Origin of the sequence: Brevibacillus sp. FSL L8-0520 (assembly GCF_037963895.1) — a bacterium.
In the GTDB taxonomy this organism is placed as follows: domain Bacteria; phylum Bacillota; class Bacilli; order Brevibacillales; family Brevibacillaceae; genus Brevibacillus; species Brevibacillus borstelensis.
Genome location: NZ_CP150171.1, coordinates 143,966 through 201,636, shown reverse-complemented (window position 1 = coordinate 201,636; position 57,671 = coordinate 143,966). Strand labels below are relative to the sequence as shown.

The following is a 57,671-nucleotide window of genomic DNA, read 5'->3' as shown; positions in this document are numbered from 1 at the left end:
AAGAAAGGCATCGTGAGCGGAACCATTAAAAGCCTGGGACTGAACCAGCCATGCACTGTCGAGCAAGCCGCCGTCTTTGCAAGCAGGCTTGTAACCTATACATACGATACCGCCCAGGGAGGGGCAAAAGGGCTGCTCTGGAAGGCCACCAAGGGAGGCAACACGCTTTACCTGCTCGGTTCGATTCACTATGGCACTCCGGATATGTACCCGATGCAAAAAAACGTCAGGGACGCGTTCGCCGCATCCGATACCCTTTGGGTGGAGCTGAATCTCCTCTCTGACGATGAAGAGGCGTTGGAATACTTTAAAGAATCCATGATGTACACCGACGGCACAACACTGAAGGATCACGTATCCAAAGCGACGTATGAGAAGCTGCAGAAGGTTACCGACAAGCTGAAACTTCCCCGGGATGCCTTCGACTCCTACAAGCCTTGGGCCGTATCCACCGGCCTGTCCCTGAATTCCACCAGAGTCTCGCCAAGCGAGCAGCCTCAGTCTTCGGCTTTGGGGGTCGACATGTACTTCCTGCAAAGCGCGCTTCTTTCCGGGAAACCGATACACGAGTTGGAAGGCATAAAGCTGCAAGCCGATCTTTTCAACAACGCACCGCCTGACCTGCAGGAAAAAGAATTGAATGAACTGCTGGACTCGGTTTTGAATCCGGATGCCGCCTCGCAGAACACGGCGAAACAGCTTATCGAGTGGCAGCAGCTATGGGCAAAAGGGGATCTGGACGGCTTTACGAAATCATTTACTTCCTCCCCGCAAATGATGGAGAGCGCTCTTGCGAAGGGGTTGTTCGGAGAACGGGACAAGAACATGGCCGCGAAGCTGGCTTCCTTGCTTGAAAAGGAAGGCAAATCGACTGTCTTTGTCGTCATTGGTGCCGGGCATTTTGTGGTCGAGAATATGGTGATTGATCAATTGAAGCAAAAAGGCTATAAAGTGGAGTTTATTCGGTAGCTTTTTTGCGGGTAACAGAGAGGGCGCATGGATGTCATGCGCCTCTTTCATTACCGTATATAGGATCAAGCTAGTTTATATTTTCAAGGTATTTAATAAATTCGGGTAAAAATTCAGTGTTATGTAAATCTCTGGAGTGGTCTGCGATAAGTACAATACTCGCATTTAGTTCTTTACCTGAAAAATTATAGATAAGAAAATCAGTATTTGGATATATCTCACTGTATCCTTTTGTGATTCCGCTATCTTCATTCGTCGCATTATAAAAACCAGATGAATAGGATAATGCATTTTTCCATTGGAATTTTTCTTCTATACCGGGAGAAAGCCCAACCATAACAACGATTCCTTCACTCTCATTTTTATATACTAAAGTCTTGTTGTTTTCTTGAAAAAGGCTATGCTCTAAATCGGAACTGTCTTTAAATTTACGAACGAGATTCGTAATAGCCCAGTCTTCGGTTATTTCAATATAACCATCTAGTGAAAAATTAGTCTTAATATCCAGATACCTTTTGTTAAATTTGTCGATGTCTATAACTGTTGAATTACTGCTAACGTGATTACTCTGGCATGATATTAGCAGAAGGATTATGGATGTAAACATTAGGTATTTTACGTGCACTCTTTTTCCAATTTCCATACAAACCACCCTTTTTTAGAGGTTGGACACGCAAATAATAATCGAGAGACATTATAGTTTGCTTACTAAGAACATATCGCTAAAGTGCCCTTAAAACCTTACTCCGAGATCAATAGCTAGTTGGTCCTAAAGCCATCCGCAAAGTAATTGCAAACAACATCGGTTATGTCTCGCTCTCTCTTCGCAAACGGAGTCCGTAAAGGGCTTCCCCAGCCTTATGTAGTTCCTGCGTTGGAAGATCCTTCAATATTTTGCAATCGTAACATTCCCTGCCCTTCTGAGTGCTTAACAATGCTCTCGAACGCAAGCTATGCGTTCTTTATTTGTGTCGGTTTTTTGGTCACTGCTGAACCTGTATTCTTGGGAAAAATGGGTATAGAAGTAGAATATATAGCAAGCATAAGGCAAATATACCATATATTGGTAATCTCTGAATATAATTTTTAGTTTACAGAAAATGCCTATATATTTGCATTCGTCTGTCATCTATCAATAAATCTTTCACAATCTCCTTGGCGAAATTAAAAGAATGTAGACTTGTCTTTAAAAACAAACAGACGCTTTTCTATTTTATAACAGGCTTAAATCGAACCATTCACGCATATGGACTTAACAAAGGGGGGACAGGTGAAACCAGGTGAGCAAATGAGGAAAACAAGGGGGAGACAAAATGCCTGAAGTGCTGTTCAAGGTGGATTTGACCAAACCGATGGAGGAGCAGGATTTACCCGGGCACAACCGCTGGCATCCCGACATTCCTGCCGTGGCTGCGGTAAACCCGGGGGCTGTGTTTCGCATCGAGTGCAAGGACTGGACGGATGGACAGATCCAGAACAACGACGATCCGAGCGACATCCGCGACGTCAATCTAAAGCGCGTCCACGTGCTCAGCGGACCGATCTGGGTAAACGGGGCAGAGCCGGGCGATTTGCTCGTCGTCGACATCCTCGACATCGGCGCGCTGCAGGGGGCGGAGTGGGGCTTTGCCGGCATTTTCGCCCGGGAAAACGGCGGCGGCTTTCTCACAGAGCATTATCCCGAGGCAGCCAAGTCGATTTGGGATTTCCACGGTATCTACACCACCTCGCGCCACATACCCGGAGTCAGATTTGCCGGGATTACCCACCCCGGACTGATCGGCGTCGCTCCTTCCCACGAGCTGCTTGCGAAGTGGAACAAGCGTGAGAGGGAACTGGTCGCGACAGACCCGCACCGCGTGCCGGAGCTGGCTACTCTTCCCGATCCGACGAGCACTGTGCTCGGTTCGCTTACCGGTGCCGAGTATGAGCGAATCGCTGCCGAGGGGGCCCGTACCGTGCCGCCGCGGGAAAACGGAGGAAACTGCGATATCAAAAACCTGTCCAGAGGCTCCCGCATTTACTTCCCCGTCTTTGTCAAAGGGGCGAAGCTGTCGATGGGAGACATCCACTTTTCCCAGGGCGATGGCGAAATCTCTTTCTGCGGCGGAATCGAAATGGCGGGCTTCATCGATCTGCACGTGGACATTATCAAGGGCGGCATGGCCAAATACGGCATCGTCAACAATCCTGTTTTCAAACCAGGTCCGGTCGAGCCTCACTATTCCGAATTCCTTGTCTTTGAGGGCATTTCCGTCGACGAATTCAGCGGTAAGCAGCACTACCTTGACGCTCATCTCGCCTATCGTCGTGCCTGCCTGAACGCCATCGAGTATTTGAAAACGCTGGGATATACCGGCGAGCAGGCCTACATGCTGCTTTCCACCGCACCTGTGGAAGGGCGGATCAGCGGCATCGTCGACATTCCGAACGCGTGCTGCACGCTCGCCATACCGACGGCGATCTTTGACCGTGATATCACACCGAAGTAACAAATCTTCACTTTTTTATAGGAGAGGATGCAGTCATGCCGACCTACTCGTTTTTATGTGAAACCTGCGGCGTCTTTGATCTGTACCGCAGCATGGCACAAGCCGGGGACCCCGGCCATTGTCCGGAATGTCAAAAGCTTGCGGTCCGGCTCTATTTGCCCGCCGGGCTGATTACGTCGTCCAAAGCGCTGCGGACCCGCATCGAGCAGAGTGCGGTGCCGAAGGTGGTGAAAAGGGAGACTCCCGGCTGTTCCGGGGAAGGCCAGAGACGCGGCAGCGCTCAAGCTCACGGGCATGCTTGCGGATCGCATGGACACAGCCATGCCAGTCATGCTCCCGGTCAAGCGCTCCATCGTTCGCACGCACCCAGCCGTCCGTGGCAGGTGGGGCATTAATCCGTTTGAGAAAAACATCTGCGAGCGTACCAAGCCAAGCCCAGCACCGTGGCGTGCTGGGCTGTTTTTGCTTACGTTTGACTCATGCATGTTTTTTATTTGATTGACTTAATTTTCATTCTGTTTTGATACTGGACAATATACTGGTCCAGACGCTGGCTCAATTCTACAACTTCCCCGTTGTCAAAGCCTTTTTCCTGAACAAGTTCAACTAATTGTCCCCGCAAGCTCTCTATAATCCTTATTAAGTCCGTCTCATTATGCCGATTTTGTTCTTGTTCACCTACCAACCGGATCATGCACCTGCCTTTAGGAGCAAGCGATTCCCCTTTTGTAGGCATTCCTTTTAACGGGCACATAAGGGGAACGTCCCATTCTAGAATTTTCACAGCGATCGGATATCACACTTCCTTATTATGTAATACAAGGGCATTTATAACTATACTAGATTCTCCAATAAATACGGCTTTGAAAAAATAAGGAAATATAAAAAGCCAGTACCCGTTTGAAGGTACTGGCCTTTTGATTATCCACCCATTCCGTGTGTGTAGGTTTGCACTGTTTGGGTGACTGTAGTAGTTGACGTTTCATTGTTTGCAATACCGATGCACAAGCTTACAATTAGCGCGAGTGATAACGAAAACAACTTTCGTTTCATTCTTTGAACCTCCCTATTATTTCTTGATATATTCGTTCATGCTGCTCCGATGCATGGTGTCGATGTTCCCAAAACAGTGCAGTACATCGTTTAAATGCTTCTTGATTCTTCAACTTATCGGCTAGGTCCAAACAACATAATATTTCTTCAAGTGCATTGGTAATGCGCCCTTTCTTTAACTCATAGACGACTTTATTATACCTGAAATTATAATGTCTGCCAATATTAACCGGATCCTCATATTTATAAAAACGTTCTATTTCTAGAGAATACTGTTCTAAAATAGGTTCGATAATAATGTCATATTTACTGGCCGCTTCCATGAGAGTCAAAAGCCCCGCTGGTATTTCCGCTGGATGATTGGCTAAAAACTCCAAATACTCAGGCAAAATATGGGTTTCCCCCATCAGCAAATTATACGTGTACAAATTGGCTTTTGCCCACGTCTTGAAATTCTCAACCTCTCTTTTTCCCATATCATCCAAGAGTTCGAACCATCCAAGATCAGCATAGCCTTGAACGTATTTTTTCGCTTCGTTATACAACCCTTGCATTTGTAATGCGACACCTTTTGCGAGAAACCCTTGTCCATAGTACACAACCAAATGGCGTTCCGTTCTTAACTGCTCACAGGTCTTGCCGTTTTTCCGTTTACGCAACTCATCCTGATAGACCTTCATGGCTAGTGATCGTAGTTCGTCTGCGTACTTCTCCACTTCCCTCCACTTTTGCTGCATAAAACACACATTCGCCAATTGCAGCAACCCGTCCAACTGAAAATTTTCCGGTAAACGCTTCCGATAAGGTTCAAACCGAATAACCGCCTTCCAGTTCTCTTCGGCATCTGTCCCTTGTGCTGCCCGGAACAACCGGTACTGACTGATCAAAAAGCGGTCGGAATGGCTGTCCTTCTCATTTTCAATTACGAACTCATAGAACGGAACAGACTCCTTCCGTTTCCCGCCCTCAAAGAGCTGCTCTGCCACTGAAAAAAGGATCCCTACATTTTTGGGGTCATCCAGCAATTTGGAAACGATCTGTTGAATACAATCCTTCAGGCCAATTTCTGCGCACCGGATCAGGTAGGGAATCACTCGCGGGCGAGATACCCTCTCTTTTGCGAAACACTCTTCTGTGTACAATTCATAGAGCCACCCTAAAGGCTTCCCAAAAACTTTAGTCAACGCATCCAATTGTCCTATCGTCATCGGGCGGTTGCCACGTAAAATATCACTAAGGTGTCCGTGATTTATACCGGACAATTCGCTGAGCTTGCTTAATGTATAACCGTTTTGCTTCTGATGCGTTTCTATCTCTGACCGCAACGACCGTTGCACCGTCTCTTGCAGCCTCATAGAAAAACACTCCCCCTACTCCCAAAGTGATTACTATTCAGTACGTTAAGTCACTCTTGATAAAGAGATATCTTTTTTGGTATTTCTATATTTTACCATATGATACACATAGAGGTAAACTAGTGGAAGTATTTCTCCTAACATATCTTCTCATTTTGTTGGAGATAACCCCCGGCAAACAAAGAAAGAGTTTCGAGCGCCTGTCTCCTCGGTCGAGGCGAAAACAAGAAAAGCAGTAGGACTCGATGAATCTTAAAGGCTCCCATTATAAAAGAGAGCAACCCTCCTGCCGATTTCCCTGCAAGAGAACTGCTCTCTTTTTATGAACAAGCTAACATCTCACTGATTCCGTTCGTAAATCAAACGAAGGCCCTTCAGCGTCAAGTCGCCATCAACAACATCGATGCACTCTGCTTCGTTTGCAATCAAAGGAGCCAAGCCCCCTGTCGCGACCACAGTCGGCTGTGTGCCGTACTCGGCCTTGATCCGGCGGACAATGCCCTCCACCTGACCGACAAAGCCGTAGTAAATCCCGGCCTGCATCGCTGATATCGTATTTCGCCCCACCACGGACGAAGGCTTCGCGATCTCGATGCGGGGCAGCTTGGCAGCGCGGCTTACCAGCGCCTCCGTGGAAATGCCGATCCCCGGGGCTATGGCACCGCCCCAGTACTGTCCGCGCTCGTCCACATAGCAAAAGGTGGTGGCCGTGCCAAAATCGACGACGATCAGCGGGGTTCCGTACTCGTGAATCGCGGCCACCGCATTGACGATGCGGTCTGTCCCGACCTCGCGCGGATACTCGTACTTGATGTTGAGGCCGGTCTTGATTCCGGGTCCCACGATCAAAGGCTTATGGCGCAAGTACTTCTCGCACATCCGCTCCATCATCACGTTGATCGGCGGCACGACTGAGGAAATAATGACACCGTCCACGCTGTCCAACGTCAGGCCGACACTGTCAAACAGGCTGCGGACGAGCATGCCGTATTCGTCTTCTGTTTTGTTGCGGTCCGTAGCCACGCGCCAATGATGACGCAGCGTTTCTCCCTCATACAGTCCCATCACGATGTTGGAATTTCCGATGTCCATCACCAGTAGCATAAGGCTTCTCCTACCGTTTCCGGGTGTTTAAATCGAGACTGATATCGAGCGCTTTTACCGAGTGCGTCAGCGCTCCGACCGAGATGACGTCCACCCCAGTTTGGGCAATGCCCCCGATCGTCTCCAGCGTGACGCCGCCGGAGGCTTCCACGACAGCCCGGCCGCCGATCATGGCGACGGCTTCACGCATCGTCTCGTTTGGCATGTTGTCCAGCATGATGATATCGGCTCCGGCAGCCAGTGCCTCCTGCACCTGCCCCAGCGACTCCGCCTCCACTTCGATTTTCATCGTATGCGGAATGGCGGCACGGGCCGCCGCGACTGCCTGAGCAATTCCGCCCGCTCCCTTGATGTGGTTATCCTTGATCATCACGGCATCGTACAGTCCGTAGCGGTGGTTGTGTCCGCCCCCGACGCGGACTGCGTATTTTTCCAGCATTCTCAGGCCCGGGGTGGTTTTTCGCGTATCCACCACCCGCGCCTTCGTTCCTGCGACTGCGTCGGCATACTGCCTGGTCAGCGTCGCGATGCCGGACATGCGCTGAAGCAGATTGAGCGCCAGACGCTCACCGCTCAAGATCGAGCGAACCGAACCGCTGACGTCTGCGATTTGCTCTCCTTTTTCGACACGCGCCCCTTCCTGGACGCGGCTTGTAAAGGACAAGGCTGGATCTACGGTCGCAAACACCTGCTCCGCCACGGACAATCCGGCAATAATCCCTGCTTCCTTGGCGTACAGAATGCCCGTCCCTGTCTCCGTCCCGGGAATCGTGCTCATTGTCGTCACGTCTCCGAAGCCGATGTCCTCTTGCAGCCACTCTTCAATTTTGCGTTGCAATTCCCGCTTATTCCACATCGTACTGGTCACTCTCCTCACGTACACCCTCATCCATCGACTGGATGATGTGCTTGCGCCAAATCAAATCGTCTTTGTTCGGGAAATCATTGCGATAGTGTCCGCCCCGGCTTTCCTCCCGCCGCAATGCCGCGCGTGTCGTCAGCACGGCCGTACCGAGCAGGTTGAGGAATTCGAATGCCTCGATTTCATGGTGCTCGCAGGCGTAAAACCGCTGCATGCGCTCCAGCTCTTCCAACGCCTTTTGCAGTCCCTTTTCCTGCCGCTTCACGCCGACGTGGCGCAGCATCAGCTTTTGCAGCTTGACCCGCTGCTCTCTCGTGTTGACGGTCCGATTCCCCCGTTTTTCTGCCTTTGCCTGCAACGGACGTATTTCGGGCAACGGCGGAAGCTCCCGGATGCGATGAACAATCCGGTGGCCAAACACAACCGCTTCCGACAGCGAGTTGCTCGCCAGGCGGTTCGCTCCGTGCACACCCGTGCAGGATACCTCGCCGCAGGCAAACAGGCGCTTGGTAGAGGTCTCTCCGTTCAGATCGGTCTGAACTCCGCCCATGATATAGTGGCAGGCAGGCGCGACCGGAATCCAGTCGGTTACCATGTCGAGCCCGTATTGGAGGCAGAACTGGTAAATGTTTGGGAAGCGATGCTTGATCAGCTCCTCCGACTCATGCGTGATATCCAGATAAACATAAGCCGAATGCGTGCGCTCCATCTCGGAAACGATCGCCCGGGCTACGACGTCGCGCGGCGCCAATTCCTTTTGCGGATGGTACTTTTCCATGAAGCGCTCCCCGCTCGTATTGCGGAGAATCGCCCCTTCCCCGCGTACCGCTTCCGAGATGAGAAAGCGCGGCGCACCCGGATAATACAGCGCTGTCGGGTGAAACTGGATAAACTCCACATCCTTGATCCGCGCTCCGGCCCGATACGCGATCGCGATTCCGTCCGCTGTCGCGATCTCCGGGTTGGTCGTGTAGCGGTAGAGCTGACCCGCTCCTCCGGTCGCCAGCACCGTGGCCTTTGCTTCCAGGAAAAAGCGTTCACCGTCCGGCTTCATGGCGATCACTCCGACGCATTCGCCGTCCTGCGTCACGACATCAATCGCAAAGTGGTCTTCCAGTACGGTGATGTTGGACTTCTCCCGAACGCGCGCGGACAAGGCCCGGACGATTTCCGCTCCCGTTGCGTCCCCGTGGGCATGCAAAATACGACGTTTGCTGTGCGCCCCTTCTTTGGTCAGCTCGTACCGCCCCTCGGCGTCTTTGTCAAACTCTGTACCGTAGGCGATCAGCTCTTTTAAGCGTTCAGGCCCTTCGTGGACGAGGACTTCCACCGCTTCGTACGAGCACAGGCCCGCTCCTGCGATCAAGGTGTCCTGACGGTGCAGCGCGGGCGAGTCGGACTTGGCCGTGACCGCAGCAATGCCTCCTTGCGCCCAGCGCGTATTGCTATCGTCGAGTTTCTTTTTGCTGATCAATACCACTTCATTTTGTTCACTGGCTTGCAGGGCCGTATACAGCCCGGCGATGCCAGCGCCGATGACCGCCACTTCCGTTTTCATCCGCGGCAATGTTTGCAAATCAAAGTCAGCAATATAGCGGGGGATCATTCCCTGTGTCCCTTCTCTCATCCGTGATCAAATCTATGTTTCACCCATTATAACAAATACGTCTTGGTAGCAAAATGAGTTGGCGCAGCTCTTTTGTAAGCCTGAAGCTTTGCGAGTCTTAGCAAGCTTTACGAGGCTTTCGGGTTTTGGGCGGCGTTGTCCGGGCTGCGGTGGCGGAGATGAAACAGGAGAAAAAGGCTCCAGGTTCGGTGGGACACTTGCTTGGAAGCTTATACTGTCCGGCTCCATTCCAAAAGGGGAACCGCGTCCAAAAGCAGCCTGCCCGAGGATGCGTCTCAGAGGTTGGACGCGAAAAGCGTGTTCCCCTTTTTCCATTCCTCCTGGGCCGGTGTCCCAAAGACCTTCGCCTTTTTCTCCTGTTTCATCTCTACAGCGATTGTTTTCGCCCGGTCTTCCTAAAAGCAAAAGATAAAAAAGCCTTTGCTTCGATGAACTTGTCATCGCTGCAAAGGCTGAAAGGGAGTCTGTAGAAAGTTTATGAATGAGACGGCACGGACGCACAGTCGGAGCAGGTGCCGTATACTTCGAATTTGTGGCCGGTGACCTGGAAGTCCTCGGGGATCGACGACATGATGTTCATCGGGCAACCGGGGAGTGAGGAGGTCTTGCCGCATTCGGTGCAGATGACGTGGTGGTGATGGTGGCCGTCTGCCGAACAAGCGAGCCTGTATTTTCCTTCCCCATCCAGCTCCGTCTCCTCCAGAATGCCCAGATCGACGAATGTCGAGATGTTGCGATAAACGGTGTCAAAGCTGAGATTGGGGTAGTCGTCCTTGATCCGTTCCATGATATCCTTGGCTGACAGGTACCGTCTCTCTGCCGCGCAGATGCGGATCAGCTTTTCCCGTTTACCCGTGTATTTATATCCTTTTTCCTTCAATATCTGCAACGCTTCTTCTACCTTCATCATCCTTGCTCCTTCCCGCATTGGTCACATGCTATCGCAGAGCCGCTTTGATTTTCTTCACACCGAGCACGATCAACAAGATGCTTACGGCTACCAATACAATTGTACCACCAGATGCCCAATCTAGCAGATAGGCAAAATAGAGTCCGGCCAAAACGGATGTTTCGGCGAAGACAATCGCGTACAAAATCGTTTGGCGGAAGCTTCCGGCAATCTGCAGACTGGCTGCTACCGGCAGCGTAATCAGGGCGGAGATCAACAGCACGCCCACGATCCGCATGGAGGCGGCAATCGTCAGCGCCACCAGAACCATAAACCAGAGGTTGATCGAGCGGCGTGCCACTCCGGAGACGCGGGCGAATTCCTCGTCAAACGATACGGCAAACAGCTCCTTGTAAATGAGGAAAACGGTGCCGAGAACGACTGCCGCCACGCCGATCAGGGCGTACAAATCTTCCTTGCTGACCGTCACGATTTTACCGAACAAGTACGAATACAGGTCGGTGTTAAAGCCTTTGGCGATGCTGATCAAAACAGTAAACAGCCCGAGTCCGGTCGAAAGGATGATCGGAATCGCCAAATCCTGATACGATTTGTACACCTTGCGCAGCCGCTCGATAAACAGAGAGCCGATCACCGAGAACAGCATCCCGAAAAACAGAGGATTAACAGCCTGAAACAGCGCAATCTTTTTTGAGATCAGCATGCCTGCCGCTACACCTGAGAGCGTTACATGCGAAAGGCCGTCCGCCATCATCGACAGGCGGCGCACAATCAAAAAGGTCCCCAGAATGGGACAAATCAGTCCAATCAGTATCCCTGAAAACAGGGTATACCGCAAAAAGTCATACTGCCACCAGTCAGCCAGCATGGTTCTACTCCTTCTTTCGTTCCAAATCTACTCAATGGTGGTGAGCGAGCATTTTGATCGAATCACCGTACATCTGCTGTAAAATCTTGTCGTGATTGTGGGCAAAGTCGTGCGCGGAGCCGTGGAAGTGGAGCTTCCGCTGCAGGCAGGCTACCTTGTTGACCCACTGCGTCATCACGCCTACATCGTGGCTGACGATCATCATCGTCATGCCGTTTTCTTCTTTCAGCGAGCGTAGCAGCTCGTAAAACTGTTCAATTGACTCCTGATCCACACCGACGGTAGGCTCGTCGAGGATCAACAGCTCCGGCTCCGCCACCAATGCCCGGGCGATGAAGACTCGCTGCAGCTGCCCGCCGGACAGGTTGCCGATCCGCTGGTCCAGCTTTTCCGTCAAGCCGACGCGCTCGACGACTTCCTCGACTTTTTGATGGTGCTTGCCTTGCAGGCGGCGGAACAAACCGACCTTTCCCACCAGACCGGAAGCAACTACCTCCCGTACGGTAGCCGGAAAGCCGCCTGCCCCGTGAGCGACCTGCTGGGCCACGTAACCGATCTTGCTCCAGTCCCGGAACTTGGACAAAGGCTGCCCAAACAGCTCCACCGTCCCCTTCGTGGCGGGAAGCAGTCCGAGCAGCAGCTTCATCAGCGTCGATTTGCCCGAGCCGTTCGGTCCGACAATGCCGACGAAGTCTCCGCGTTCCAGAGAGAAGTTTATGTTTTCCAGCACGACTTTCTCTTCATATTGAAAGAATACCGACGTCAGCTTGACTACGGCATCCTCATGTTTCGCTTTCATGACGCCATCCTTCTTCCTTTAAATCGGATTTATTCTGATTTACTACGTTACATCGTACTACGATTCGGCAAAAATCTCAAGAAGTCAAATGCGGCATTCCGCTTTTCCGCCGTCAACTCCCAGAACATCCTCTCCGCTCTTAAAGACCCGCACGTTCTGACGGCGGGTCGCAGAGCGAACGCCAAACACAGTACGGCAAGCAGGCATTAGAAGCCGCCAGAATCAACGGTCAACTGATTCGTGTTGACATATCGGAAATCGTCGATATAATGATGATTATGGAGCCAATCGAAGTGTTTAAAGCATTGTCTAACGAGTCGAGGTTGCAAATTTTGCAATGGTTAAAGGAACCGGAAAAACATTTTGTGCCCCACGAAGGGATTGATATGAGAAAAATCGGGGTTTGCGTGAGTCAGGTCACAGAGAAGCTGAAGATGACTCAATCAACGGTTTCCCAGTATTTGTCCATACTTCAACGAGCCGGTCTGATAAAAACAGAACGGATCGGCAAATTTACGTACTATAAAAGGAATGAAGAGAAAATACGTGAATTCGCTGCTTTTTTCAATAGTGAGCTCTAATTCTATAACTGAATGCCGAAAATGTATTCGGTTTTTGTTTTGTTTGTCAAATCGACATATCGCGATATGTATTATCATATAGTTTTGTCTTTTGTATCTACATTTTTCAATTTATCGATCTAAAATCGACAAAGGAGTTGTGATCTCATTGACCAGTACGTGGAAGGTTTACTTTTTGGCATTAGTCAGTTTTTTAGTCGGCACATCCGAGTATGTCATTTCAGGCATCTTGGATAAGATTTCGGAGACCCTGGGTATCTCCGTCACTTTGACTGGGCAGCTTGTGACGATCTTTTCATTTGTTTATGCTGTCTGCACGCCGCTACTCATGGCTTTGACGGCAAAATGGGAAAGGCAAAAGCTGCTGGTTTCTGCAATGGGCATCTTCGTGTTAGGGAATGTTTTGTCTTTTGTCCTGCCTGGGTTCGAGCTTTTTGTTGCAGCCCGTGTCATCATGGCTTTAGGCGCGGGAATGGTGGTTGTCACCGCCTTGGATATTGCCGCTAAAATTGCCGCCCCGGGCAAACAAGCAAGTGCCCTTGCCACAGTGGTTATGGGATTTACTGCTTCGTTGATTATCGGGGTTCCTCTTGGACGAGTTGCAGCGGCCGCGTTCGGATGGCGGTCTGTGTTCGGCTTCCTGGCACTGGCAGGCTTGCTGGCGATGTTTGTTCTCTACACAGTATTGCCTCGAGTCAAAGGAGACGATCCCGTTCCCTTGTCCAGGCAGCTTGCTTTTTTGAAAAACGGAAAAGTAGCGCTAGGGCTTGCCATTACCTTCTTCTGGTTGGGCGGATACTCCATCGCCTATACCTATATCTCGCCTTATCTTCTCGATGTCGCCGGCTTGAAGGAAGACATGCTGAGCGCAGCTTTATTGGCGTTCGGAATCGCCAGCTTGGCCGGATCCAAATTCGGCGGGTTCAGCACGGACAAGTGGGGCGTGTTCCCGACGCTGACCGGGGGCATGCTCCTGCACGCAGCAGCCCTCATCTTGCTATCCGTTTCCGTTTCCTTGCCCCATTCGTGGCTTCTTGTTGCTGGCTTACTGGTTTTGTGGTCGTTTGCGGCCTGGTCTACCGGTCCTACGCAGCAATTTAATCTGGTTCGGATTGAACCAAACTATTCGGGAATCATGCTGGGCCTTAACCAATCCATGATGCAATTGTCCATGGCGGCTGGTGCAGGAATGGGAGGCATCATTATCGATCAAGTGTCGTTGTCATCGGTTACATGGTTCGGCATGATCGGAGTGGTCCTGGCGATCCTTGCAGCGTTTCTGTTGAGGCTGCGGATGAGTGAAGGAAAGCAGATGGCTCAAGCAAACGAATAAACGAATACAACCGGAATCAGGAGGGCCGAACCGATTCCGGTTTTTTTGTGCTTGGCAGCTCTACAAGCCCATCCTTCGTGAATCAGGAAATTTTGAGGATTATTTATCTCTCTTTTGCGAAACAAACCGGTGTAATTACCGTCATACTAATTGTAAATACAGGGATAAATACCAGAATTGAGGGATTATTATCGAACAAAGGTGATTATCGTAAAAATGAACTCCCCTTTGTTTGTTATATAAAACAGGTGTTTTGGCGACAATAACCATCCGTAAAACAAAACGTAAAATTTCGAAAATACATGGGGTGAGATTTCGCTGTGAGTATATTTCGCCTATATACTCTTGGAATGCTACTGCTGGTCATATTGGTTGGATGCTCTCCCCCAAAGCCGCAAACGGAAATGCCAGATCATGCACCCCCGCATTCAACTCCTGCCGGGCAAGTCAAACAGGGCAAGCCCTCAAGCGAAGACGACGCGCTTTTCCCCATTAGACAAAGGGACCATGCAGGATATATCAACCGGAGCAGACAGGTCGTTATCGAGCCGTCATTTCTCCAAGGTTTTGCCTTTTCAGAGGGTCTCGCCATTGTAGAAAATGACGATCGGAAGCTGGGGTACATCGATAAACAAGGAAGCGTTCGAATCGATTTTCAATTTCCCGATGCACAGGATTTTTCGGAAGGGCTGGCTGCGGTACGGGTCCCGAACGGAGAAGGATGGGGTTATATTGATCGGACCGGCAAAGTCGTCATCACACCGCAATTTAAATTCGCCGGAAGCTTTCACGAGGGGCTGGCTGCTGTCCATGATCACGACTCCTTCCGCTTTATCAACCGATCTGGAGAACCGGCTTTCGAGATCCCGTTTCCGAATGTACAAGAACTGGGGGATTACTCCGAAGGCTTGGCTTTTATAAAAACAGGGAATCTATACGGCTTTTTGGACAAAAGCGGAAAGGCAGTCATCCCGCCCACCTTCCAGAGTGCACATTCTTTTCAAGAGGGATTCGCAGCGGTGAAGCTCGACGGCAAATGGGGATTTATCGATCGACAGGGTACGATGAAAATAGCCCCCGCGTACGAATTGGCCCATGCTTTTTCCGAAGGATTGGCCGAGGTCAAGACAGGGCAAGGGTGGGGATTTGTCGACAAGACGGGAAAGACAGCCATTGCCCCGCAATTTGCGGAGGTGGGTTCCTTTTCCGAGGGGCTTGCCGCAGTAAAGCTTAACGAAAAGTGGGGGTTTATCAACGCACGCGGAGAAATCGTCATTCCGGCTCAATTTGATTTTGCTTACGACTTTCATCATGGCCTGGCTAACGTGCAAACGGGTACAGCATGGGGCTATATCGATCGAAGCGGTGGAGTTGTCTGGCCCCCGCAACAGTAAAATCCGGATATAAAAGATAGAAAAAAGGAAGCTGCCCCTTTGGCTCTATGGATCGCCAAGGACAGCTTCCGTTCCTGTTTCCTATTTCAATGCCGCACGCAGCATTTCGAGGTTGTCTTTCATAATAGAGAGATAGTCTTTCCCCGCCTTCGCTTCTTCCTCCGTCAAGCCTTCCAGAGGATTAAGCGTTCCCGTTTGGACGCCTGCTTCTTTGGCAATCACTTCGGCTACCTTCGGCGACGCCAGGGTCTCAAACAGGACATACGAAATGTTGTGTTCCTTCACATGCTCGACGAGCTCCTTCATCTCTGACGGCGACGGCTCGTCGGCTGGATCAATCCCTGAGATTGCTACCTGCTCCAGTCCGTAACGCTTGGCCAGATAGGCAAAGGCGCTGTGGGCGACCATAAACTCTTTTTTGGAGGATTTGCTTACCATATCCGCAAAGTCTTTGTCCAGCTGATCCAGATCGGCGGCCAGCTGCTGGTAGTTCTTCTCGTAGGCATCAGCATGCGCCTTGTCCTTTTCAACCAGAGCGGACTTGATTTTCTCCGCCTGTGCTTTCAGCATGGTCGGATCGAGCCACACGTGGGGATCGGTACCGCCGTGATCATGCTCGTGCTCATGGGCGTGCTCCTCGGTGGAGCCAGTGGCAGCAGCGGCATCCTGCTTGTGTTCTTCGTGACCCTGAGCTTCGGAACCTTCCTTGTGTTCCTCATGTCCTTGAGCACCGGAGTCTTCCTTGTGATCGTCATGTCCTGCTTCGGCTGCCTCGCCCTCGTGTCCGTGATCATGGTCATGTCCCCCCGCAGCTTCCAGCAGGGAAAGTCCCTCCGTTGTATTGACCACTGTCGTCTTGTTTTTGTCCATGCCTTTTACCGCGTTGTCCACCCATGCCTCAAACCCGCTCCCGTTGTAAATGAACAGGTCGGCACTGCTCAGAGCGACCATATCCTTGGCAGTCGGCTCAAAATCATGAGGCTCCACTCCGGCTGGTACGATATTCGCCACGTCGGCATATTCGCCAGCGATCCGCTTGGCCGCATACTCCAGCGGGTAAAGCGTCGTATATACTTTTATTTTGGATGTTCCCTCATCCGTTTGCGGAGACGTATTGGCAGTATTTGCTGTGCCGCAGCCAGCCATAGCCAATGCGGTCACAATCGTCAGCGTAGCCAGCATCGTTTTTTTCATCCTTCTTCCACTCCTCTTCCAATTCATAATCATTCCGATTTGTATCTCAACCGTTTTTTATTATACGGGCAGCTGCCCATAAAGTAAATAGGATTTATTCCGATTTGCGCCGGTTTCTTCACAATTTCTTCATCGCATTATGATATGATACCGGTAAGGAGGTCTGTCCAGGATGAAACGGAAACATTTCTTTGTAATTGGTCTTTTGGCTGCAGCCCTTGTCTCCGGCTGTGCCTCTCAAGACAAAGCCCAGGGCGATCATGCAGCGCATCAGCAGCACGCCCCAAATGGAGACCTGCACGAGATGACCGCTTCGGTGGATCAACTGCCCAGCTTTTTGGACAACCAAGACCCGCAAATCGTCGCAGCCTATAAAGTCGCTGCAGCCAATCGCGAGCTTCTCAAGGTGATTCCTTGCTACTGCGGCTGCGGTGAAAGTGCCGGCCACCAGCACAATGGAAACTGCTTTATTAAAGAGGAAAAAGAAGACGGCTCCATCGTCTGGGACGATCATGGCACCCGCTGCGGCGTATGTATGGAAATCGCCGTCGTCTCTGCCAAGATGAAACTGGATGGAAAAACCGATAAAGAAATCCGCACGTTTATCGACGATACGTATAAAGACGGCTATGGAAAGCCGACTCCGACTCCCATGCCGTCGTAAGATTCGGTTGCAGGAGCATATGACAAAACCCCTTCCAAGCGCAGGAAGGGGTTCTTGTTTTCCGCTAGTTTTCTTCGCCGAGGTACTTGATGCCATTTGCCAAAAGCGATGCGTAAACCTTGGCTCCTTCGGTGGTGAGATGAACGCCGTCTTTTACAAAATACTCATCGTGGTTGGCGCTGGCCTCATGCCAGTTGATCAGCGAAATTTGCGGAGAGCTGTCGGCCCTCTCTTTCAGTGCTTCGTTGACCGTACTCTCCCATGGACGAGGGACACGGGTGTTGATCAGGACGATCTGCCGGTTTTTGCCGAGTGTGTGCAAGAGTGAATCCATCTGCTTCTTCGTGAAAGCACCGTTTGAACCAAGCTCCAGCACCACGGTTTTGCCCAGTTTCCCTTCCGCATGGAGGCGGTTGGCCACTTCCAGCGCTTGGGACATCTGTCGGCCAACCTTTCCGTCGATGACAATTCCCGGCAGCATCTCTTTTAAGTAAGGCTCCGCGTCGAGAATTACGGAATCCCCAATGACGGTAATGCCATGGCCGTTCCCGATGACAGGTGTTTCCGCTTTTCCCTCCTGGCCCTTCTGCTGTTCCGCAGCCGAACCGTCGGGTTGGTCTGTGCTCGTGCCTTGGCTGTTGCCCGCTGATTGCTTGTCGCCCGTTGCGGCATCAGCATTCGGAGATTTGTCTGCTGCTGAAGGGGTCTGCTTCTCCTTTGACGCATTCTTTCCACCAGCAGGAGATTGCTTGCCGTCCTTGGCGCCGTTCTTTCCGGCCGCCACCGTATCCTTCGCGCTTTCTCCACTGCCGGGCTGATTGGTTTGCTTTCCATTCACTGCCTGATTGCCTGCCGGCTTTGTTGCATGTCCGCTTTTATCAGCAGCAGCACTGTCTGCACTGCCTGGGGTTTGGGGTCCCTTTCCATCGCCGGGCGTTTGTGCTCCCGCAGCAGCTCCAGACCCATGCGCTTGATCAAGGGACGCTGGATCTGCTTCCGTTTTGCCATAAACCTTGTCAGGAGTAGACGAACTCGCGGTAGCTATCGGGAACAGATGCGTCATCCCGGCAAAGGAAAGGCTGATCACGAGCAAGGCCCCAATCGAAGCAATCCATGCGACGCGTCTGCTCCTCCCCGACCGTCCTTTGATGCGTTTCCACAACCGTCCCAACCCGCCGTGGCGAATCGGTTCTTCAATGAATCTCCACGACAGGGCAGCGAGCAGGACGCTTGCCGTTACCTGAACAAATGCCAGCGGGACGTTCACTCCCCCTGTATTTACCTCTGGGCTGGTCAGCACAATGACGGGATAATGCCACAGGTAGATGCCGTACGAGCGAACGCCAAACCACCGCAGAGGCTTTGCGCCCATCAGCTTGCCAAGCAAAGAGGCGGGGTGGGCAAGCACAGCTACTACGACAGCCGTTGCCAGAGAAAGTACGACCAATCCGCCTTGATAGAGAAACTCGTCATACTCATTTATATGGAAGATCATCGAAATGACGACCAAAAGACCTGCTCCCCCGACCAGATCGAGGGCCAACCGTACGCCAGCCGAGACGTTGTGGGAAAGCTTCCTGCTCGGCCATACCATCGCGAGCGCAGCCCCGATGAGCAAACCGAAAACTCTGGTGTCAGTCCCGTAATACACCCGGCTCGGATCAGCCCCCGGCTCATAAAGCAGCCCCATCGCCAGTGCTGAAGCGGCGGCTCCCGCCAGCGTCAGTCCAAGCAGCTTTCCCCGTTTTCTCAGGAGGCTAAGCCCAAGTACGAGCACCAGCGGCCAGATGAGGTAAAACTGTTCCTCTACAGCCAATGACCAAAAATGGCCCAGCGGAGAAGGCGGACCGAAGCTCTCGAAGTACGAAACCTCATGAAAGATCAGCCACCAGTTGCTGACATAGAGCAGCGCCGATCCGATTTCTTCTTTCATCGCCAAAAGTCGGGAGGGATCCTTAATGGCAAGCCATCCAACTACCGCTGCCATCATGACAAGCATCGCCGGCAGGAGCCTGCGCGCCCTCCTCAGCAAGAAATCGCCCAAATGGAGCCTGCCGCTTCGTTTCCACTCGGCGATGAGAATGTCCGTAATCAAATATCCGGACAAAACGAAAAATACACCGACCCCCAGCAGTCCTCCGGGTGTCCAATCCAGATGAAGGTGGTAAGCGATAACGGCCAGCACTGCCAAAGCTCTAAGCCCATCCAAGCCAGCCATGTAGCGGCCGTTTGCCTTGATCGGCTTAGGCATCTCGTCCACCCCCTCTGCGTGTTGCTGCTCTTGCTGTAATTGACTCTTGCTGCCCTCTTGTCATGATCAGTCTGCCTTCCCCTCTAGTGTACTTGTATATATGAAAGGAAAATCCTCGATTGAGGCGATTTCACCAAAAAACGACATTGTTTTCACACGAAGACAAACGCTCCTTCCGTCCCTCATATGAAGAGCTTTCCTATGTACGTTCCCATTATAAGAAGTACAATCGCAAATGTATTTACAAATCGTTAAAAAGAAAAAAGTTATTTTTTTCCGCAAGATAAAAAGAATCGACAAAAATGTTAAACCCCACGTAAAAGCTCGAAAACATACTTCGACAGCTATACGGTATGTTGATTGCAAAGCGTTTGATAAAATGGAAGTAACTCTCTGTCCACTGGAGATAAAAAGGGGATATTGCCCATGACGGATCAGCAATCACGTTGCTCCTCATTGAATTGCAGGTTGGACCACTTTGGGGAACTTACAAGACCGAAGAAACCTTTGCGGTGATTCAAACCTTGATCGAAAAAGCACAAGAAGCGCACATTCCGATTTTTTACATCCAATACGAAGGAATACCCGGAGATATGATGGCAAACGGATCGATGTTCTGACAGTTTGTCCAGGGGATTTCGCCTTGCGACTCCCGACAGGGGAATGACCGTCATCCCGGCAGAGCAGGTGCGATTTCAGACAGCGGCCATCTGGGGCTGCTGTTTTTTGTTCAGGCGACTGAATGGAGACTATCCAACATAAAGTTTGACGAAAAGGAACCAAAAACGTTTCGACCGATTCTTGCCATTCCCCCTTTACGAATGCGGCTGGCTTCTTGTATGATTATACCTAGATATTCGATGTATCGAATTCCAATGCAAAAGGAGGCTATCATGAAAATCAACAAGGAGCTGATGAAGGGCAGCACGGTCATCCTCATTCTGACCCTTCTCGAACGAAAAGCGATGTACGGCTACGAGATGAGCAAAGAAATGGAAAAGAGCTCAAACGGCATCCTTTCCTTGAAGGAAGGAACCCTGTACCCTATCCTCCACACGCTGGAATCGGAGGGACTTGTCGAATCGTACTGGAGCGATGGCGAAGGCGAGCGGAAGCGGAAATACTATCGGATCACCAGAGAAGGAAAAGCACGGCTGCAGGAAAAGAAACAGGAGTGGGTCGCGTTCCGCACCGCTGTTGATCAGGTACTTGGGGAGGGACGGGCATGACGCCAAACGACAAGATTCAGGCGTACATACGGCAGGTCTGCTCTCAGATTCGCTGCAAGGACGTGCATCCAGCCGTAACGCTGGAGCTGGAGAGCCACATCGCCGACAAGGTGGAGGATTTGATGGAGTCCGGCAGCACGGAAGCCGAGGCTGTCGAACGAGCCCTGGCGGAAATGGGAGATCCGTTCGCGGTGGGAAAACATCTGCATGAAGCACACAAGCCCCGGATGGAATGGAGTGTCGTCGGGATGGTGGCGGCATTGATTGGGATCGGACTCCTCGTTCTGCTCTCACTTATTGCGGGCAATCCCGAAGATATCAAGTTCCTGAAGAGACAGCTCGTCTTTATCTGCTTTGGAATTGCTGCGTTTGTCGCCCTGCTTTACGCCAATTACAGCAAAATGAAAGCTTACGGCCTGCTCATGTATATGGGTACTCTTCTCGCAGTTTTTATTGCGTTTACACAAGGAAAGACCATGTCAGGAAAACCGTACATGGATATCGGCATACCCATCGATATTGTCAGACTGAGTCCGTTTTTGCTGATCATCTCGCTCGCGGGAATATTTTCAGACTGGAACTGGCAAAGGAAGCTCTCTCTGTGGCTGGTTTTGGGGCTGTATTTTGTTCCTTTGCTGTTTTATGTCAAGGCACCTGACTTGTTTGCCGGGATCCTTTTTTCCGTCGGTTTTTTCGTTCTGCTTTTCCGCTCGCCGGCGAGTAGGCGTCAAGCTTGCATCAGCCTAGGCACACTCTTGATTGGAGCCGTGGCATTACTCCTTCTGACGATGGAACGCTATCAGCTAGACCGCTTGTTGTACTGGGTCAACCCGTATGAAGAACCTATGGGGAGAGGATATATGCTGATTCGGTCCCTGGAGGCAATCAGATCCGCAGGCTTGTGGGGACATGGTTTCGGTACCAAGCTGGAGGGGTTGGGTTATACCGCAGCACTGGGGTCCGATTTCATTTTTGTTTATCTGGTGTACGCGTTCGGGCTGGCTGCAGGGGTCGGCGTCCTCTTGATCGGCATGCTCTTGCTGATGCGACTGTTTCGAGCCGCCAAGCAAACGAACGACCGTTACGGAGCACTGCTTATGTGTGGACTTGCGGCCATGTTTTTTACCGAGTATTTTTGGGGGATTTTGATGGCCTTCGGGTGGGTCCCATTTTTTTCCGCCCCCATACCGCTCATCAGCTACGGCGGTCTTACCTTCATCAGTCACATGGCAATACTGGGTCTGGTCCTTGGAATTTACCGCCAAAAGGACGTGAGACAGCCGCTCTCCTCTTAAAGCTTTTACAGTGAATACTTTGGCTGTAGAGTAGAGAACTGAAACTTTCGGGCGACCGTATGGTCGCCTTGCTCATTTCAGCTCCCCCTCATCAAACCGTACGTGAGGTTTTCCCTCATACGGCTTTCCGATGTTCTTCTTTCTTTGGCATTCGGCTTACTTTATCCGGCTAATTTCAATAAACTACCCTGCGTGTTTTGTATGACCTTCAGCTTTCCGGCATGTTTATTCCGCTTGCTTCTTTTCTTGTTGCAGAAGATTGTAAGGCGTTCAATCACATACCAGTCTATCCGTCTTGCCCATCGTTTGGCGATGGGCGAGATGAAGTAGTAGTTCTTGAACCCCCTTAGCTTGCGATTTAGCCCTTTCACTAGCTCTTCTAGAGACAGAAACAGTTTGTTCCTTGGTGCAGTGTATTCCTTAATTTTACGTCTCATTTCCTTCATTGCTTTCTTAGCTGGTACATGAGACATAGCAAATACCTTGCTCCCCCCTTTGTTGAACACGGGGAATTTGCGATGGTGCAGCCCAAGAAAGTCAAACCCAGTGGAATTGTCCCAAATATTAACGAGTCTAGATTTCTCTTTACTGAGACTAAGCTCCAGCTTGTTTAGAATAGCCATCAGCACTTGAATGCTTTCCAATGCTTCTTGTTTGGTTCTGCACATGATAACGAAGTCATCCGCATAGCGGATAAGTGTGCCAAGATGGGAGAATTGATTTTCCCAAATGGTGTCCATGTAGTTTAGATAGATGTTTGAAAGAAGAGGCGAGATTACCCCTCCTTGCGGAGTTCCCAGTTCTGTTTCATGGAATTGATCATTTTCCATGACCCCAGCCTGCAGCCATTGTCGGATAAGTTTCAGAACACGTCTGTCGCTGATTCTCATTTCGACCAGTTTCATCAACTTCTCATGGTTGATGTTGTCGAAATACCCTTTAATGTCAACATCTACGACCCAATAACACCTCTTGCTTGCTTTGCGTATCTGTGCAATTGCCTGGTGAGCATTTCTTCCTGGCCGAAAGCCATAAGAACAGTCCCGAAAATCAGCTTCAAAGATCGGTTCAATGACTAGCTTAGTAGCCATTTGGACCACCCGATCCTTGATCGTCGGGATGCCGAGTGGACGTTTCTTGCCATCCGGTTTAGGGATGTAAGTTCGACGAACCGGATGTGGACGATACCGCTTTTCTTTTAAATCTAGATAGATCTCGTTAAGAAAACGGCTCTCCCCATACTCCTCCACAATCTGTGCGATGGATTGTCCGTCGATTCCTCCGCTCCCTTTATTTGCTTTTACTCTCCTCCAAGCTGTCGCTAGAATATCCGGGCGGTAGATTTTGTCATACAAGGCATGAAATCGCCGTTTTGAGTTTGCCTTGGCACAAAGATATAGGGTTGTCCAAAGTTGTCGAGCTTTTACATCGGTGTAGTTAGCAAGTTTACTTGCATTCACTCACTCTTACCTCCTTCGACCCGTGAACAAAGCAGGGCTCCTTCCCTCCATAAGGTTGTGTTGTCCTTATGTTCATCGGTACTATGAACCCCTCCGACTCCCTCTCTGCCATCCACCACTTCCCTTACGGTTATAGGTTTCCGTTTTACGCTCCTGACGGGGCGTGCAGAGTAGGGTCTCCCCAGTTCCGTTAACTACTTTCTCAACATACCGCTCCCCATACCCCGAGGGATTCATAGGTGCTGTATTCCAAGTTCTCCACACCGTCCTTGGCCTTCGCCCATATGAAACAAGCTCGGCTTCCCTTTGTCCACCTCTCGGTGGTCTTTCTTAACGAGGCTGCAGGATTCACTTTATGTTACGGCCTGCTGATTTGCTCGCACTCTTTCGAGTTACTTTGTCACAGGGCTTCAACCTTAGGATTTCTCCACCAGTTGCCTGTCAGCTACGAGGTGACTTGGCTCCTGCCTCGGTTGGACTTTCACCAACTAGCAATTAACGGCTTGCTGGGCACGCTTCACAATAAAAACCTGCCCCCTTTTTGACAAAAGAGGTGCAGGTTTTTGCTTGTATCTCGGGTTTTTACTTGTTTCTCACGTTCTCACCAGATTCCTGAAAAACAGGCCGCTCCAGCATTACGCTGGCGCCACGGCCAGCATGCGCTCCAGGGAAGCGCGTGCTTTGTCCGCGATATCCTCCGGCACGTAAATCTCCGGCTTCATGTTCTCCAGCGCTTCCACGCATTTTTTCAGGTTGTTGACCTTCATGTTCGGGCAGACCAGATACTTGGAAGCAAAGATAAACGTCTTGTCCGGGCTGTCCTTCTCCAGCATGTAGCGGGTGCCGTCTTCCGTACCGATGATGAACTCTTTATGGGAGGATTCACGGCAGTATTTGAGAATGCCTGTCGTAGAACCGACGTAATCGGCCAGCGCCACTACTTCCGGACGGCACTCGGGGTGGACGACGACGAGCGCATTTGGATGCTGCGCTTTCAGCGACATGATGTCCTGGACGGAAAGCTGGTCATGCGTATTGCAGTACCCTTCCCAGATGATCATCTTCTTGTCGGTAAACTGGGAAACGTAGTGACCCAGGTTTTTATCCGGGACCCAGATGATCTCGTCGGAATCGATCGACTCGATGACCCGTTTCGCGTTGGAAGACGTACAGCAAATGTATGTTTCCGCTTTCACATCGGCGGACGTGTTGATGTACGCAACCACCTTTGCATTCGGATGCTGCGCCTTCAGCTTGCGCAAGCCTTCCACGTTGACCATGTCGGCCATCGGACAGCCGGCGCGTTCATCCGGGATGATGACGGTCTTTTGGGGATTGAGAATTTTTGCACTTTCCCCCATAAAGTGTACGCCGCAAAACAGGATGACGTCCGCGTCGGTTTCCTTGGCTTTTTGCGCCAAACCGAACGAATCTCCAATATAGTCAGCCACTTCCTGAATCTCCGGCCGCTGATAAAAATGGGCCAGAATGATGGCATTGCGTTCTTTTTTCAATTGCATCAGCCGTTCGCGCAACTCAGCGTTTCGCTGGGCCTTTTTTTCTAACGCCAAGGCTTCCATGAATATTATCCCCCTACGTAGGTGTCATAATTTAGGGCCATTGTAATCCCAACCCACTTGCTTGTCAATGCATATCCGCTGGGGAGACTGCTGTATTTACCCATCCGCCAGCACGCGCTCGCGAATAAAGCGCGCCACTCCGTCCTCGTCGTGATGCGGAGCGATAAAACGGGCCAGCTCTTTCATCGCCGGACTGGCGTTTTCCATGACGACAGGAAACCCTACGTTGGACAATGCTTCCCGGTCATTTTCCGCATCGCCAAACGCCATGACTTGTTCGGGCGCAATTCCCCATTTCCGACAAAAATAAGTGAGCCCCTCCCATTTGGAGACGCCTTTCGGGATCACCTCCACATTGTGCTTCCCTGAAGATGTGATGTCAGCCTGATCACTCCAACGCTCAAGCTGTTCCCGGACAGGCACGAGCGCTTCCGGGACGGGGTGCCAGACGAACAGCTTGACGATCTTCGACTCGCCGGTGGCGATCCGCTGCATCATTTCTGCCAAGGGAACGACCCGTGACCACTCGTAAAAGGAAAAGCGGCGCAGCGACACTCCTTCGACCGAAGCATCTTCTTCAATCAATGTTTCTATCCGTTCCCTGTCTTCCTGAACCATCCAGCGATTGCTTTCGGTGTCGTGCAGCTCATAGTAGATTGGTTCCTGCCTTAGTGTATGCACAGCCTGTTGGATCATTTCCAGCGGCAAAGCAGCATGCTGAACCAATGTTCCGTCCGCCTCCAGAACTGTCGCGCCGTTGCTGCATACATATCCGTCAAACGCGAATCCGCCGATCGGCAGCTGCGCGGATGCATAGGTGCGGCCGGTCGACAACACCAGCTTGCAGCCGCTGGCTTGCAGCAGCCTACAGGCTTCCTTCGTTGCCTCTGTCATCTGTGACTGTTCATTCAGCAGGGTCCCATCCATATCAAAAGCTGCCAGACGGAGCCTAGAAAACAAGGCGATCTCCTCCTTTGATGAAAAGAAAAGCGCAGGCGCCACATCCTGCACTTTATTTCCAAATCACTATGAATTCTTCCACCTTCAATGTACCCTATTCGCCCAGGTTATTCAATACGGGGCCAGACATTCCGCCTGCATAATCGAAAGTCCGCTATACGAGATGGCAAGCTACCTGATGATCGCTGTCCGCCAATCGTAAAACGGGTACTTCCTCCTTGCATCGGTCAGTCGCGAGCGGGCATCTCGTATGGAATTTGCAGCCCTTCGGCGGATTCGCCGGACTCGGAATGTCTCCGCGCAGAACGATCCTCTCCCGCTTGAGCCGCGGATCGGGGATAGGCACCGCCGACAACAGCGCCCGCGTATACGGGTGCAAGGGACGGGCAAACAGTTCATCCCGCGGCGCAATTTCCACCAGAGAGCCCAAATACATCACGCCGATGCGGGTGCAGAGGTGCTCCACCACACTCAAATCATGCGAGATGAACAGGTACGTAAGCTCTTTTTTCTCCTGCAGGTCGCTAAACAAATTGATGATTTGCGCCTGTATGGAGACATCCAGCGCAGAAACAGGCTCATCGGCCACAATAAACTCCGGCTGCAGGATAATCGAGCGGGCAATACCGATCCGCTGCCGCTGACCGCCGGAGAATTCATGCGGAAACCGGTCGATGTGATACGGAGCCAACCCGCAGAGAGAGAGCACCTCCTGCACCCTTTCCCGTATCTCCGACTTGTCGGCCAGCCCGTGGTCCATGAGGGCTTCTCCGATCGCATCCCCTACCCGAAGCCGGGGATTGAGCGAGCTGTACGGGTCTTGAAAAATGAACTGCATGCTGGGCCGAAGCCGACGAAGCTCTTGCTTGCTTACTGCATGCAAATCCACTCCCTTGTACTTGACCTCGCCCGCCGTTTTATCGGTAAGGCGCAAAATCGTGCGTCCCGTCGTGCTTTTGCCGCTCCCGGACTCGCCGACCAGACCGAAGGCTTCTCCCTTCCGGATGGCAAAGCTGACGTCATCGACTGCCTTGACGTGACCAATGGTCCTGCCAAAAATGCCCCCGGTAATCGGGTAGTACTTTTTCAACTGCTTGACTTCCACCAATGCCTCACGCAAGCCCGCTCTCCTCCTCGTATAACCAGCACGCCACCCTGTGCCCGTCGTCGATTTGCTTCAATTCCGGCTGCTTCAGTCGGCAAACCGACATGCAGCTCTCGCAGCGGTCATGGAAGTAGCAGGAATCAGCCAGACCAATCAGATTCGGTACTTGGCCCGGGATGGAGTTCAGCCGTTTTTTCCGCTGGCCGATCACCGGCTTTGCTTGCAAAAGCCCGCGGGTATACGGGTGCCGGGGATTGCTGAAAAGCTCCAGGACAGGCCCTTCTTCAATCACCTTGCCCGCGTACATGACGACCACATAGTCGGCCATTTCGGCAACGACGCCCAGATCATGGGTGATGAGCAATATCGCCGTGTTGTACGTTTCCTTGATCTCGCGCAAAAGATCGAGAATTTGCGCCTGAATCGTCACATCCAGAGCTGTCGTCGGTTCATCGGCGATCAGCAGTCTCGGATTGCAGCTGATCGCGATGGCGATCATGATCCGCTGCAGCATGCCTCCGCTTAGCTGATGCGGGTACGCGTTCATGATCTCCTCGGGACGGGGGATGCCTACCAGCGAAATCAGTTCAATCGCTTTCGCCCTGGCTTCCTTTTTGGAGAGAAGAAGATGCTCCCACAGAGGCTCCATGATCTGTTCGCCTATGGTCAAGACCGGATTGAGCGAAGACATCGGCTCCTGGAAAATCATCGCGATGTCATTGCCGCGCAGCTGCTGCTTCTCCAGTGGGCTGAGCTGCAGCAGGTCTACGCCATCGAACCGGATGTCTCCCCCAACCACTTTTCCTTGCGGCTCCGCTACAAGCCCCAGCACGGACATGGCCGTTACGCTTTTACCGCAGCCCGATTCCCCGACGATGCAGACCGTCTCGCCCTCCCGTACGCGAAGACTGATGTCGTTTACCGCTTTGACGACTCCCGACGGGGTGAAAAAATGGGTCTGCAGATGATCGATTGTAAGCAAAGCGTTTGTCATAACCGTCTCTCCTACCTCTTCATTTTCGGATCAAGCGCATCACGGAGGCCGTCACCGAGCAGATTGATCGAAATCACGGTGGCAAATATGGCAAAGCCGGGTGGAATCCAGAGCCACGGCCGTTTCTGAAAATCGATCAGCGTATTCGCGGCATCGATCATATTGCCCCACGTCGGCGTCGGGGGAACGACCCCCAGGCCCAGGTAGCTGAGTACAGACTCGCTCAGAATCGCTCCCCCGACCCGCAGCGTAGCTACCACGATCAGGATCGGGATTGTATTGGGCAACAGGTGAAAAAACAGCTTGCGGTGATCGCGCAGCCCCAGAGACTCGGTGGCCTGCATGAACTCCCGCTCGCGCAGACTCAAAATCTGGCTTCGCACCAGTCTCGCCAGCTCCGGCCAGCCGATCAGGCTGAGCATCAGCATGACGATGTAGATCCGGTAATCTGTGGGCACCTTCCACTCGGACAGGATCGCCCCGATAATAAACAGCAGCGGAAGTCCCGGAATCGTCATCAGAATGTCTGCAAAGCGCATCACGATTTGATCGACAACCCCTCTGTAATAGCCAGCTACTACTCCCAGAACCGAGCCGATAAAGACAGACAGCACCATGGCGGCCAGTCCCACCGTCAGCGAGATGCGGCCGGCCTGCATCAGCCGGGTCAATATGTCCCGCCCCAGGTTGTCCGTACCCAGCCAATGAGCCATGCTGGGGGGCTTGTTGATCATCACCGTATTGACCTTTCCGGATGCGTAGGGCGAAAAAAACGGCCCGATGAAGCAGAACAAAAACATAATGACCAGAAACACCAGTCCGCACATGGCGACCTTGTTCTTTTTCAGCTTGGCAAACGTATCTCTCCAGAGCGAAGACCGCCGGGCACCGGTCCGCGTGCCTGCCAGTCCCGCTGTCTCCGTGACGATGGATGACAATGTCGACTCCTCCTATTTCAATCTCACTCGCGGATCAGCCACGCCGTACAAAAGGTCGGCAAGCAGATTGCTGACGACGGTCAAAATGGCCAAAAACATCGTAAATCCCATCAACAGCGGGTAGTCGCGCAGGCTGAACGCCTGCATATACAGCTGCCCAACCCCTGGCCAGTTGAAAATCTTCTCCGTGATGATCGCGCCTCCAAACAAGGCCGGAAGCTCAAAGCCAAGCAGGGTGATCGCGGGAAGCAAAGCGTTTCGCAGGGCGTGCTTGTAGACGACTGTTTTTTCCTTCAAGCCTTTGGCCCTTGCTGTGCGAATGAAATCCTGCCGGATGATTTCCAGCATGTTTGTACGAAAATAGCGGGTCAGGGAGCCGACCCCGAGCATTGTGAGCACAAGCACCGGCAAAAACATATGGTCGATAACCTCCCACACGTATGCAAGTCCGGTCGCATTGCTGCCGGTCGTGATCATCCCCCCGGGCGGGAACCAGCCAAGGTCCACCGCAAAAAACTTGATGATCAACAGCCCGGCGAAGAACGAGGGAAACGACATCGCGGCAAATGCCCCGATCGTCACTGCTGAGTCAAAGAATGAGTACTGTCTGGTCGCCGAGATGACCCCGATCACAATCGCGATCAGCCAAGTAAACAAGGTAGAGGCGGACGCAATCAAAAAGGAATTCCAGATGTACTGACTGAGCAGCGAGGTGACCGGCTGCTGATACTGAAGGGAATATCCAAAATCGCCCCGGACGGCATTGCCGAGCCAGACGAAATAGCGCTCCACGACCGGTTTATCCAGACCGTACATCTGTTTTAGCTCCGCTTTTCGCTCGTCAGTCAGCTTCGGATTGTTATCGACAAAATCACCCGGTGTCAGGGCGTACAGGCCAAAAATCAAAACGGATGCCCCAAACAGAGTCAGGACCATGTACAGCAGTCTGCGGATGATATAGGCTTTCATCTTGTGCCTCCCAAGGAATATGCCCAGCCCGGAGGCTGAGCATCTTCGTTCGATCTATTGAATCGGTTCAATCTTCAGATCGGGCAAATTGCCGGAAATGCCGGTATATCCGTTCGGATCAAATCCGGACACTCTCGCGTTGTGGGCGGTCAGCAGCTTCCGATAGGTGAGGAAAATGTACGGCGGATCGTCGCTCAGCTCGTTGTACAGCTCTTTGTAAATTTCTTTCCGCTTTTCAATATCGAGCGTGCTGATCCCCTTTTCCAGCAATTCGTCTACCTTTGGATTGGAGTATCCGTTCGTGCCGGTAAAGCTGCTTGAACGGTTCGACCCAAATTGAATCACGCCGTCGGACGGATCGGTCAGCATCGTCGTGGAGAAGGAGGCGAGGTCATGGTCCCCTTTTGCTGTGCGGGCCAGCAATGCATTGTAGTCCATCAGCTCCGCTTCCAGTTGTACGCCCAGTTCCTTGTAGTTTTCTTTTGCGATCGGGATGAGCACATCGCTCAGCGGTCCTTTGGTCGTCAAGTAGTACAGCTTCAGCTTTTGGCCGTCCTTCTCGCGGATGCCGTCCGCCCCGACCTTCCAGCCTGCTTCATCCAGCAGCGCTTTCGCTTTTTCCAGATCGTAGTGATACGGATTGACCTCCTCTGTATAGGCCCAGGAGACAGGCGAGACCGGGACATTGGCTACTTGGCCGTAGCCTTGGTAAGCCGTGTCGACAATTTTTTGCCGATCCAGACCGTATATCAGCGCTTGTCTCACCCGCTTGTCCTTGAAGTACGGCTTGCTGTGGTTGAATTTGATGTAGCTGTAAGCTGTCGACGTGTACACGTTGATGTTTGCGTAGCCCAAGCTCTTCAGCAGCTCCAGATTGTCCTCGTTGGCTGTAAAGGAGTTGTAATCAGTCTCCCCTGTCTGGAAAAACTGCAGGGCATCTCCTTCTGTCGTCTTGTAGATGAAGTACTCAACCGCCGGCTTGCCAGCGTAGTAGTGTTCGTTGGCCAGATAGCGGACCTCTTGGCCGGTGATGTATTTCTCCAGCTTATACGGGCCTGCTCCAAGCGGCTTTCCGTGCAGCGTCCGCAGATACTCCAGGTTGCCCGGTTTATAGCCTTTGCCATAGTAAGCTTTGGATAGCACCGGTCCGCCGAGGATGAGAAGCGAACGGGCATTCACTTTCTCCGTCGTGATTTGGATCGTTTGCGGGTCGATGACTTTGATCCCCTCGACGGTATCTGCCTTGCCCTCTTTGTAAGCCCGACCGCCTTTGATCTGCGTTTCAAAGATGTCTTCGTCTCCGTCGTACGCCTTGTCGTGGAGAATCGTCAGGGTAAAGGCGACGTCTTCCGCTGTCAGTGGCGAGCCGTCGCTGAATTTGAGGTTTGGCCGCAGGTGGAAGGTGTAGGTTAGCTGATCGTCCGAGATGTCCCATTTTTCCGCCAGACGGGGAATGGGTTTGCCGTTTTTGTCGACGCTCACCAGCGGCGCAAAAATGGCCGCGCTCACGTTTCCGTCGTAGCCGTTTTTGTAAAAGTACGGGTTAAATACTCCGCCCGGCTCCGTAAGCGTAGCCACAACCGTATCCGTCCGCTTTTTTGCCGCTTCCGGCGATTTAGATTTATCCGTCGCAGGAAAGAACGAATCCGGAATGCTCTGGACCGTTCTCGTCTCTTGCGGTGCAGCAGGCGTCTGATTGTCGCTTGCGCTTTCCTGGGTGGAGCAGCCGGAGACGGATACAGCTCCGACCAGGATCAGCAGCAACGCGCTAATCAATCCTTTTTTCATTCGTACATCCTCCTCAAAACGTCATGTTAAAAAAGCAACATCTGGAAATGATTATATACATATAATTCCGATGTGTAAAGTAGGTTTTATGAGGATTAAAAAAGCCGTTTTCATTCCAGGCACAAATAGAAAACGGCTCTTTGGTAAAAACAGTATCATCTTCTTTACACTACACGTATAGACAGCCGGGAAATAGGGACTGGAAGAAGAATCACCTCCCATAATAAAGAATGATCCACGTCACGAATGACGGAAGCCCTGCCAATAAAACATAGAGTGCCCATCGTTGCTCCAGTTTTCTTTCTTTTCTCATTGCCTCGTTGTTATCATCCACTACAAAATCCCTTTTCACATCTGGTGTCGCCAAATTAATCCTGTCTACTCCTAATGTTGATCCCAGCATAATGTCAAAATCGGTTGTAAAATCCCCAATATCAGCGGTTTAAAATTCCCCAGAAAAAGCCGACATACTCTCCGGGAGGAGAGTAAATATGGTGAAAAATGGGGAGTTTTTTGTGATCAAAGAAATGCGTCTGAAAGGTATGAGTATTACCCAAATTGCTGAAGAGATGGGACGGGATCGAAAAACGGTTCGAAAATGGCTCCTGAAAGATACGCCAGAGAGCTTTCCTACTCGCAAACCACGTCCCAGCAAGTTGGATCCTTTTAAGGATTTCATCTGTACTCGTATGGCGGAGGGCTGTCAAAATGCCCGCATCATCTTCGAAGAAATAAAAGCCCGTGGCTATACCGGAAAGGACACCATCTTACGAGACTTCATGAAGCCGCTGCGTCCCCACTTTCGTTCAAAAGTAACCGTACGATACGAAACGAAACCTGGACAACAAGCGCAAGTAGACTGGGGACATTTTCGAGCAAATGTCAACGGAAAACAAAAGCGTCTTTACGCTTTCGTCATGGTGCTGGGTTATTCACGCATGATGTATGTAGAATTTACCGAGGACGAAAAGCTGGAAACTCTCATCGGATGTCATCTTCGGGCTTGGCAGTACTTTGGGGGTGTCCCTCAAAGTTGTTTGTACGACAACATGAAAACAGTTGTTTCTGGTCGAGATGACAATGGTAGGGTGATCTGGAACGAGCGTTTCGCCCGCTTTGCCAGCCACTATGGGTGCAAGCTGCTGAGCTGCAAGCCCTATCGGGCTCGAACGAAGGGAAAAGTGGAGAATGGGGTGGGTTATCTCAGAAAGAACTTTTGGCCTCGCATCGGCACTTTTACCGGGCTACAAGATCTCAATCAACAAGTACGCTATTGGCTGGACACCGTTGCAAATTGTCGCCTTCACGGAACCACCCATCAAATGCCGAATGAACGATGGAAAGTAGAAGACCTCCAACCTTTGAACCACGTGCCTTTTGCTGTTGTGGACCGGCATTACCGGAAGGTGATGAGTGATGCTTATGTTTCTTTTGAAGCCAATCGTTACTCTGTTCCATGGGAGCACATCGGTCGAGTAGTAGAAATTCAAGATGAGAAAAATGGAGTCTTGCGATTTTATTGCAATGGCCATCTAATCGCTGAACACTCCAAACAGTGGGGGCGTCATCAGACCGTAAGCATAAAAAAACACTTCGAAGGAATTCGCACATCTACGAGCAAACCGGTTCCCCAACCTACACCTCGTTATATGGCGAATTCAACACCCGAAGTGTTGGAACGCTCTCTTACGGCGTATGAAGAACTGGCGGAAGAAGAGGTGACGCTGCAATGATCTTGCAAGAACGCCTGTTGGAAGCGTCCCGTCATTTTGGATGGATACGCATCCCCGAGATCCTCCACGATCACGCCGAAGAAGCATCCAAACACAACATATCGTATTTGGAGTTTTTGGACAAGCTTCTGCAGGAGGAATTAGCGGCTAAATACGAACGATTTTTGCATACAAGAACTCGATTAGCACGGCTTCCGTTCAAAAAAACACTAGACGAATTTGATTTCTCTTTCCAACCTTCCATTGATGAAAGACGTATCCGTGATTTGGCGACTCTAGGTTTTATTGAGCATCAGGAAAACCTCATCTTCTTGGGGCCACCCGGTGTCGGTAAAACTCATTTGGCCGTAGCGCTTGGTTTGGAAGCAATCAAGCAACGCTATACGGTTTATTTTATCACTGCCCACGATCTGGTACAGTCGCTTCAGACGGCCCATGGCAATCGCACGATTGCCCAAAAAATGCGGGCGCTCACCAAACCAGACTTGTTGATCATCGATGAAATTGGTTACCGCAAAATGGACGAAACTGCTGCTCACTTCTTTTTTCAGATTGTATCTGAACGATATGAAAAAGGTTCATTGATCTTGACTTCAAACAAATCGTACGGAGCCTGGGGAGAGATTTTCGGAGATACCATTTTGGCCACTGCGATTTTGGACCGACTGCTTCACCATTCCAGTACGATCAATATCAAAGGGGAAAGTTATCGCATTAAGGAAAAGAAAAAAGCAGGTTTCTTTCGACCGGAGCCTGCTGAAGTAAACAACCAGTAGCGACAAAAATGGGGAATTTTCAACCGATAGTTTTGGGGAAAATTAAATCGATATTGACAATAAGAAGTGCAAGTACGATCAATCCAAAGCCAGCATAACCTGATAACCTTATCCATACACCAATCAGATCTCCCTGATAAAGAGCGTACCCGAAAAATAACAAGACAAGAACAATCCCGATTGATAAAGATTTAATCAAGTAAGCCCCCCCTTAATAACCCAATTAGAAAACGAACACCAATTTTATGACAATATTGGTGTTCGCTTTACTTTTTCAGAGCTAATTGGTCTTATAATTATCCAGTTTTAACGTCCAAGTTTCAGTTCCCAATTTTAGCGTTGCCTTTGTGTTGACGCCAATTGTACTAGCCCAATCAGAAACTGGCTTCCAGTTTTTGGGGGCATCGTATGAGAAAGAATTTGATGATGGGTATAAAGGTCCACTATCTTGGATCACAGACCCTCCGTGTGTTCCATCATCACGCAAAGCTCCTCCTGAAGCGCCGTATCTCACTTCTCTGCTTGTTATCGACACTTTATTATCACTAATCGTCCAGCCACCAGTTACTTTGGTCAATTTCTTAAATCCATCGCCGTTAGTAGATTTGTACTTATCCCAGTAGTATGTAGAATATGCTTTGACCGAATAACTTGAATCCCAATCTTCATCAGAAGTTGACCCTAAAATGGATATTGATTTATTATCCAGTACTTCTTTAGGAATACCATAGAAGTAATAAGTTACGTAGCTCTCTTTCTGTTCACTTGTAGCAATATTTCTTTCGGTTTTTAAACGTTGTGTCGTATGATAAACTTTCAAATTTTTCTCAACACCCCCATCAGTTTGCAACTTAGCCTCAGCACTTGGAGTACTTTTATAATCTGTGATATTATTTTTCGCCCTTATAAACAATGTACTCAAATCATTAATTTCTTCCGCTTGAAAAGTCACTTCATATGAAGTTTTTGATTCTTTCGCTACAACTCCACTGACCAGAGATGGTTAAGAGGATCGCTGAGATAACACTGCTAATAATCTTTCTCACCCTAATACCTCCTATAAATTGTATTTATATACAATAATAAAATATTGAGATTTATTTGTCAAACTATACTAACTATTCGTTATTTTTACTGGTATTAATTTTGACTGCCTCACTTTTATACGCTAATTCCAAATAAAATACGGTGATCTCTCCTTGGTAGCACCCAGAAGCGATCACCGTATTCAAACTCGACTTGATCAACCTATAATCATTTTATTGTTTCTTCTCGTCCTGTTCGGACCCACTGTTCGGCGTCTCCGCAGTGTTTTCCGCTTTGTTGTCAGTGTTGCCTTCCGTCGTGCTTTCCGCGTTTTCAACGGTTTCCTTTTTGGCTTCCGTCGCTTCGCTGATGGTCGGCTCGTCTTTCTTTGGCTGGATATTCACAACCACGTCTTTGTTTTCGAGTGGATGCGGATCCAGCTTTCCGTGCTCGATCAACTGCTTGATTTGATCAGCGTCAAGCGTCTCGACTTCTAGCAGTGTGGTAGCTACAAGCTCCAGCTGATCACGGTGCTTCGTGAGCAGCTCTTTACACTTGTCGTAGCACTCATTGATAATGCTTTGCATCTCCTGGTCGATTTCGTAAGCGATCTGTTCGGAGTAGTTTCGCTCGTGGCCAATATCGCGGCCCAGGAATACTTGACCCTGATTGCGGCCAAATTGCATTGGCCCCAGTCGGCTCATCCCGTATTCCGTAATCATGCTGCGCGCAATCGCCGTTGCACGCTGGAAGTCGTTGTGAGCGCCGGTACTGATATCGCCCAGCACCAACTCTTCTGCAACGCGTCCACCCAAGAGACCGGTAATCTTGTCGAGCAAGTCGGTCTTCGTTGCAAAGAAACGGTCTTCTTTCGGCAGCATCACTGTGTATCCACCAGCTTGGCCGCGCGGAATGATGGTTACCTTATGTACCATTTCTGCATTTCTGAGGTAGTATCCGATAATCGTATGGCCCGCTTCGTGGTAAGCCACGAGACGTCTTTCGTCTTCGCTCACTACGCGGGATTTTTTCGCCGGACCGGCGATGACGCGGTCGATGGCTTCATCGACTTCAGCCATGTTGATTTGCTTCTTGTTTTTCCGTGCTGTCAGAAGAGCTGCCTCATTCAGCAGGTTCTCCAGATCGGCACCGGTGAAGCCCGACGTGCCGCGTGCGATGACATCCAGCTTCACGTCTTCGCCAAGCGGTTTGTTGCGGGCATGGACCTTCAGTACAGCTTCGCGGCCCTTGATGTCCGGGCGGTCTACCGTAATTTGACGGTCAAAACGTCCTGGACGCAGCAGCGCAGGGTCCAGAATGTCCGGGCGGTTCGTCGCAGCGACGATGATAATGCCTTCGTTGCCGCCGAAGCCGTCCATTTCAACAAGCAATTGGTTCAGCGTTTGCTCGCGCTCGTCATGGCCGCCGCCAAGACCTGCTCCACGCTGACGACCGACTGCGTCAATCTCGTCGATAAAGATAATGCAAGGCGCGTTTTTCTTTGCGTTTTCAAACAAATCACGCACGCGGGACGCACCCACCCCGACGAACATCTCTACAAAGTCAGAACCGGAGATGCTGAAGAACGGCACACCCGCTTCACCGGCAACAGCACGGGCAAGCAAGGTTTTACCGGTACCAGGAGGACCCACGAGCAGCACGCCTTTTGGAATGCGCGCGCCAACTGCGTCAAACTTGCGCGGGTCTTTGAGGAACTCGACCACTTCCTCCAGCTCCGCCTTTTCTTCGTCTGCTCCTGCAACATCGTTGAATGTAACGCGCTTTTTCTCTTCGTTGTATAGCTTCGCACGGCTCTTCCCGAAGTTCATCACTCGGCTGCCGCCGCCCTGAGCCTGGTTTAACAGGAAGAAGAACAGGATAAAGATGATGATGAAAGGAATGATCGATGTCAGGAACGTCAGCCAGATGCTGTTGCCTTCCTGCGGAGCGACCTCAACCCTTTTCACTTTTTGCTCATCGATCTTCGCGTTAACCAGCTTGATGATATCCGAATCGTAAAGCGGTACATTTGTTACAAACTTGGTTTCCTGTCCCGGATTCGCTGCTTTCAGGATACCGTCTACCCGATACGTTCCTCCCTCAGGACGAAGCGTAAGCTCGGAGACGTTATCGGTTAACAGCTGTACCCGGAATTCCTGATATGTAAGTTTCCCAACCTTATCAGAACCGGAGAGGATAAAATTCACGATCCCGACCGTGACAAGAAAGATTAGTAGGTAGAACCCGGTATTACGAAAAAAGCGATTCATTCCTTACCTCCTCTCACGAACAGACACTTTTCACATTTTACCATATGGAGTCAGTTCTTCACAACAAAGCTAGTTCGTGTAAACTTCCGGTTTTAGTACGCCAATAAATGGCAGGTTTCGATATTTCTCGGCAAAATCCAGACCGTAGCCGACTACGAATTCGTCTGGAATCGTAAATCCGCTGTAATCTGGCGAGATGTCTACTTTGCGGCGATCCGGCTTGTTGAGAAGCGTCACGACCTTTACGGAAGCCGCCTGGCGGTGGCGCAGAAGCTCCATCAGCCTGCTCAGCGTCAAACCGCTGTCCATGATGTCCTCGACAACGAGGACGTGACGGCCTTCGGCGGAAGTGTCGAGGTCCTTCAGGATTTTCACCATCCCGGAAGACTCGGTTCCGCTTCCATAGCTGGATACGGCCATAAAGTCCATTTCGCAGGGAATGTCCATATGGCGAAGCAAATCGGCCATAAATACGACAGCGCCCTTCAAAACGCAGATGACCAACGGGTTTTTGTCCCGGTATTCTTCGCTCAAGATAGAGCCCAGCTCTTTAACCTTGCTGGCAATTTGTTCTTCGGTGAGCAAAATCTCCTTGATGTCTTGGTTCACGTTAATACCTCCCGCCACTCTTCTCCAAACTCCACTTCCACATACAATACCCGCTTGGTCCGTTCACTTACAGGCGCAATGGCGGATCGGCGGATGCCCGGAACCCAGATCACCTGGTCGCCCGCAGTCAGGATCGGCAGTCTGTCCCGCCACTTCTGCGGCACCTTGGCGTCGATCAGCAGTTCCTTCAGCTTTTTGCTCCCCGCTGTTCCCCATAGAGGCATGCGGTCACCTTGCTTTCGATTGCGAACGCATAAAGGCCCAGGAAGGCGATCGGCATCAAAAGCCGCCGCGTGATCGGGAACTCGTGCCCAATCGATGGGGCCATCACGATAAAACGTATGTACCGCTGCTCCACTTTCCGTAATCAGTGTTGTTCCCGGAACAGCAAGCTGGTAGCAGAAAATCTGACGATATAATTTCTGGCCATTCGTCTGAAAGCGAACCTGCCGATATGCCCTGGCCACTGTCACGGCACCGGGCAAATCCAGTTCAGCAGACGGACGATTTCCCTCTATCATGCGCAAAACGGCCTCCACATGTTGCGAAGACCATTCGATTTGGCTTGAGAGATAACTTAATATTAGAGTAATCATTCTCCTTTGTAAAGCAACGTCACAACTTTGAAACTTGTCGGCGTCGATCGTCACGTCGCCTTTTTTCTGCTTGATCACAACCGCTTTTAACTGATCGCGACTCTGCTTTTGCAGGTAAGCTTCATCCTCCTGAACGGCCTTTGACAGGGAAAGGATGTGCTCGCGGTAGCGCTCGTTTACCTGCTCCAACAGCGGCATTACTTCCAGCCGGATCAGGTTGCGGGCGTACTTGCGCGAGCGGTTGCTGCTGTCCTCTCGCGGGAATAGCGCGTTTTCCTCACAGTAGCGCTCCAGCTCCGCTCTGCTCACATGCAGAAGCGGCCGGATCAGCTCGACCTGGCCCTCCACCAGCCAGCGCCTGGCTGGCATCCCGGTCAGACCGGAGAGGCGCGTTCCCCTCAACAGCCGAAACAAGACCGTCTCCACCTGGTCGTCGGCATGATGCGCCACGGCTACTTTGGCAGCGCCTGTACGAAGCGCGACCTGCTTGTAGAGATCATAGCGCACAGCGCGGCTCGCTTCCTGAGCCCCCATGCCGGTCTCCTTCATGACATCTGGAATGCTCCGTTCAAACAAGTGAAAAGAAACCCCGAGGGATTGGCACAGCTCTCCGGCATAGTCCGCGTCCCTGCCCGCTTCCTCCCCGCGGAAACCGTGATTCAGGTGTACAGCGTGCAATTTCCAGCCGTACTGATAGTGTGAATTGAGAGCCCACAAGATATGCAAAAGGGCAGTCGAGTCATTTCCGCCAGAGATGCCGACCACGACTGTCTCGCCCGGCTCCAGGAGCCTGCTGCGCTCGATGTTATTGCGCACGCTTTCTAGCATGGCGCGCTCCCCTCCAGATGGCAAATAAAGAAATTCCCAGGATCAGACCGGACGCGATCGCTCCTGCCACCATCGCAGTCTGCATGGCCAGCATGATTCCTTCCATATATTGTCCATTTACGAAGGCAAGCATCGCTTTGTAAGCAAGAGATCCCGGCACCAGAGGGATGATGCCGGCAACACTGAAGTTGGTGGAGGGGACCCTCAGCCAGACGGACAAAACTTGACTTAATATGGAAACGGTTGTCGCTGCCGCAAACGTGCATAAAATAACCTCAGCCCCAAAATATGGGAGAATGGAGAAAACAAGCCATCCGATCAAACCGGCGAAGCCGCATGCCAGCAAGGTGCGCACCGGAACATTAAACAGCAATCCCCACGCCATCGAAGACAACAGACTGAGGCCCAATCCTTTCAACAATACCATTCGTCTCTCACCTCACGAACCACAGGGTAATAGCCGTCGCTACCGCAACGGAAAGTGCTGTCAAAAGCGCTTCTGCCCCGCGTGAGACTCCCGCGACGAGATCTCCGGCCATCAGATCCCTGAGCGAGTTGGTGATGGCGATCCCCGGGAAGAGAGGAAGCATGGCACCGATGATCAGGATGCTGAGGTGCAGCTCCGTAAAAAAGGTAGCGCACAGGAGCGCAAACAATCCGCCCAGCAAAGCTGATACAAATTCAGTAAAAAATTTGATCCGTAGAAACTTTTCAAAAAATTGCAGACTGAGGTTGACCGTCAGTCCCGCCAATGCGGAGGGCAGCAGATCATACCAAGTACCGCCCGCAAGCATGGCAAAAGAGCCGCTGGCAACGCCAGCCGCCGTATGCAGCATCCATTTGGGGTAAACCGGTTTTCCCTGATCGATTTGCTGAAACAGGTTGTAGGCTTCATAGATGGTAATATCTCCCGAAACAAACCGGCGCGAGACGTCGTTGGCCAAGGTGACCTTGCTCAAATTGATCGTCCGGCTGGGTGTGCGGATCATGCGTGTATGATCTTGTCCATTCGCACGAAATGACAAGATGATGCTGGTCGGGGTCGCGGAGCTGTTAACCGAATCCATGCCGGCCGCCTTGGCAATCCACGACATCGTCTCTTCCGTACGATACGTTTCCCCGCCGTTCTTCAACATAATTTCGCCTGCCAACAAGCAGGTATCCATAACAAGATCTGGGGACACCTATTGTCACACCCCTTACATCATCCATGCATAATACAATGTTCCGGCCAATAGCAGCATGGATGCGACAAACAACCCGCCTATCCAGATGCCTGATGAACCGGACCCTGACGCCTTTTTTTGCTGAACTGCAGTCGTACGGCCTTGCACGATCGCCAGCATATCGCTTTTCATTTCTTCCGCTCCCGCGTACTGTCCGTGGAAAGCCTTGATGAGCGGAACCCGAAATGGGTAAAGGCTGTCGTTGTTCCGTATTATATCACAGAGCAGACTGGTTTGACGCGGCTCCGTTCGAGAACTCTTCCAAACTTCCGGGCTGCTTGCCAGACGGACGGTCATCACGGCCAGCGAGAAGAGATCATAGGCCGGCTCTGCGCGTCTGTCACCCGCATGCCAGGCAGCCCGGTCATACTCCTCCGTAAATTGCCTGACCGCACAGCCATGTTTCGTAACCCCTCCAAAATCGATCAGCCTCACTTGACTGTCTGCACGGGTTACAATCACGTTTTCCGGCTTCAAGTCGCCGAAAACCCATCCTCTTTGATGGAGGACGGCCAGTCTGGCCAAAAGCTGGATGATCAAAACCGGCACCCAATCCGTTCCCGTGCGCTGGACGAACTGATCCAGCTGCTCGCCATCGAGGTATTCCATCGCGTAAAAGGTGCATGACCGCCCGTCAATATAGAGGTCATCCACGTCGCAGAGGAGCGGAGCGACGGTTACCCGCGCATCCCGCCCCTGCTGAACGCTTTTTAGCGCATGAACTTCCATGAGAATATCCATGCCTTCCGCTCCGATTTTCACGGCTCGCCGAACCCCGTCCTGGGACACCAGATAGACCGCCCCGTTGGCACCACGCCCCAGCTCCCGCAGGACATGGTACGTTTTCTGATTCCATTTGCCGCGAAATTGGGGAGGCAGCTTGGGAATGGCGCGATTAAAAGACATGGTCTCTCAAACTGCCTTGGTCACCGTCTTCGAGCTCATTATGCCCGTAGCGATCGCGCAAGCCGGTTGGGAGCTTGACATGCTCAAACAGTGCAATCGCTTCGATAATCGCCGGTCCAGTCGGTGTAATCCCGCTCATCGTCAGTCCGGAAGTCAACTGATGAGCCTGATCCACCTCCTCAGTCCACGGGATGCGGACATCGAGGTGATTTTGTTTCCCAGGAAATGAACAAACAGCCATCCGGCTTTGTCCGCTTCTCGAACGAAGGCTGATGCTGAAGTCGTGGATGGCTTGCTGGACAGCAGCCAGCTTCGGCTTCATGCTTCCGGAGGAATCGACCAGCATCACTACATCGAGACGACTGCGTTCGCCCAGCTCGTCCACCATCCCGGCGACCTGGACTCTTTTCTCGGGAACCAATCCCTCCATGGCGGAATCGCCCAAAATCTCTTTCAATTCCTTGCTTACTACCTGGTGGATCGTCCGCGTCATAGCCTTGCGTGTCAACATCTGTACGGTTTGGGCCAACTGCTGGGGGTACACGATGTCAAACAGACCGCCGCCCGCTTCTGCTATTTCGCGAATTTCCTTCTCTCCCTGCTCGCCCATATCGCCTTTTTCAACCACGCCGATGACGTTTACCGTGATCCCCTGCTCCCTCGCCAGGGTCGCAGCCGCAACCGGACTAATGCCGGAGTTGGAGCAGCCGTCCGTCACCACCAAAATTTGTCGTAAGGTTGCTTCTTTCACTAGTCATCTCCCCATTCTGTCTTGCCTGTATTGGTAACCAGTATCGACAGTGCAAAGGGGAAACATACCAGAAGGATTGCCGCAGGCTTGTCAGAAGCCCGCTGCAACCCTTCTTTTATCCATCATTTTATCTATCGTTCACTTCATCGTCACAGCTTGCTGATCACATGCTCCTGGATATACGCCCGGATATCCTCTCCGCTCTCCAGTGCCAGCGCTTGCTCGGCGACGGCTACCATCTCAGATGCGTCCAATTGCTTCAGAAGATGGCGGGTGCGCAGAATGGAGGTCGCGCTCATGCTGAACTCGTCCAGACCCAGGCCCAGCAGGATCGGTACCGCAAGCTCTTCTCCGGCCATTTCACCGCACATGCCTACCCATTTCCCTTCTTGATGAGCCGCTTTGATCACCTGGCGGATCAGTCTCAGGACAGCGGGATGAAAAGGATCGTACAAGTAGGAGACCTGCTCGTTCATCCGGTCGGCGGCCATCGTATACTGGATCAGATCGTTCGTGCCGATACTGAAGAAGTCGACCTCCTTGGCCAACTGGTCGGCGATCATGGCAGCCGCCGGAACCTCAATCATGATTCCCACTTCGAGATTCTCGTTAAACGGAATGTGGTTATTGCGCAAATCCGTTTTCACTTCGTCCAGCAACTGGTTTGCCCTGCGCAGTTCTCGCAGCGTCGCGATCATGGGGTACATGATTTTAATGCCCCCGTACGCACTCGCTCTGAGCAAGGCACGCAGCTGTGTCTTGAACAGCTCGGGACGGTCCAGACAAAGGCGGATGGCCCGATAGCCGAGAAACGGATTCAGCTCCTTTGGCATCTCCAAATAGGAAAGCTCCTTGTCCCCGCCAATATCCAGCGTCCTGATCACCACAGGCTTTTCTCCCATCGTCTGCGCAGCAGCTTTGTAAGCCTCAAACTGCTCCTCTTCTGTCGGAAACTGTGCTTTTCCCATGTACAAAAACTCGGTGCGGAACAACCCGATCGCCTCGGCTCCGTTTTGAAGCGCTTGCACGGCGTCCTGCGGATTGCCGATATTGGCAGCCAGTTCTACCCGCTTGCCGTCTTTCGTTATCGTCGCTTCCTTGACCAGACGGGCCCACATCTCTTTTTGCTCAGCGTAGGCCTTTTGCTTTTCCTCATACGTACGGATGACTGTCTCATCCGGCTGGATAAACACTTTTCCCTCCAGCCCGTCGACGATCACCGTATCCCCGGTCTGAACCTGCTCCGTGATCGCAGACAGCCCGACTACGGCCGGGATTTCCATCGTGCGAGCCATAATTGCCGAGTGAGACGTACGGCCTCCGATATTGGTCAAAAAGCCTTTCACCTTGTCGCGGTCAAGCTGTGCCGTATCGGATGGGGTCAGATCATGCACGACGAGAACGATCGGGCCGTCCAGGCTTGTATCCAACTGTTCAGAGATGCCTAGCAGCTTTCTCAGTACACGCTGGCTTACATCGCGAAGATCGGCTGCCCGCTCCCGCATGTACTCGTTATCCATGCTTTCGAATAACACGACAAAGCTGTCGCGAACGTCTTCCACAGCGGCTTCCGCATTCAGCCCCTCGCTCGCAATTTTCGCCTCAATTGCACTGATGAAGTCGGGGTCCTGCAAAAACATCTGGTGGGCTTCAAAAATGGCCGCTTCTTTCTCCCCGATGTCCTTGCGCGTCTTTTCCTTGATCAGCTCTAATTCTTGATGAGCCTCCTGTATGCTCCGTTGAAACCGTTCCACTTCTGCAGCTCTCTGTTCTTCACCGATGGTCCGGCGTTCATAGCGGATTTCTTCGCTGCCTTTGACCACCGCACGTCCGATGACGATTCCCGGAGCTGCCGCAATGCCCTGGATAACCATGTGATCGCCCCTTACTTATTCATGGACCGCTTCGAGCAGGCCTCCCAATTCCTCCATGGCTTGCTGCTCCCCTTCGCCATTGATTTCGAGCGTAATCTCGTCGCCTTTTGCCGCACCAAGCGTCATCAGACCCATAATGCTTTTTCCGTTTACCTTTTTCGTCCCTTTGATCACATTGATCTCGCAGGCGTAGGCTGTCGCCTTTTGGACGAACAGGGACGCAGGACGGGCATGCAGCCCGGTCGGATTTTTAATAGTAAAAGTTTGAGTCAACATCGTGATTCACTCCTTGTCCAGTTATTTGACTGCTTCTTTTTTCAAAAGATTGATCATCAGTGCCGTTACAATCGTACCGACCACAATCGACACTACGTACATTCCGGCATTGCCGATAACGGGGAGAACGAATATGCCCCCATGCGGTGCCGGCAGCGTGCACCCGAAGAACATCGACAGACCGCCAGCCACAGCCGAACCGGCCATCGTCGACGGAATGACGCGCGTCGGATCAGCCGCGGCAAACGGGATCGCTCCTTCGGTAATGAAGGATGCCCCCAAAACGTATGCGGTTTTCCCTGCTTGTCGTTCTTCGGCAGTAAATTTCTTCTTAAACAGCGTGGTTGCCAACGCCAATCCAAGTGGCGGTGTCATCCCTGCTGCCATGATCGCCGCATGCGGACCGAAGTTTCCTTCGGCAATCATGGCGATCCCGAACGTAAACGCCGCTTTGTTAAACGGCCCGCCCATATCGAAGGCCATCATCGCTCCGAGGATAACCCCGAGGATAACCGCATTTCCCTGGTTCATGTTCTTCAGCCAGTCGCTAAGACCCGTATTGATTGCCGCCAAAGGCTCGGAGATGACGTAGACCATGACCAGACCCGTCAGCAGTATCCCGAGCAGCGGATAAATCAGCATCGGCTTTAGCCCTTCCAAGGACTGAGGAAGTCCTGCAAACAGCTTTTTCAATCCGAGCACGATATACCCGGCAAGAAAACCGGCGATCAGTCCGCCCAAAAATCCGGCGCCGCTGGCAGCCGCCAGCATCCCGCCTACCATACCCGGCGCAAAGCCCGGACGGTCGGCGATGCTCTTGGCGATAAATCCGGCCAGGACGGGAATCATCAGTGCAAACGCCGTCCCGCTGCCGATGTCCATCAAAGCCTTGGCGAATGGATGGAAGGTAGGATCGTTCGGGTCAGACGCCTTGATTCCAAACATGAAGCTCAGCGCGATAATGATCCCGCCACCCACGACAAATGGCAGCATGTTGGACACGCCATTCATCAGGTGCTTGTAAAATGCGAATTGCTTTGCTCCCTTTTCTTCAGTGGATTCGGTGGATTCGGCGGATTCGCCATTCTGACCGCTGTTGCCCTCGAAGGTCCTTCCTTCTTGTTTGACTGCCCGATTCAACAGGGCTTCCGGTTGCCGGATCCCTTCGGCTACCGGCACTTCAATCACCACTTTGCCTTTGAACCGTTCCATCTCGACTTGCTTGTCGGCCGCGACGATAACGGCAGCGGCGTCCCGAATATCCTCCGGTGTGAGCTTGTTTTTAACTCCACCCGAGCCATTCGTCTCGACTTTGATGGGTATCCCCAATTCTCCGGCCTTTTTCTTCAGGGCATCGGCAGCCATATACGTATGCGCGATTCCGGTCGGACACGCTGTCACTGCGACCACCTTTGGCCGTGCCGGGAGCGAATCCCCGGTTTCGCCAGCGGGGATAGCATCTGGCGAAGCCCCCGCTTCGGCGCTGTGCACCGCAGCGTTTTCTGCTCCGGCTTGCCCTGTTGTCTGGCTGCCCGTTGATTCGTCCGCTGTTGTTCCGTCTGACCCCTGCGCGCTGTTGATCTCCCGCTCCTTGACGGCGATGATCTCCAGCACCTCTTCCTTTGAACCGGCCGCCATCAGCCGCTTGCGGAGGTCTTCATCCATCAGCATCTGGGAGAGCAGAGCCAGCGTTTCCAGGTGGGCCTGGTTGGCATTCTCCGTTGCCGCAATCATGAAAAACAGATGGGCTTTGGTTCCATCAAATGACTGAAAGTCGATTCCCTGTTTGGAAAAGCCAAACGCGATGCTGGGCGTCTTCACAGCCGCTGTCTTTGCATGCGGTATGGCAATGCCTTCGCCGATACCTGTCGAGCTGAGCGCTTCTCGGGCGAGAATAGCTTCTTTCATCCCGTCCCTGCTGTTCAATCGCCCCGCCTCATCCAGCTTGGCGATCAACTCGTCCAGGACTTCTTCTTTTGTTGAAGCCGCAAGCGATAGGATAATGGTATCTTCTTTGAGCAAATCCCCAATGCGAATCTGATCAGACATATGTGACCCCCCTTATCATTCCACTCTGCTGATGGTTATCTTCGGAGAAAACGCTTTGATTTTCTCGTGTGTGCAAAATCCTTCCGACAAGGCTGTGGCGCTCCCCGCCGCCACGGCGAAGCGGAATGCGTCTTCCAGCTCCATGCCCTTTTCGTATGCGTACAAAAAGCCGGCTACCACAGAATCTCCGGCACCGATGGAATTAACCGGGTCCTGCTTCGGGATACGGGCCGCAAAAGCCGCCTTGCTGTTGACAAAGACAGCGCCCTGTTCCGCCATCGAGACGATGACGTTCCGGGCTCCCGCCTCAAGCGCCTTTTTTCCGTAAAAAATGGCGTCAGCCGGCGACAAAATGTTCACCCCGAACAATTCGCCCAGCTCGTGATGATTTGGCTTGATCAAAAATGGCCGCTCCGCCAAGCCGTCTGCCAGCGCTTTTCCGCTCGCGTCCAGAAAAATGCGGACACCCTTTGGTACCAGACGCTTCATGATGGCTTGATAGATGTCATTCGGAACCCCGCGTGGCACGCTGCCGGCCAGAACCAGGCAGTCTTCATCCGTCAGTTGGTCAAGCCGGCCGTGCAGCTTGGCCAGCGCTTCTGCAGGAATTTCCGGCGGAACTCCGCTAATATCGGTCTCGACATGGGCCTTGATTTTGATGTTTAGCCGAGATTCCTGTTCGATTTTGATCAACTCGTGCCGGATACCGTCCCGCTCCAGTTGATCAGCGATAAACGCTCCTGCGAAGCCTCCTACAAACCCCAGGGCCGTACTGTCCATTTCCAGATTGCGAAGCACCTTGGACACGTTGATGCCCTTGCCTCCCGCAACCTTCCTGTCCTTTTGTGCCTTGTGAATCTGTCCCTCTTCCCAAGAGTCAATCCAGACGTGATAGTCGATCGAAGGATTCAAGGTCACTGTATAAATCATGCTTTCACCACTTTTAGTTGTGTCAGTTTTGCGTATTCCCGCTGTTCCTCATCGGGCAAACCGTCATCAGTAATGACGGTGACGCGATCCATGTCCCCGACTTTGGCAAAAGTCACGCGGGAAAACTTGTTTGAATCGCACAGAACAAAGCACTCGTCCGCGTAGTGAAGCGCCAACTGCTTGACATACGCTTCATCCGGGTCGGGAGTGGTCAGTCCGTGCTTTTTATCGATCCCGTTCATGCCTAGAAAGCATTTGTCGAAACGGTATTGGCTGATCGTATTGACGGCATCTCGGCCCACCAGCGACAATGTAGCCGCTTTCATTTCACCGCCGAGCAAAATGGTCTTGATCTTCCGCTGGCTCAGCTGCAGCGCGATGTCGATTCCGTTTGTCACCACGATAATATTTTCATGAGGAATAAAAGCGAGCATCTGGTAAGTCGTTGTTCCCGCATCAATAAAAATAGAATCGCCTTCCTCGATCAGGCTTGCGGCATATTTGGCGATGGCCACCTTTTCTTTCTCGTGCTTTACCGCTTTTTCTTGAATGGAGGGTTCTTCGATCTTGCTTTGCAGCAAAGCCGCGCCTCCATGGACGCGCTTCAACAGGCGCTGTTCCTCCAGGTCGCTGAGATCCCGCCTCACCGTAGACTCCGATGCGCCGGTCATCTCCACCAGCTCAAGAATGCGGACAACACCCTTTTCCTTGAGTGCCTTCAAAATCATTTCATGACGTTCCGGGGTTAGCATGACAACCTCCTTTCCTCCGTAGCAGAAAAGAAAAAGCATGATGCTGTTACATCTCGATTATAATCCAAAAAACGATCATAAACAATCACAATTAATCATTACCAATCAGAAAACACAACGAAATCTGTCATGTTCTTTCAAAACAAACCACAAAAAAGGCAGCTTGCTCGAATCAGCAGCTACCTTATCTATTCCCTAGAACTCCTTAACTCACAATTCTCGGCCGCTCCAGCTTGGGCATCCCGTGTACCTGGATCGACGACCATTGCGGGACAAATCTGTCAATTCTCGCCACCAGCACAGTCATATCGTCGACGATCTGGCCGGAGTGCTGCCGGATCACGCGCTCCAGCAGCAGATCGGCTACTTCCTGGGGATCATTCGTCTGAAATTCGGAAAGGATCCGCTTCATCCAGGCCTGGCGATTTTCGATATGCCGTGGTGCCTCATAGATTCCGTCTGACATCATGATCAAAAGGTCGCCCGGCTTCAAGGTGCGGGAGACGACATCGACCTCGATATCCTCCAGAATGCCGACCGGCAGGTTGTTGGCCGTTATCGTGATGACATCTGATCCGCGCTTGACGAAGCTCGGTGTCGATCCAATCTTTATGAATCGGGTATGAGCCGTTTGCAGGTCAATCAAAGCCAGGTCTACCGTTGCAAACATTTCATCCGTGGAGCGAAGCGCCAAAACGGAGTTGACAGTCTTGATCGACAGCTTTTCATCGATGCCCGAACGAAGCAGTTGTTGCAGCATGTCCAGAGCGGACTGACTCTCCAGAAACGCCCGCTCGCCATTGCCCATTCCGTCGCTGATCGCAAGCGCCATCTTGCCATTCCCCAAGTCCATCGTCCGAAAGCTGTCTCCGGATAGAAGCTTCCCGTCTTTTGCGGCTCCCGCGATGCCGATGTCGACCTCGAACGTTTTTGCCGAAGCGAGGCACATCGTGCAGCTACCGTCCTTCTGCGCCTCACAGTGCCGCTCTTTCACCACGATGTTCTCGCCTAAAATTTCCGTCAGCATCGGCGCGACGATCTTGGCGCACTCGTCCCTTCCATAGCAGGTAGGCTGGCTGATCTCAATGTCAACCTTCCCTTCCTCCAAATTGTGGATCTCCACCCGCCGCACAGACAATCCCAATCCCTCCAGCGCCTGGGACACCTGTTTTTCCTGCAGGCTCAGCTCCATCCCTTCGCGCTGAATCTCACGGGCAAAATCGCTCATGACCCGCGATACTCCGGACAGTTGATCCGCCACCAGCTTGCGGCTTTCCTTCACTTGCTTTTTCAAAAGCTCAAACGCCAGCTGACGATCGTACTCCTGCTCCATGACGGTCATCACTTTTTCCGTTTTGACGCACTTTCTCTCCCAATCGCGCGGAGGGATGACATGGGCGAGCGAGCCGGTCTCCTGCAGCTTGTCGATCATCCAGCGCATGCCTTGATAGATCGCCTCCGGATCCTTTTCCCAGCACTGCTCGCGCTTCCAGCATTTTTGGCAAGTAAACTCGGTCACCCGGCTCAAAAATGCATCGGCTTCTTCATCGCGTTCTTCCGTATCGGCGGCCGTCTGGGCAAAGCTGCGGGACAACTGGGTAAACAGCTCGGAGAACTGCTGGATCTTGCCAGCCGTCACATCGCGGACACGCCGCATGTACTCTTGATGGGATTGCAGATTTTCTGTTGTCCCCGGAATAAAGCGCGAGACGTTTTTCCATACGCTGGCCGGAGTCAGCAAGAACAAGATGATTGCAAGGCCGGTCTCAACCAGTGACAAATAGAGGGTTTCTTCCGCTCCGCCGTAAATGGCCAGGATGGCTGTACCGATCAATAATCCCGCAGATACGCCAACCTTGCCGCCTTCTTTCAACAGGCCCGCGAGCAGACCGGAAAAGGCGAGCAGATTGATTTGCATTAACGCGCCTACATTTGCCAGGCTGAGGATCAGGCCTGTTACCACCCCGACCGCGGCCCCGATCGTTCCTCCCCCGGCAAAAGCAAACAAGAGAAGCAAATACCGCGACAGGACGTGCTCCATGGAGAGGCCTTCAACTGTCCAGTTTACCGTGCCCGTCATCAATGAGGCGAGCAGGATCACCAGTGAGACGACCTCTTCGCTTTTCAGGGGCTCATACGGTTTTGCCAAATGGATGATGGACAAGGATTGGATAAAAATCAAGGTGAGGACAAAGCTCAGCACCGACTCTACCGCCACCATAACCAGCTTGTAGGTCGTTACCTGGTTGGTGATGGCGTCAAACAACAGGTGGCTGGCAAAAACCGTGATCAGGACAAACAGAGGAGTCCTGGAGAAGTCTTTGCGCCGCAGCCGCTCGCTCCATTTGCAAACAGCCAGTGCCAGCGCCACGCTCATGACGGCCTGCAAGCCCATCGGAACGGTATGGGTAAAGGCCCCGAAAACGAGAGCAACCCCACATGCGAGGATGCTATCCTTGCGTAGGTAGTACATGACCATAAAATACGGAACGATAAAGGGAGTCAATTCCTCCAGGATCAAAGCTCGTCCCAGTAAAAAACCCATCAGGAAGGGCAGCAGCTTCCATTTCTCGGCTGTTTCTGCAATGCGTTCTCCCCATGTTCCCGTTGCGGCATTCCATTGCTCCGAAACCCGCCTCGACCACATGTTGCCTGTACTGGTTACGTTTTTATTTATCATCATCTTGCTACACCACCCCGTTAACGTATTCAATGGTTCCCATTATACGGAGGCAGTGCTGTAAAATTTGTCAAAAAACCAAGGCGTATTCCTAAAATCGTGCGACAAAATCATTGACGCAATTGGCCCCATTAAACTTGGCTTCGACAAGCTTTTTGCCGAAGCCATGGGATGAATTGCTTTGGATAAAAAAAAGAACCGACGTTTTGGCGGTCTACGTCGGCTGACAGGTGATTCGCGCTTAGCGAAACGGGCTTGTCATTATAGATTCGTCATCGTTTTGAAATGCCCTTCCTCATTCTCTCGTCATTTTGCGCATTTTTGTAAATAAGAAAACTCGCAATACTCAGACATTATTGCAGGTCAACGGCCCCGCCCTCTCTTGTCCCTTTTCTTCCTGAGAGCTGTCTGACGGTCTTCACTTTCCTTGATAAACCTGTTGAGCTTGTCTTCAAATCCTTCTGCCCGATCACGCATATGTCGGGGAGACCTTTCTTTATCCTGCGCTTTTTTTATCGAAAGACCGATTTTTCCGTCACGGATATTCAGCACCTTGACGGTGACCTTGTCTCCAAGCTTGAGATGATCGTTAATGTCTTTTACGTAAGTGGACGCGATTTCACTGATGTGAACAAGCCCCGTTTCTCCACCGGGCAATTCTACGAAAGCACCGAATTTTGTGATGCCTGTCACTTTCCCTTCCAGTTTGCTCCCTACTTCGACTCCCATGGACGTGAAAGGCCTCCCTTTGGTGAAGATATCCCTGAACGTCTACTCCGGAATCACGTATATACTTTCGCCCGGCTTTGTATAAAAGAATTGCTTTCGTGCCAGCTCTGCGATGTAATCCTGGTCGTATAGGCGGCTTGCCTTGTACGTCAGTTCCGCTTGCTCGGCCTGAACGGCGTTCATTTCCTGCTTGAGAGCTTCGAGTTCGGCTTTCTTTCCGGCCAGATCCTCGCTTTGCACATAAAGCGTATAGCCGGCCCAAACAAACAGGCAGAGGACGAAGAAGAGAACAAGGCGGATTCTCCGCTTTTGTCCCTTTCGATTATTCACTTGAGGGGGGGATACGGTTCGCATGTTTGCCACCTCGATTGCTGTTACTTCTGCTTCTTCCCGAATAACCATTTCTTCCAATGACTCCGAAACCCTGCCCATTTCCCGAATATATTTTTCCCCAATTGCTGACCCCATCTGGCAAAAGGAGACGTAAGCGTGCGAATGATCTTCCATCCATAGCCGAAAATGGTCGTCACAATTGTCAGCAGAAAAGTGACCAGCATGAAAACCAATTTATACAAAAGCAATACAGGGCGGACGATTAACGTATTGATTATTGCTACTATGGTTCGATATAACCACCGTATGAATTTTATCACGGCGTGAAGAAATTGCACATACTTCTTACTGCCTATGACAAAATACATCCATGCTCCGAGAAGCATGCCGATGAAGATGGGCAATCTGACAATCCCGTCATTTACCCGGACGAGGACCCAAAAGACGACACCCATGCTGCCTACCCAGAACAAAATGTCGAGAAAGAAGGTCACCCAAGCCGGAAGCCTGCCCTTTCCTGTGAATACGTGATACGTATCATACCCCATCCCCATTAAAGCCCCACAAACCGACATGGCCAGAACCGTTTGCAGCTGAACCGCGATACTCACTTGAATAACTTCCCGAAGAATCCTCTCGACCGGTCTGTAGCCTGCCCTTGCTCCAGATAAGCCATTTCGTGTACCAAGCCCTCAATCGCCACTTCACCGGTCTCCAGGCTCAGGTTCTTCATATGCAGGTTCTGTCCACGTATGGTTAAAAAGCCGCCTTCCGTTTCCAAAAGAAACTCTTCACTATCAAAGCTCTCGACGTTCTTCACACCGGAAATCGCCAAACTTCGGCGATTGATCATTACGACTTCGTGACGTGGCCGCTTCACGTGGTCGTTCATCGTTTTCGCCCTCCTCACGGTACCTCGTTCTTGTACCATAAATATGGAGGGGGATGTCCTTTTAGAACAACAAGCCTTCACGATTGTCGAGCTTCTTTCCCGGGACAAGAAAAAAAGAGGGGTATCCTCCGGGCCTCTGCCGAAGGATACTCCCCTTCCAGATGATTGTATTGCTGCATGAAGAGCCGGTTGCATCGATGCGGCCCTGTCATGTTGGAGGTTTTATTTAAATACTGCGTAGCTGCCGTTGTTGTAGGAAATCTTGTACTGCAACTGATCCAGCACAAAACGGAGCGGAACGACTGGCACGTTGTTTCTCGCTTGCACCGCTACCGGCAAGGTAACGGCTTTTCCATTGACCGTCGCAACGTTGGAGCCTACCTTGAATTGAATCGTTTTGCCATTGCCCACGATCTTGGCGGTGGCATTGGTATACGTGGTCGAGACACCCAGACCGTCACGGAAGAACGGCGCCGGCATCAAGGTGTGGCCATTTACTGCAAATGGCGCTGCCGGCAGGGCAATTTTCTTGCCGTTTTTCATGAATGAACCGACGCTCGCCTGGAAGGTCACGGAATTCGGCGGTACGACATTTACCGGGCGGGCAAACAGCAGACCCGGCTCTTCGGAAGAATACACGCCAATGCTGTAGACTCCTCCTGCAGCCGGCGTGGCTATTCCGGCCGTCTCCAGCAGATTGATGTTCACGCCAGATCTCGCAGGGATGTCCTGCGACGGAACGATGATCAGGTTTTGCCCGCGAACGCCGACAAACGCTGCCGCTACGCCGTTAACCGTTACCGTCTGTGGAGCGATGTACGCCGGCACACGGAAACCGACCGGCAAGACGATCTCGACAAAATCCCTGTTCCTGACCAGCGGAACGCCGAGCGATCGGATCGCCACCTGCATGCCAGTGACCGCTTGCGGAGTCGTTTTGCTCAAGGTCAGCGTAGCTGTGCTGTTGTCGACTGGCACCGGCGTTACCGGATTCGTCGGATTTGTAGGATTTGTCGGATTGGTGATCGGAGCCCCGGAGATTTCAAAGCTTTCCGAGTAGTATTTTCTTCCGTCAACAGTCACGACAATCTCATAAGAGCCCGGCGTATTCGGGTTGCGCAGGAAAGCATCGTAGCCAAACTCGATATTCAGCTTGCTGCTGCTGCCAAAACCGCTTGGCGTACGGAACGATACCCGGCTGCCGTTGACGCCGAGCGACATGACCTCTGAGCCGTTTACTTTCACGTTCAGGTTGGACAAGACCGGCGGGACCATCTCTGCTCGAGGGAAGTCGACCGTAACGAGCGTATTGGCATACACCTTTTCGTTCAGGCTGACGTCAAAGCTGTAGCCGGTGCGCGCTCCTACTCCCTTGTCCGAAAGCTTAACATCAAACGCTTTCTTCTTGCCGCCCTTTACTTCAAAGGTTTTGGACTCATAATCCCTGTCGTTGTAAGAAACCTTGTACGTGTACTTGCTGCCTGCGGAGGACGGGTTTCTGATTTCAGCCGAAGAGGAAAACTCCAGCTTGATATAGTCGTCACCGTCTGCCCCTTTCGGAATCTCGATTCTGATCGAGTCGCTGTCAGTAATCCGTACGTCATCCGCCTTCGATCCGTTTACCTTCACATCGGAGTTGTCGATCTTTTTGGGCAGCATGTCCTTGTCGGGAAAATCGACGTAGATGTATTTGCCCTTTTTCAATTTGTCCGACTTGGACAGGCTGAATTTACCCAGCGTGATCGAAGTGGTTGCGCCTTCCTCGTAGTTGCCCTGGCTTACGTCAAAATCCTTGGAGCTGCCCTTGGAGGAAGAGCTTTTGCCGATCGTGATGTCTTCGTCGTCGTAGCTTTCCCGGTTTGTTTTGACCTTGATCGCATAATCGCCTTTTTTCGACGGGTTGACGACCCTGTCGATGTAGAGAATAAGCCCGGTGTCCGCTTTTATTTTTTCATCGACCGTTATTTTTATTTCTCTGGAACCTACGTCGACCTTATCGATGTCGACCTTGCTCTTGTCGTCATCCTTTAGGGTGACGTCGGATTCCCTCACTTTTTTCAGCGAGTACCCCGAAGGAAATGAAACGGTAATCGTGTCTCCTCTTTTCAAATCCTTCTCGATTTCAAATTCAATTGTATATTCGGTTTCTTCATCCGTATCTGTATTGTCGGCGGATACATCGTCCACGGACAGTGCATAAGCCGCCATCGGGCTCATGGCTAACGGTGCTGTCAATACCGTGGCTGCCATCAGCGCAGCCAGACCTTTTTTTGCGCTTTTGTGCATCACAAACGCCTCCTTTTCCATGCAACTCTCTCCATCATAGGAAAAGGCTAGGGAAAAATCGTTACAAACAGGTAACGATTTGTTAACCGGCGTCTCCTGTTCGCTTCCCGCAAGGTGCGGCATGGTGCGGTAAAAAAGCAGTATGCCCGATATGCCCATTGCCAGGCAGCAACATGGCCTCAGCACCAAAGTAAAGAAAAAAGACTGCACACTTTCGCAGTCTTTTCGTGATCCTGGCATTTGTGGGATCAGCTCTCGTTTCTGCTAGCCCATGCCCTTTAACCATGAGAGCAATGCCCAGCGCCTTTCTGTCCGTCTCTTGTACTTGGGCAACCCCCGGTATACGTCTACGGCTTCCCTGTATGCCTGCTTTGCCTTTTCCTTTTGCTTCAGGTCTTCGTAGAGCTTGCCGAGCTTGTAATACACCTCAGCCGATGACTTGTGCATGCCAGCCAGCTCTTCCAGATAGGAGAGCGCTTTTTCCGGCCGGTTCTCCTTGGCAAAAGCCTCCCCCAAACGCAAATACGGCTCGCCGTATTTTACCCGCGGATTCAGCTTTAGAGCTTGCAGCAGAGTCTCTTCACCTTCCGCGATCCGTCCTGTTTTCAACAAGCACGCACCCCGCTCGCTGATGTACTCCGCCGACTCCTGCATCACTTGTGATATTTGATCCAGATAGTCCAGCGCCTCTTTGTACTCCCCTTTTTCCATCAAAAGGCGAGCTGCCTCCATCTTGGCAGATGAGTCATGCGGGTTCAGCTGGAGCGTCCGCTTGAGAGCTGCCAGGCGCCGATTCCGCCGAAACGGCTTGGTGACATCCGGAAAAAGCCGGACAAAGCGCATATCCAGTACATAGAGAACGATCAGGATGATCAGAATCGCCACGAACGGGTTTCCCGTTATCCACCACAGCAAAGAAAACAGCATCACTTTTCCCACGGTCTCATTCCTTTGCGTCTCAGATACTCTTTCTACCTACTAAACTATACGAAGTTTGCAAATAGGTTGTCAAATCATGGCAAAAAAGAGGACGACCTTCAGCCAGGTGTCCTCTTTTCCGATTCAAGAGAGCCGGGCTTTGGCCCGCTATCCCTTCAAATATTCGTTTTCTTCTTTTTCGTCACGCGGCACCGGTACCTCGCCGATTACGGAGTAGAGCGTAGCCGCCTCTTCCTTCCGCGGATTTTCCTTGATGTCTTCCACCTTTACCACCACGATCTTCTGTCCGAAGCGGATAGCCAGCTTGTCGCCGATTTTTACCGAGCTGGATGCCTTGGCCGGGCGGTCATTGATCTCCACACGCCCCTGGTCGCACACGTCTTTAGCCAGTGTCCGCCGTTTGATCAATCTCGATACCTTGAGATATTTGTCCAGTCTCATTTCTATTTCTCCCCTCGTCCCATGCGTTTTGCTTCCTCCCACCACTTGTCCATCTCTTCGAGGCTGGTGTTGTCGAAGCTGCGTCCCGCTTCTTGCAGCTTTTTCTCGATGTAGGCAAAACGGCTGGTAAATTTCCGGTTGGTCAGGGCCAGCGCTTCTTCCGGATCAAGCCCGAGGAAACGGGCCAGATTGACGACCGCAAACAACAGATCGCCCAGTTCACCGGCGCGCTCTTCTTCCGGCGCTGTCCGCAGCTCCTGATATTCCTCTTCGATCTTTTTGTACACATCGGCGACATCGTCCCAATCAAAGCCGACCTGAGCTGCTTTCTTCTGCAGCTTGTAGGCGTACATCAGAGCAGGCAAATCACGGGGGATGCCGGCCAGCTTGGACTGTCGGTCCGGATCGATCCCTTTTGCCGCTTTTTCCTGTGCCTTGATTTCCTGCCAGTTGGCCAACGCCTCTCCGGCATCATCGGCGCTCTTGTCGCCAAAGACATGCGGATGGCGGCGAATCAGCTTCTGGTTTAGGCCGGCCACGACGTCATCTACCGTGAAATACCCCTCTTCGGCAGCCATCTGCGAATGGAGCATGATTTGCATCAAAAGGTCGCCCAGCTCCTCGCACATGGCGTCCGGGTCTTCATCGTCAATCGTTTCCAAGACCTCGTAAGTCTCCTCGATCAAATTCTTGCGGATACTTTGGTGGGTCTGCTCCCGATCCCAGGGGCAGCCCTCTGGACTGCGCAGCGTGGCGACAATGTCCTTGAGGAAAGAGAATTGCCGGTACAATACGGCTTCATCCTTGGCCTGCGGTACGTAGACCAGCGTCAAATTGCCGAAGTGATCGAGCCGGTCGAGCTCGTACAGCGGCACCGTATCGATCCGCTCCATGTCTTTGACGCCTACAGCCGTCGCTACCGTCACCGGATACTCGTCCGGCAGCACCTCCATCAGCGTAAGCTTGACCTCGGAGGCAACCAGCTTATCGTACAC

53 protein-coding genes (2 of these 53 running past the window's edge) are annotated in these 57,671 nt (G+C 51.8%); 11 read left to right on the top strand and 42 right to left on the bottom strand.

The window, feature by feature from the left end; translation table 11 throughout:
* Positions 1–969, top strand: partial view of a TraB/GumN family protein gene (locus NSQ24_RS01080; RefSeq protein ID WP_339167004.1) — the 3' portion only. 429 nt of this gene lie to the left of the window's left edge; 969 of the gene's 1,398 nt are visible here — the last part of the coding sequence; the start codon falls outside the window, past its left edge; the stop codon is at positions 967–969.
* Between the two features lie 70 nt (positions 970–1,039).
* Here the strand turns inward: NSQ24_RS01080 and NSQ24_RS01075 are convergent, their stop codons facing one another.
* Positions 1,040–1,612, bottom strand: a complete 573-nt coding sequence (locus NSQ24_RS01075; RefSeq protein WP_243014864.1) for a hypothetical protein — start codon at positions 1,610–1,612, stop codon at positions 1,040–1,042.
* Between the two features lie 670 nt (positions 1,613–2,282).
* Between NSQ24_RS01075 and fmdA the strand changes: the two genes are divergently transcribed.
* Together fmdA and NSQ24_RS01065 are read left to right on the top strand one after the other, a co-directional pair.
* The gene (gene fmdA / locus NSQ24_RS01070) at positions 2,283–3,461 is read left to right on the top strand and encodes a formamidase (protein ID WP_031933435.1); all 1,179 of its coding nucleotides are present in this window, start codon (positions 2,283–2,285) and stop codon (positions 3,459–3,461) included.
* Between the two features lie 35 nt (positions 3,462–3,496).
* On the top strand, positions 3,497–3,856 hold the full coding sequence (locus NSQ24_RS01065; protein ID WP_327970037.1) for an FmdB family zinc ribbon protein: 360 nt from the start codon (positions 3,497–3,499) through the stop codon (positions 3,854–3,856).
* 95 nt (positions 3,857–3,951) lie between these two features.
* Here NSQ24_RS01065 and NSQ24_RS01060 read toward each other — a convergent pair whose 3' ends face one another.
* The 8 genes from NSQ24_RS01060 to NSQ24_RS01025 all read right to left on the bottom strand — a co-directional run bounded on the left by NSQ24_RS01060 (position 3,952) and on the right by NSQ24_RS01025 (position 12,039).
* A complete protein-coding gene (locus NSQ24_RS01060) occupies positions 3,952–4,155 on the bottom strand; it encodes an aspartyl-phosphate phosphatase Spo0E family protein (protein WP_051567418.1) in 204 nt (67 codons plus the stop codon).
* Between the two features lie 355 nt (positions 4,156–4,510).
* A complete protein-coding gene (locus NSQ24_RS01055; protein ID WP_122958269.1) occupies positions 4,511–5,869 on the bottom strand; it encodes a helix-turn-helix transcriptional regulator in 1,359 nt (452 codons plus the stop codon).
* Between the two features lie 339 nt (positions 5,870–6,208).
* Positions 6,209–6,973: a type III pantothenate kinase gene (locus tag NSQ24_RS01050; protein WP_122958268.1), complete on the bottom strand. Its 765-nt coding sequence runs from the start codon at positions 6,971–6,973 to the stop codon at positions 6,209–6,211.
* A 10-nt stretch (positions 6,974–6,983) separates the two neighbouring features.
* Positions 6,984–7,829, bottom strand: a complete 846-nt coding sequence (gene nadC, locus NSQ24_RS01045; RefSeq protein ID WP_024984723.1) for a carboxylating nicotinate-nucleotide diphosphorylase — start codon at positions 7,827–7,829, stop codon at positions 6,984–6,986.
* A complete protein-coding gene (gene nadB / locus NSQ24_RS01040) occupies positions 7,819–9,441 on the bottom strand; it encodes an L-aspartate oxidase (RefSeq protein WP_003390284.1) in 1,623 nt (540 codons plus the stop codon). The genes nadC and nadB overlap by 11 nt, the downstream gene beginning before the upstream one ends.
* A 496-nt stretch (positions 9,442–9,937) precedes the next feature.
* On the bottom strand, positions 9,938–10,369 hold the full coding sequence (locus NSQ24_RS01035) for a Fur family transcriptional regulator (RefSeq protein WP_024984725.1): 432 nt from the start codon (positions 10,367–10,369) through the stop codon (positions 9,938–9,940).
* A 31-nt stretch (positions 10,370–10,400) separates the two neighbouring features.
* Positions 10,401–11,240: a metal ABC transporter permease gene (locus tag NSQ24_RS01030; protein WP_003390281.1), complete on the bottom strand. Its 840-nt coding sequence runs from the start codon at positions 11,238–11,240 to the stop codon at positions 10,401–10,403.
* Positions 11,241–11,271: 31 nt separating this feature from the next.
* Positions 11,272–12,039, bottom strand: coding sequence for a metal ABC transporter ATP-binding protein (locus tag NSQ24_RS01025; protein ID WP_003390280.1), 768 nt, complete (start codon positions 12,037–12,039; stop codon positions 11,272–11,274).
* A gap of 278 nt (positions 12,040–12,317) precedes the next feature.
* Here NSQ24_RS01025 and NSQ24_RS01020 point away from each other — a divergent pair, with 278 nt between their 5' ends.
* The 3 genes from NSQ24_RS01020 (at position 12,318) to NSQ24_RS01010 (ending at position 15,347) form a co-directional block, all read left to right on the top strand.
* Positions 12,318–12,620 (top strand): metalloregulator ArsR/SmtB family transcription factor, encoded by a 303-nt coding sequence (locus NSQ24_RS01020; protein ID WP_003390278.1) that lies wholly within the window; start codon positions 12,318–12,320, stop codon positions 12,618–12,620.
* A 148-nt stretch (positions 12,621–12,768) separates the two neighbouring features.
* Complete coding sequence (locus tag NSQ24_RS01015) at positions 12,769–13,953, top strand: MFS transporter (RefSeq protein ID WP_122958266.1); 1,185 nt, start codon at positions 12,769–12,771, stop codon at positions 13,951–13,953.
* A 404-nt stretch (positions 13,954–14,357) separates the two neighbouring features.
* Positions 14,358–15,347, top strand: a complete 990-nt coding sequence (locus tag NSQ24_RS01010) for a WG repeat-containing protein (protein WP_172920350.1) — start codon at positions 14,358–14,360, stop codon at positions 15,345–15,347.
* Between the two features lie 81 nt (positions 15,348–15,428).
* Here the strand turns inward: NSQ24_RS01010 and NSQ24_RS01005 are convergent, their stop codons facing one another.
* Positions 15,429–16,541: a zinc ABC transporter substrate-binding protein gene (locus NSQ24_RS01005; RefSeq protein WP_339166996.1), complete on the bottom strand. Its 1,113-nt coding sequence runs from the start codon at positions 16,539–16,541 to the stop codon at positions 15,429–15,431.
* Positions 16,542–16,713: 172 nt separating this feature from the next.
* Here NSQ24_RS01005 and NSQ24_RS01000 point away from each other — a divergent pair, with 172 nt between their 5' ends.
* Positions 16,714–17,205, top strand: coding sequence for a PCYCGC motif-containing (lipo)protein (locus tag NSQ24_RS01000; protein ID WP_339166994.1), 492 nt, complete (start codon positions 16,714–16,716; stop codon positions 17,203–17,205).
* A 64-nt stretch (positions 17,206–17,269) separates the two neighbouring features.
* On the opposite strand, the gene NSQ24_RS00995 is transcribed toward NSQ24_RS01000, so the two are convergent.
* On the bottom strand, positions 17,270–19,456 hold the full coding sequence (locus tag NSQ24_RS00995; RefSeq protein ID WP_311067890.1) for an acyltransferase family protein: 2,187 nt from the start codon (positions 19,454–19,456) through the stop codon (positions 17,270–17,272).
* Positions 19,457–20,349: 893 nt separating this feature from the next.
* Between NSQ24_RS00995 and NSQ24_RS00990 the strand changes: the two genes are divergently transcribed.
* Positions 20,350–20,685, top strand: a complete 336-nt coding sequence (locus tag NSQ24_RS00990; RefSeq protein ID WP_003390271.1) for a PadR family transcriptional regulator — start codon at positions 20,350–20,352, stop codon at positions 20,683–20,685.
* Positions 20,682–21,980 carry an FtsW/RodA/SpoVE family cell cycle protein gene (locus NSQ24_RS00985; protein ID WP_243014870.1) on the top strand — a complete coding sequence of 433 codons (1,299 nt, stop codon included), beginning with the start codon at positions 20,682–20,684 and terminating at the stop codon, positions 21,978–21,980. Before NSQ24_RS00990 ends, NSQ24_RS00985 begins: the two co-directional genes overlap by 4 nt.
* A gap of 161 nt (positions 21,981–22,141) precedes the next feature.
* On the opposite strand, the gene ltrA is transcribed toward NSQ24_RS00985, so the two are convergent.
* The 8 genes from ltrA to NSQ24_RS00945 all read right to left on the bottom strand — a co-directional run bounded on the left by ltrA (position 22,142) and on the right by NSQ24_RS00945 (position 31,774).
* Entirely contained in the window at positions 22,142–23,440 is a 1,299-nt protein-coding gene (gene ltrA, locus NSQ24_RS00980; RefSeq protein ID WP_024985477.1) for a group II intron reverse transcriptase/maturase, read from the bottom strand.
* Between the two features lie 635 nt (positions 23,441–24,075).
* Positions 24,076–25,020 (bottom strand): quinolinate synthase NadA, encoded by a 945-nt coding sequence (gene nadA, locus NSQ24_RS00975; RefSeq protein ID WP_003390269.1) that lies wholly within the window; start codon positions 25,018–25,020, stop codon positions 24,076–24,078.
* Positions 25,021–25,116: 96 nt separating this feature from the next.
* The gene (locus tag NSQ24_RS00970; RefSeq protein WP_003390267.1) at positions 25,117–25,980 is read right to left on the bottom strand and encodes a Cof-type HAD-IIB family hydrolase; all 864 of its coding nucleotides are present in this window, start codon (positions 25,978–25,980) and stop codon (positions 25,117–25,119) included.
* A gap of 154 nt (positions 25,981–26,134) precedes the next feature.
* The gene (locus NSQ24_RS00965) at positions 26,135–27,100 is read right to left on the bottom strand and encodes an oligopeptide/dipeptide ABC transporter ATP-binding protein (RefSeq protein WP_122958771.1); all 966 of its coding nucleotides are present in this window, start codon (positions 27,098–27,100) and stop codon (positions 26,135–26,137) included.
* On the bottom strand, positions 27,093–28,079 hold the full coding sequence (locus NSQ24_RS00960) for an ABC transporter ATP-binding protein (RefSeq protein ID WP_003390263.1): 987 nt from the start codon (positions 28,077–28,079) through the stop codon (positions 27,093–27,095). Before NSQ24_RS00960 ends, NSQ24_RS00965 begins: the two co-directional genes overlap by 8 nt.
* 11 nt (positions 28,080–28,090) lie before the next feature.
* Entirely contained in the window at positions 28,091–29,017 is a 927-nt protein-coding gene (opp4C, locus tag NSQ24_RS00955; protein ID WP_051925628.1) for an oligopeptide ABC transporter permease, read from the bottom strand.
* Between the two features lie 12 nt (positions 29,018–29,029).
* Complete coding sequence (locus NSQ24_RS00950) at positions 29,030–29,986, bottom strand: ABC transporter permease (protein ID WP_003390261.1); 957 nt, start codon at positions 29,984–29,986, stop codon at positions 29,030–29,032.
* Positions 29,987–30,040: 54 nt separating this feature from the next.
* Complete coding sequence (locus NSQ24_RS00945) at positions 30,041–31,774, bottom strand: ABC transporter substrate-binding protein (protein WP_339166990.1); 1,734 nt, start codon at positions 31,772–31,774, stop codon at positions 30,041–30,043.
* Positions 31,775–32,265: 491 nt separating this feature from the next.
* Here NSQ24_RS00945 and istA point away from each other — a divergent pair, with 491 nt between their 5' ends.
* Both istA and istB read left to right on the top strand, forming a co-directional pair.
* Positions 32,266–33,507, top strand: a complete 1,242-nt coding sequence (gene istA, locus NSQ24_RS00940; RefSeq protein ID WP_024985197.1) for an IS21 family transposase — start codon at positions 32,266–32,268, stop codon at positions 33,505–33,507.
* Complete coding sequence (gene istB, locus NSQ24_RS00935) at positions 33,504–34,283, top strand: IS21-like element helper ATPase IstB (RefSeq protein ID WP_003386482.1); 780 nt, start codon at positions 33,504–33,506, stop codon at positions 34,281–34,283. The genes istA and istB overlap by 4 nt, the downstream gene beginning before the upstream one ends.
* A 19-nt stretch (positions 34,284–34,302) precedes the next feature.
* Here the strand turns inward: istB and NSQ24_RS00930 are convergent, their stop codons facing one another.
* From NSQ24_RS00930 to mazG, 23 genes are all read right to left on the bottom strand, one after another.
* Positions 34,303–34,482, bottom strand: coding sequence for a hypothetical protein (locus NSQ24_RS00930; protein WP_339166988.1), 180 nt, complete (start codon positions 34,480–34,482; stop codon positions 34,303–34,305).
* Between the two features lie 81 nt (positions 34,483–34,563).
* Positions 34,564–35,205, bottom strand: a complete 642-nt coding sequence (locus NSQ24_RS00925; protein ID WP_141334247.1) for a hypothetical protein — start codon at positions 35,203–35,205, stop codon at positions 34,564–34,566.
* Positions 35,206–35,542: 337 nt separating this feature from the next.
* Entirely contained in the window at positions 35,543–37,579 is a 2,037-nt protein-coding gene (gene ftsH / locus NSQ24_RS00920) for an ATP-dependent zinc metalloprotease FtsH (RefSeq protein ID WP_122958773.1), read from the bottom strand.
* A gap of 69 nt (positions 37,580–37,648) precedes the next feature.
* On the bottom strand, positions 37,649–38,188 hold the full coding sequence (hpt, locus tag NSQ24_RS00915) for a hypoxanthine phosphoribosyltransferase (RefSeq protein WP_003390258.1): 540 nt from the start codon (positions 38,186–38,188) through the stop codon (positions 37,649–37,651).
* On the bottom strand, positions 38,185–39,612 hold the full coding sequence (gene tilS / locus NSQ24_RS00910) for a tRNA lysidine(34) synthetase TilS (protein WP_024983363.1): 1,428 nt from the start codon (positions 39,610–39,612) through the stop codon (positions 38,185–38,187). The genes hpt and tilS overlap by 4 nt, the downstream gene beginning before the upstream one ends.
* Entirely contained in the window at positions 39,590–40,039 is a 450-nt protein-coding gene (locus tag NSQ24_RS00905) for a threonine/serine exporter family protein (protein ID WP_172920683.1), read from the bottom strand. Before NSQ24_RS00905 ends, tilS begins: the two co-directional genes overlap by 23 nt.
* A 7-nt stretch (positions 40,040–40,046) precedes the next feature.
* On the bottom strand, positions 40,047–40,796 hold the full coding sequence (locus tag NSQ24_RS00900) for a threonine/serine exporter family protein (RefSeq protein ID WP_003390255.1): 750 nt from the start codon (positions 40,794–40,796) through the stop codon (positions 40,047–40,049).
* 15 nt (positions 40,797–40,811) lie between these two features.
* A complete protein-coding gene (locus NSQ24_RS00895; protein WP_003390254.1) occupies positions 40,812–41,744 on the bottom strand; it encodes a serine/threonine protein kinase in 933 nt (310 codons plus the stop codon).
* Positions 41,734–42,495 (bottom strand): VWA domain-containing protein, encoded by a 762-nt coding sequence (locus NSQ24_RS00890; RefSeq protein ID WP_024983364.1) that lies wholly within the window; start codon positions 42,493–42,495, stop codon positions 41,734–41,736. Before NSQ24_RS00890 ends, NSQ24_RS00895 begins: the two co-directional genes overlap by 11 nt.
* A 149-nt stretch (positions 42,496–42,644) precedes the next feature.
* On the bottom strand, positions 42,645–44,369 hold the full coding sequence (gene ptsP, locus NSQ24_RS00885; RefSeq protein ID WP_339166984.1) for a phosphoenolpyruvate--protein phosphotransferase: 1,725 nt from the start codon (positions 44,367–44,369) through the stop codon (positions 42,645–42,647).
* Between the two features lie 15 nt (positions 44,370–44,384).
* Positions 44,385–44,645 carry an HPr family phosphocarrier protein gene (locus NSQ24_RS00880; protein WP_003390251.1) on the bottom strand — a complete coding sequence of 87 codons (261 nt, stop codon included), beginning with the start codon at positions 44,643–44,645 and terminating at the stop codon, positions 44,385–44,387.
* 21 nt (positions 44,646–44,666) lie between these two features.
* Positions 44,667–46,694: a fructose-specific PTS transporter subunit EIIC gene (locus NSQ24_RS00875; RefSeq protein ID WP_339166982.1), complete on the bottom strand. Its 2,028-nt coding sequence runs from the start codon at positions 46,692–46,694 to the stop codon at positions 44,667–44,669.
* Positions 46,695–46,709: 15 nt separating this feature from the next.
* Positions 46,710–47,624, bottom strand: coding sequence for a 1-phosphofructokinase (pfkB, locus tag NSQ24_RS00870; protein WP_003390248.1), 915 nt, complete (start codon positions 47,622–47,624; stop codon positions 46,710–46,712).
* Positions 47,621–48,376 carry a DeoR/GlpR family DNA-binding transcription regulator gene (locus tag NSQ24_RS00865; RefSeq protein WP_024983368.1) on the bottom strand — a complete coding sequence of 252 codons (756 nt, stop codon included), beginning with the start codon at positions 48,374–48,376 and terminating at the stop codon, positions 47,621–47,623. The genes pfkB and NSQ24_RS00865 overlap by 4 nt, the downstream gene beginning before the upstream one ends.
* Positions 48,377–48,581: 205 nt before the next feature.
* Positions 48,582–51,059, bottom strand: coding sequence for a stage II sporulation protein E (spoIIE, locus tag NSQ24_RS00860; protein ID WP_122958776.1), 2,478 nt, complete (start codon positions 51,057–51,059; stop codon positions 48,582–48,584).
* A 360-nt stretch (positions 51,060–51,419) separates the two neighbouring features.
* A complete protein-coding gene (locus tag NSQ24_RS00855) occupies positions 51,420–51,785 on the bottom strand; it encodes a S1 RNA-binding domain-containing protein (protein WP_003390245.1) in 366 nt (121 codons plus the stop codon).
* Positions 51,786–51,827: 42 nt separating this feature from the next.
* Positions 51,828–52,139, bottom strand: a complete 312-nt coding sequence (locus NSQ24_RS00850; protein ID WP_024983369.1) for a septum formation initiator family protein — start codon at positions 52,137–52,139, stop codon at positions 51,828–51,830.
* 20 nt (positions 52,140–52,159) lie between these two features.
* Positions 52,160–52,729 (bottom strand): spore cortex biosynthesis protein YabQ, encoded by a 570-nt coding sequence (gene yabQ / locus NSQ24_RS00845; protein WP_243014714.1) that lies wholly within the window; start codon positions 52,727–52,729, stop codon positions 52,160–52,162.
* Positions 52,726–53,010, bottom strand: coding sequence for a sporulation protein YabP (yabP, locus tag NSQ24_RS00840; RefSeq protein ID WP_003390242.1), 285 nt, complete (start codon positions 53,008–53,010; stop codon positions 52,726–52,728). The genes yabQ and yabP overlap by 4 nt, the downstream gene beginning before the upstream one ends.
* 222 nt (positions 53,011–53,232) lie before the next feature.
* Positions 53,233–55,296 carry a copper amine oxidase N-terminal domain-containing protein gene (locus tag NSQ24_RS00835; RefSeq protein ID WP_024983370.1) on the bottom strand — a complete coding sequence of 688 codons (2,064 nt, stop codon included), beginning with the start codon at positions 55,294–55,296 and terminating at the stop codon, positions 53,233–53,235.
* Between the two features lie 264 nt (positions 55,297–55,560).
* Positions 55,561–56,235 (bottom strand): tetratricopeptide repeat protein, encoded by a 675-nt coding sequence (locus NSQ24_RS00830; protein ID WP_003390240.1) that lies wholly within the window; start codon positions 56,233–56,235, stop codon positions 55,561–55,563.
* 147 nt (positions 56,236–56,382) lie between these two features.
* Positions 56,383–56,676 (bottom strand): RNA-binding S4 domain-containing protein, encoded by a 294-nt coding sequence (locus tag NSQ24_RS00825; protein WP_003390239.1) that lies wholly within the window; start codon positions 56,674–56,676, stop codon positions 56,383–56,385.
* 2 nt (positions 56,677–56,678) lie between these two features.
* Positions 56,679–57,671 carry the 3' portion of a nucleoside triphosphate pyrophosphohydrolase gene (gene mazG, locus NSQ24_RS00820; RefSeq protein ID WP_339168003.1) on the bottom strand. Its footprint extends 489 nt past the window's final position, so the window shows 993 of its 1,482 coding nt (coding positions 490–1,482); its start codon lies beyond the right edge, outside the window; the stop codon is at positions 56,679–56,681.

Excerpts from the sequence above, each read along its gene's own strand:
- NSQ24_RS00875 (WP_339166982.1), bottom strand. The coding sequence starts at position 46,694 with ATGTCTGATCAGATTCGCATTGGGGATTTGCTCAAAGAAGATACCATT.
- ptsP (WP_339166984.1), bottom strand. The coding sequence starts at position 44,369 with ATGGTTATCCAGGGCATTGCGGCAGCTCCGGGAATCGTCATCGGACGT.
- NSQ24_RS00995 (WP_311067890.1), bottom strand. The coding sequence starts at position 19,456 with ATGCCTAAGCCGATCAAGGCAAACGGCCGCTACATGGCTGGCTTGGAT.
- NSQ24_RS00825 (WP_003390239.1), bottom strand. The coding sequence starts at position 56,676 with ATGAGACTGGACAAATATCTCAAGGTATCGAGATTGATCAAACGGCGG.
- NSQ24_RS00960 (WP_003390263.1), bottom strand. The coding sequence starts at position 28,079 with ATGACAAACGCTTTGCTTACAATCGATCATCTGCAGACCCATTTTTTC.
- nadA (WP_003390269.1), bottom strand. The coding sequence starts at position 25,020 with ATGGAAGCCTTGGCGTTAGAAAAAAAGGCCCAGCGAAACGCTGAGTTG.
- NSQ24_RS00990 (WP_003390271.1), top strand. The coding sequence starts at position 20,350 with ATGAAAATCAACAAGGAGCTGATGAAGGGCAGCACGGTCATCCTCATT.
- NSQ24_RS01000 (WP_339166994.1), top strand. The coding sequence starts at position 16,714 with ATGAAACGGAAACATTTCTTTGTAATTGGTCTTTTGGCTGCAGCCCTT.
- NSQ24_RS01025 (WP_003390280.1), bottom strand. The coding sequence starts at position 12,039 with ATGAAAGCGAAACATGAGGATGCCGTAGTCAAGCTGACGTCGGTATTC.
- spoIIE (WP_122958776.1), bottom strand. The coding sequence starts at position 51,059 with ATGATGATAAATAAAAACGTAACCAGTACAGGCAACATGTGGTCGAGG.
- NSQ24_RS01055 (WP_122958269.1), bottom strand. The coding sequence starts at position 5,869 with ATGAGGCTGCAAGAGACGGTGCAACGGTCGTTGCGGTCAGAGATAGAA.
- fmdA (WP_031933435.1), top strand. The coding sequence starts at position 2,283 with ATGCCTGAAGTGCTGTTCAAGGTGGATTTGACCAAACCGATGGAGGAG.
- NSQ24_RS01030 (WP_003390281.1), bottom strand. The coding sequence starts at position 11,240 with ATGCTGGCTGACTGGTGGCAGTATGACTTTTTGCGGTATACCCTGTTT.
- NSQ24_RS01075 (WP_243014864.1), bottom strand. The coding sequence starts at position 1,612 with ATGGAAATTGGAAAAAGAGTGCACGTAAAATACCTAATGTTTACATCC.
- istA (WP_024985197.1), top strand. The coding sequence starts at position 32,266 with ATGGTGAAAAATGGGGAGTTTTTTGTGATCAAAGAAATGCGTCTGAAA.
- NSQ24_RS00895 (WP_003390254.1), bottom strand. The coding sequence starts at position 41,744 with ATGTCTTTTAATCGCGCCATTCCCAAGCTGCCTCCCCAATTTCGCGGC.
- NSQ24_RS01065 (WP_327970037.1), top strand. The coding sequence starts at position 3,497 with ATGCCGACCTACTCGTTTTTATGTGAAACCTGCGGCGTCTTTGATCTG.
- NSQ24_RS00985 (WP_243014870.1), top strand. The coding sequence starts at position 20,682 with ATGACGCCAAACGACAAGATTCAGGCGTACATACGGCAGGTCTGCTCT.
- NSQ24_RS01050 (WP_122958268.1), bottom strand. The coding sequence starts at position 6,973 with ATGCTACTGGTGATGGACATCGGAAATTCCAACATCGTGATGGGACTG.
- NSQ24_RS01010 (WP_172920350.1), top strand. The coding sequence starts at position 14,358 with ATGCCAGATCATGCACCCCCGCATTCAACTCCTGCCGGGCAAGTCAAA.
- NSQ24_RS01020 (WP_003390278.1), top strand. The coding sequence starts at position 12,318 with ATGGAGCCAATCGAAGTGTTTAAAGCATTGTCTAACGAGTCGAGGTTG.
- yabP (WP_003390242.1), bottom strand. The coding sequence starts at position 53,010 with ATGAACGACCACGTGAAGCGGCCACGTCACGAAGTCGTAATGATCAAT.
- NSQ24_RS00865 (WP_024983368.1), bottom strand. The coding sequence starts at position 48,376 with ATGCTAACCCCGGAACGTCATGAAATGATTTTGAAGGCACTCAAGGAA.
- NSQ24_RS00945 (WP_339166990.1), bottom strand. The coding sequence starts at position 31,774 with ATGAAAAAAGGATTGATTAGCGCGTTGCTGCTGATCCTGGTCGGAGCT.
- NSQ24_RS00835 (WP_024983370.1), bottom strand. The coding sequence starts at position 55,296 with ATGCACAAAAGCGCAAAAAAAGGTCTGGCTGCGCTGATGGCAGCCACG.
- NSQ24_RS00880 (WP_003390251.1), bottom strand. The coding sequence starts at position 44,645 with ATGTTGACTCAAACTTTTACTATTAAAAATCCGACCGGGCTGCATGCC.
- NSQ24_RS01005 (WP_339166996.1), bottom strand. The coding sequence starts at position 16,541 with ATGAAAAAAACGATGCTGGCTACGCTGACGATTGTGACCGCATTGGCT.
- nadC (WP_024984723.1), bottom strand. The coding sequence starts at position 7,829 with ATGTGGAATAAGCGGGAATTGCAACGCAAAATTGAAGAGTGGCTGCAA.
- NSQ24_RS00905 (WP_172920683.1), bottom strand. The coding sequence starts at position 40,039 with ATGGTATTGTTGAAAGGATTGGGCCTCAGTCTGTTGTCTTCGATGGCG.
- pfkB (WP_003390248.1), bottom strand. The coding sequence starts at position 47,624 with ATGATTTATACAGTGACCTTGAATCCTTCGATCGACTATCACGTCTGG.
- NSQ24_RS01060 (WP_051567418.1), bottom strand. The coding sequence starts at position 4,155 with ATGATCCGGTTGGTAGGTGAACAAGAACAAAATCGGCATAATGAGACG.
- NSQ24_RS01035 (WP_024984725.1), bottom strand. The coding sequence starts at position 10,369 with ATGAAGGTAGAAGAAGCGTTGCAGATATTGAAGGAAAAAGGATATAAA.
- istB (WP_003386482.1), top strand. The coding sequence starts at position 33,504 with ATGATCTTGCAAGAACGCCTGTTGGAAGCGTCCCGTCATTTTGGATGG.
- NSQ24_RS00850 (WP_024983369.1), bottom strand. The coding sequence starts at position 52,139 with ATGCGAACCGTATCCCCCCCTCAAGTGAATAATCGAAAGGGACAAAAG.
- nadB (WP_003390284.1), bottom strand. The coding sequence starts at position 9,441 with ATGATCCCCCGCTATATTGCTGACTTTGATTTGCAAACATTGCCGCGG.
- ftsH (WP_122958773.1), bottom strand. The coding sequence starts at position 37,579 with ATGAATCGCTTTTTTCGTAATACCGGGTTCTACCTACTAATCTTTCTT.
- NSQ24_RS00855 (WP_003390245.1), bottom strand. The coding sequence starts at position 51,785 with ATGGGAGTCGAAGTAGGGAGCAAACTGGAAGGGAAAGTGACAGGCATC.
- tilS (WP_024983363.1), bottom strand. The coding sequence starts at position 39,612 with ATGCTAGAAAGCGTGCGCAATAACATCGAGCGCAGCAGGCTCCTGGAG.
- NSQ24_RS00950 (WP_003390261.1), bottom strand. The coding sequence starts at position 29,986 with ATGAAAGCCTATATCATCCGCAGACTGCTGTACATGGTCCTGACTCTG.